Annotated in this window: 52 protein-coding genes and 11 pseudogenes (2 of these 63 running past the window's edge); 38 read left to right on the plus strand and 25 right to left on the minus strand. The window is 63.2% G+C overall.

Annotated features, from left to right (window positions below; translation table 11 throughout):
- The 6 genes in view from PIB19_RS22350 to PIB19_RS22375 are tightly spaced (at most 41 nt apart) and all read left to right on the plus strand, a layout consistent with a single transcriptional unit that may run on beyond the window.
- On the plus strand, positions 1 to 200 hold the 3' end of the coding sequence (locus PIB19_RS22350) for a hypothetical protein (RefSeq protein ID WP_271239101.1). 370 nt of this gene lie to the left of the window's left edge; only the last 200 of its 570 coding nucleotides appear in the window; its start codon lies beyond the left edge, outside the window; the stop codon is at positions 198 to 200.
- Complete coding sequence (locus PIB19_RS22355; protein WP_271239102.1) at positions 128 to 964, plus strand: nucleotide sugar dehydrogenase; 837 nt, start codon at positions 128 to 130, stop codon at positions 962 to 964. Before PIB19_RS22350 ends, PIB19_RS22355 begins: the two co-directional genes overlap by 73 nt.
- Positions 961 to 1938, plus strand: coding sequence for an NAD-dependent epimerase/dehydratase family protein (locus tag PIB19_RS22360; RefSeq protein ID WP_271239103.1), 978 nt, complete (start codon positions 961 to 963; stop codon positions 1936 to 1938). The genes PIB19_RS22355 and PIB19_RS22360 overlap by 4 nt, the downstream gene beginning before the upstream one ends.
- 36 nt (positions 1939 to 1974) lie before the next feature.
- The gene (fcl, locus tag PIB19_RS22365; RefSeq protein ID WP_271241061.1) at positions 1975 to 2916 is read left to right on the plus strand and encodes a GDP-L-fucose synthase; all 942 of its coding nucleotides are present in this window, start codon (positions 1975 to 1977) and stop codon (positions 2914 to 2916) included.
- A gap of 6 nt (positions 2917 to 2922) precedes the next feature.
- The gene (locus tag PIB19_RS22370) at positions 2923 to 4035 is read left to right on the plus strand and encodes a glycosyltransferase family 4 protein (protein WP_271239104.1); all 1113 of its coding nucleotides are present in this window, start codon (positions 2923 to 2925) and stop codon (positions 4033 to 4035) included.
- Between the two features lie 41 nt (positions 4036 to 4076).
- Positions 4077 to 5219, plus strand: coding sequence for an acyltransferase family protein (locus PIB19_RS22375; protein WP_271239105.1), 1143 nt, complete (start codon positions 4077 to 4079; stop codon positions 5217 to 5219).
- Here the strand turns inward: PIB19_RS22375 and PIB19_RS22380 are convergent.
- Positions 5206 to 6399: a hypothetical protein gene (locus PIB19_RS22380; RefSeq protein WP_271239106.1), complete on the minus strand. Its 1194-nt coding sequence runs from the start codon at positions 6397 to 6399 to the stop codon at positions 5206 to 5208. The two genes, PIB19_RS22375 and PIB19_RS22380, sit on opposite strands and share 14 nt — an antisense overlap.
- A 363-nt stretch (positions 6400 to 6762) precedes the next feature.
- Between PIB19_RS22380 and PIB19_RS22385 the strand changes: the two genes are divergently transcribed.
- The 17 genes and pseudogenes from PIB19_RS22385 (at position 6763) to PIB19_RS22465 (ending at position 21174) form a co-directional block, all read left to right on the plus strand.
- Positions 6763 to 7092, plus strand: a complete 330-nt coding sequence (locus PIB19_RS22385; protein WP_271239107.1) for a hypothetical protein — start codon at positions 6763 to 6765, stop codon at positions 7090 to 7092.
- Positions 7093 to 7458: 366 nt separating this feature from the next.
- Positions 7459 to 8106 carry a CDP-glucose 4,6-dehydratase gene (gene rfbG / locus PIB19_RS22390; RefSeq protein WP_271239108.1) on the plus strand — a complete coding sequence of 216 codons (648 nt, stop codon included), beginning with the start codon at positions 7459 to 7461 and terminating at the stop codon, positions 8104 to 8106.
- Complete coding sequence (locus tag PIB19_RS22395; RefSeq protein ID WP_271239109.1) at positions 8103 to 8522, plus strand: hypothetical protein; 420 nt, start codon at positions 8103 to 8105, stop codon at positions 8520 to 8522. The genes rfbG and PIB19_RS22395 overlap by 4 nt, the downstream gene beginning before the upstream one ends.
- 61 nt (positions 8523 to 8583) lie before the next feature.
- Positions 8584 to 9080 (plus strand): annotated as a pseudogene (locus PIB19_RS22400) (dTDP-4-dehydrorhamnose 3,5-epimerase family protein).
- Entirely contained in the window at positions 9077 to 9919 is an 843-nt protein-coding gene (locus tag PIB19_RS22405; protein ID WP_271239110.1) for a class I SAM-dependent methyltransferase, read from the plus strand. Before PIB19_RS22400 ends, PIB19_RS22405 begins: the two are co-directional and overlap by 4 nt.
- Positions 9916 to 10301, plus strand: a pseudogene (locus tag PIB19_RS22410) (methyltransferase C-terminal domain-containing protein). The gene PIB19_RS22405 and the pseudogene PIB19_RS22410 overlap by 4 nt, the downstream one beginning before the upstream one ends.
- Positions 10298 to 11047 (plus strand): NAD-dependent epimerase/dehydratase family protein, encoded by a 750-nt coding sequence (locus tag PIB19_RS22415; protein WP_271239111.1) that lies wholly within the window; start codon positions 10298 to 10300, stop codon positions 11045 to 11047. Before PIB19_RS22410 ends, PIB19_RS22415 begins: the two are co-directional and overlap by 4 nt.
- A 159-nt stretch (positions 11048 to 11206) precedes the next feature.
- The gene (locus PIB19_RS22420) at positions 11207 to 12727 is read left to right on the plus strand and encodes an oligosaccharide flippase family protein (RefSeq protein ID WP_271239112.1); all 1521 of its coding nucleotides are present in this window, start codon (positions 11207 to 11209) and stop codon (positions 12725 to 12727) included.
- Positions 12724 to 13398 carry a CatB-related O-acetyltransferase gene (locus PIB19_RS23910; protein WP_271239113.1) on the plus strand — a complete coding sequence of 225 codons (675 nt, stop codon included), beginning with the start codon at positions 12724 to 12726 and terminating at the stop codon, positions 13396 to 13398. The genes PIB19_RS22420 and PIB19_RS23910 overlap by 4 nt, the downstream gene beginning before the upstream one ends.
- Before the next feature lie 4 nt (positions 13399 to 13402).
- Positions 13403 to 14257, plus strand: a complete 855-nt coding sequence (locus PIB19_RS22430; protein ID WP_271239114.1) for a hypothetical protein — start codon at positions 13403 to 13405, stop codon at positions 14255 to 14257.
- 149 nt (positions 14258 to 14406) lie between these two features.
- Positions 14407 to 15495 carry a glycosyltransferase family 2 protein gene (locus PIB19_RS22435; RefSeq protein WP_271239115.1) on the plus strand — a complete coding sequence of 363 codons (1089 nt, stop codon included), beginning with the start codon at positions 14407 to 14409 and terminating at the stop codon, positions 15493 to 15495.
- 164 nt (positions 15496 to 15659) lie between these two features.
- Positions 15660 to 16670: an O-antigen ligase family protein gene (locus PIB19_RS22440; protein WP_271239116.1), complete on the plus strand. Its 1011-nt coding sequence runs from the start codon at positions 15660 to 15662 to the stop codon at positions 16668 to 16670.
- A 92-nt stretch (positions 16671 to 16762) separates the two neighbouring features.
- On the plus strand, positions 16763 to 16921 hold the full coding sequence (locus PIB19_RS22445) for a hypothetical protein (RefSeq protein ID WP_271239117.1): 159 nt from the start codon (positions 16763 to 16765) through the stop codon (positions 16919 to 16921).
- A gap of 167 nt (positions 16922 to 17088) precedes the next feature.
- Positions 17089 to 17538, plus strand: a complete 450-nt coding sequence (locus tag PIB19_RS22450) for a polysaccharide biosynthesis/export family protein (RefSeq protein WP_271239118.1) — start codon at positions 17089 to 17091, stop codon at positions 17536 to 17538.
- A gap of 290 nt (positions 17539 to 17828) precedes the next feature.
- Positions 17829 to 17984, plus strand: a pseudogene (locus tag PIB19_RS22455) (Wzz/FepE/Etk N-terminal domain-containing protein); the annotation flags it as partial.
- Between the two features lie 206 nt (positions 17985 to 18190).
- The gene (locus PIB19_RS22460; RefSeq protein WP_271239119.1) at positions 18191 to 19906 is read left to right on the plus strand and encodes a GumC family protein; all 1716 of its coding nucleotides are present in this window, start codon (positions 18191 to 18193) and stop codon (positions 19904 to 19906) included.
- Complete coding sequence (locus PIB19_RS22465; RefSeq protein ID WP_271239120.1) at positions 19903 to 21174, plus strand: hypothetical protein; 1272 nt, start codon at positions 19903 to 19905, stop codon at positions 21172 to 21174. Before PIB19_RS22460 ends, PIB19_RS22465 begins: the two co-directional genes overlap by 4 nt.
- 697 nt (positions 21175 to 21871) lie before the next feature.
- On the opposite strand, the gene PIB19_RS22470 is transcribed toward PIB19_RS22465, so the two are convergent.
- The 3 genes and pseudogenes from PIB19_RS22470 to PIB19_RS23915 form a co-directional block, all read right to left on the minus strand.
- Entirely contained in the window at positions 21872 to 22753 is an 882-nt protein-coding gene (locus PIB19_RS22470) for a dioxygenase family protein (protein WP_271239121.1), read from the minus strand.
- Positions 22754 to 22881: 128 nt separating this feature from the next.
- A complete protein-coding gene (locus tag PIB19_RS22475; RefSeq protein WP_271239122.1) occupies positions 22882 to 24147 on the minus strand; it encodes a sensor histidine kinase in 1266 nt (421 codons plus the stop codon).
- Positions 24144 to 24883, minus strand: a pseudogene (locus PIB19_RS23915) (response regulator). The gene PIB19_RS22475 and the pseudogene PIB19_RS23915 overlap by 4 nt, the downstream one beginning before the upstream one ends.
- A gap of 239 nt (positions 24884 to 25122) precedes the next feature.
- Here PIB19_RS23915 and rpsU point away from each other — a divergent pair.
- Both rpsU and PIB19_RS22490 read left to right on the plus strand, forming a co-directional pair.
- On the plus strand, positions 25123 to 25329 hold the full coding sequence (gene rpsU / locus PIB19_RS22485; protein ID WP_019368605.1) for a 30S ribosomal protein S21: 207 nt from the start codon (positions 25123 to 25125) through the stop codon (positions 25327 to 25329).
- An 88-nt stretch (positions 25330 to 25417) separates the two neighbouring features.
- Entirely contained in the window at positions 25418 to 26053 is a 636-nt protein-coding gene (locus tag PIB19_RS22490) for an FKBP-type peptidyl-prolyl cis-trans isomerase (protein WP_271239123.1), read from the plus strand.
- A gap of 56 nt (positions 26054 to 26109) precedes the next feature.
- Here PIB19_RS22490 and PIB19_RS22495 read toward each other — a convergent pair whose 3' ends face one another.
- On the minus strand, positions 26110 to 26784 hold the full coding sequence (locus PIB19_RS22495) for a metallophosphoesterase (RefSeq protein WP_271239124.1): 675 nt from the start codon (positions 26782 to 26784) through the stop codon (positions 26110 to 26112).
- 321 nt (positions 26785 to 27105) lie between these two features.
- The gene (locus PIB19_RS22500; protein ID WP_081855748.1) at positions 27106 to 27327 is read right to left on the minus strand and encodes a hypothetical protein; all 222 of its coding nucleotides are present in this window, start codon (positions 27325 to 27327) and stop codon (positions 27106 to 27108) included.
- Between the two features lie 462 nt (positions 27328 to 27789).
- Between PIB19_RS22500 and PIB19_RS22505 the strand changes: the two genes are divergently transcribed.
- A complete protein-coding gene (locus PIB19_RS22505; protein WP_271239125.1) occupies positions 27790 to 28746 on the plus strand; it encodes a M48 family metallopeptidase in 957 nt (318 codons plus the stop codon).
- A 5-nt stretch (positions 28747 to 28751) separates the two neighbouring features.
- Here PIB19_RS22505 and wecC read toward each other — a convergent pair whose 3' ends face one another.
- Complete coding sequence (wecC, locus tag PIB19_RS22510; protein ID WP_271239126.1) at positions 28752 to 30047, minus strand: UDP-N-acetyl-D-mannosamine dehydrogenase; 1296 nt, start codon at positions 30045 to 30047, stop codon at positions 28752 to 28754.
- Positions 30031 to 31160, minus strand: a pseudogene (gene wecB, locus PIB19_RS22515) (non-hydrolyzing UDP-N-acetylglucosamine 2-epimerase). Before wecB ends, wecC begins: the two are co-directional and overlap by 17 nt.
- Positions 31161 to 31262: 102 nt before the next feature.
- On the opposite strand from wecB, the pseudogene galU reads away from it, so the two are divergent.
- Positions 31263 to 32125, plus strand: a pseudogene (gene galU / locus PIB19_RS22520) (UTP--glucose-1-phosphate uridylyltransferase GalU).
- 15 nt (positions 32126 to 32140) lie between these two features.
- Here the strand turns inward: galU and msrB are convergent.
- Positions 32141 to 32591: pseudogene (gene msrB / locus PIB19_RS22525) on the minus strand (peptide-methionine (R)-S-oxide reductase MsrB).
- 82 nt (positions 32592 to 32673) lie between these two features.
- Between msrB and PIB19_RS22530 the strand changes: the two are divergent.
- The 3 genes and pseudogenes from PIB19_RS22530 (at position 32674) to PIB19_RS22540 (ending at position 35935) form a co-directional block, all read left to right on the plus strand.
- Positions 32674 to 32934 (plus strand): hypothetical protein, encoded by a 261-nt coding sequence (locus tag PIB19_RS22530; protein WP_271239127.1) that lies wholly within the window; start codon positions 32674 to 32676, stop codon positions 32932 to 32934.
- Positions 32935 to 33664: 730 nt separating this feature from the next.
- A complete protein-coding gene (locus PIB19_RS23920) occupies positions 33665 to 34390 on the plus strand; it encodes a gluconate 2-dehydrogenase subunit 3 family protein (RefSeq protein WP_271239128.1) in 726 nt (241 codons plus the stop codon).
- Positions 34287 to 35935: pseudogene (locus tag PIB19_RS22540) on the plus strand (GMC oxidoreductase). The gene PIB19_RS23920 and the pseudogene PIB19_RS22540 overlap by 104 nt, the downstream one beginning before the upstream one ends.
- A 275-nt stretch (positions 35936 to 36210) precedes the next feature.
- Here PIB19_RS22540 and PIB19_RS22550 read toward each other — a convergent pair.
- The 6 genes and pseudogenes from PIB19_RS22550 to dut form a co-directional block, all read right to left on the minus strand.
- The gene (locus tag PIB19_RS22550) at positions 36211 to 37557 is read right to left on the minus strand and encodes a nucleotide sugar dehydrogenase (protein ID WP_271239131.1); all 1347 of its coding nucleotides are present in this window, start codon (positions 37555 to 37557) and stop codon (positions 36211 to 36213) included.
- 56 nt (positions 37558 to 37613) lie between these two features.
- Complete coding sequence (locus PIB19_RS23380; protein WP_336297223.1) at positions 37614 to 37814, minus strand: hypothetical protein; 201 nt, start codon at positions 37812 to 37814, stop codon at positions 37614 to 37616.
- A 47-nt stretch (positions 37815 to 37861) separates the two neighbouring features.
- A complete protein-coding gene (locus tag PIB19_RS22555; protein WP_336297224.1) occupies positions 37862 to 38623 on the minus strand; it encodes an NAD-dependent epimerase/dehydratase family protein in 762 nt (253 codons plus the stop codon).
- A 256-nt stretch (positions 38624 to 38879) separates the two neighbouring features.
- A pseudogene (locus PIB19_RS22560) lies at positions 38880 to 39688 on the minus strand (HesA/MoeB/ThiF family protein).
- A complete protein-coding gene (locus PIB19_RS22565; RefSeq protein WP_271239132.1) occupies positions 39685 to 40050 on the minus strand; it encodes a hypothetical protein in 366 nt (121 codons plus the stop codon). Before PIB19_RS22565 ends, PIB19_RS22560 begins: the two are co-directional and overlap by 4 nt.
- A 161-nt stretch (positions 40051 to 40211) precedes the next feature.
- Entirely contained in the window at positions 40212 to 40769 is a 558-nt protein-coding gene (gene dut / locus PIB19_RS22570) for a dUTP diphosphatase (protein ID WP_271239133.1), read from the minus strand.
- A 279-nt stretch (positions 40770 to 41048) separates the two neighbouring features.
- On the opposite strand from dut, the gene PIB19_RS22575 reads away from it, so the two are divergent.
- From PIB19_RS22575 to PIB19_RS22585, 3 genes are all read left to right on the plus strand, one after another.
- Positions 41049 to 41225: a hypothetical protein gene (locus tag PIB19_RS22575; protein WP_271239134.1), complete on the plus strand. Its 177-nt coding sequence runs from the start codon at positions 41049 to 41051 to the stop codon at positions 41223 to 41225.
- Entirely contained in the window at positions 41159 to 41821 is a 663-nt protein-coding gene (locus PIB19_RS22580) for a 2OG-Fe(II) oxygenase (RefSeq protein WP_271239135.1), read from the plus strand. Before PIB19_RS22575 ends, PIB19_RS22580 begins: the two co-directional genes overlap by 67 nt.
- Positions 41822 to 41904: 83 nt before the next feature.
- Positions 41905 to 43299, plus strand: a complete 1395-nt coding sequence (locus PIB19_RS22585) for a lipopolysaccharide biosynthesis protein (RefSeq protein WP_271241062.1) — start codon at positions 41905 to 41907, stop codon at positions 43297 to 43299.
- On the opposite strand, the gene PIB19_RS22590 is transcribed toward PIB19_RS22585, so the two are convergent.
- From PIB19_RS22590 to PIB19_RS22615, 5 genes and pseudogenes are all read right to left on the minus strand, one after another.
- Positions 43237 to 44139, minus strand: coding sequence for a polysaccharide pyruvyl transferase family protein (locus tag PIB19_RS22590; protein ID WP_271239136.1), 903 nt, complete (start codon positions 44137 to 44139; stop codon positions 43237 to 43239). The genes PIB19_RS22585 and PIB19_RS22590 overlap by 63 nt on opposite strands.
- Before the next feature lie 154 nt (positions 44140 to 44293).
- On the minus strand, positions 44294 to 45148 hold the full coding sequence (locus PIB19_RS22595; protein WP_271239137.1) for a glycosyltransferase family 2 protein: 855 nt from the start codon (positions 45146 to 45148) through the stop codon (positions 44294 to 44296).
- A gap of 22 nt (positions 45149 to 45170) precedes the next feature.
- A pseudogene (locus PIB19_RS22600) lies at positions 45171 to 45314 on the minus strand (dUTP diphosphatase); the annotation flags it as partial.
- A gap of 1 nt (position 45315) precedes the next feature.
- The gene (locus PIB19_RS23925) at positions 45316 to 47340 is read right to left on the minus strand and encodes a phosphopantothenoylcysteine decarboxylase domain-containing protein (protein WP_443018665.1); all 2025 of its coding nucleotides are present in this window, start codon (positions 47338 to 47340) and stop codon (positions 45316 to 45318) included.
- A complete protein-coding gene (locus PIB19_RS22615) occupies positions 47337 to 48452 on the minus strand; it encodes a hypothetical protein (protein WP_271239139.1) in 1116 nt (371 codons plus the stop codon). The genes PIB19_RS23925 and PIB19_RS22615 overlap by 4 nt, the downstream gene beginning before the upstream one ends.
- A gap of 427 nt (positions 48453 to 48879) precedes the next feature.
- Between PIB19_RS22615 and PIB19_RS22620 the strand changes: the two genes are divergently transcribed.
- The 3 genes from PIB19_RS22620 (at position 48880) to PIB19_RS22630 (ending at position 51053) form a co-directional block, all read left to right on the plus strand.
- Positions 48880 to 49302 carry a hypothetical protein gene (locus tag PIB19_RS22620; protein ID WP_271239140.1) on the plus strand — a complete coding sequence of 141 codons (423 nt, stop codon included), beginning with the start codon at positions 48880 to 48882 and terminating at the stop codon, positions 49300 to 49302.
- A gap of 107 nt (positions 49303 to 49409) precedes the next feature.
- Positions 49410 to 49994 carry a right-handed parallel beta-helix repeat-containing protein gene (locus PIB19_RS22625; protein WP_336297351.1) on the plus strand — a complete coding sequence of 195 codons (585 nt, stop codon included), beginning with the start codon at positions 49410 to 49412 and terminating at the stop codon, positions 49992 to 49994.
- A 78-nt stretch (positions 49995 to 50072) separates the two neighbouring features.
- Positions 50073 to 51053 (plus strand): hypothetical protein, encoded by a 981-nt coding sequence (locus tag PIB19_RS22630; RefSeq protein ID WP_271239142.1) that lies wholly within the window; start codon positions 50073 to 50075, stop codon positions 51051 to 51053.
- Positions 51054 to 51214: 161 nt separating this feature from the next.
- Here the strand turns inward: PIB19_RS22630 and PIB19_RS22635 are convergent, their stop codons facing one another.
- The 3 genes from PIB19_RS22635 to PIB19_RS22645 all read right to left on the minus strand — a co-directional run bounded on the left by PIB19_RS22635 (position 51215) and on the right by PIB19_RS22645 (position 53429).
- The gene (locus tag PIB19_RS22635; RefSeq protein WP_271239143.1) at positions 51215 to 51358 is read right to left on the minus strand and encodes a hypothetical protein; all 144 of its coding nucleotides are present in this window, start codon (positions 51356 to 51358) and stop codon (positions 51215 to 51217) included.
- 132 nt (positions 51359 to 51490) lie between these two features.
- Positions 51491 to 53257: an asparagine synthetase B family protein gene (locus PIB19_RS22640; RefSeq protein WP_271239144.1), complete on the minus strand. Its 1767-nt coding sequence runs from the start codon at positions 53255 to 53257 to the stop codon at positions 51491 to 51493.
- A complete protein-coding gene (locus tag PIB19_RS22645) occupies positions 53193 to 53429 on the minus strand; it encodes a hypothetical protein (protein ID WP_271239145.1) in 237 nt (78 codons plus the stop codon). Before PIB19_RS22645 ends, PIB19_RS22640 begins: the two co-directional genes overlap by 65 nt.
- Positions 53430 to 53563: 134 nt before the next feature.
- Between PIB19_RS22645 and PIB19_RS22650 the strand changes: the two genes are divergently transcribed.
- Positions 53564 to 54499 carry a hypothetical protein gene (locus PIB19_RS22650; protein ID WP_271239146.1) on the plus strand — a complete coding sequence of 312 codons (936 nt, stop codon included), beginning with the start codon at positions 53564 to 53566 and terminating at the stop codon, positions 54497 to 54499.
- Here PIB19_RS22650 and PIB19_RS22655 read toward each other — a convergent pair.
- Positions 54496 to 54783, minus strand: coding sequence for a PqqD family protein (locus tag PIB19_RS22655; protein WP_271239147.1), 288 nt, complete (start codon positions 54781 to 54783; stop codon positions 54496 to 54498). The genes PIB19_RS22650 and PIB19_RS22655 overlap by 4 nt on opposite strands.
- Before the next feature lie 249 nt (positions 54784 to 55032).
- Here PIB19_RS22655 and PIB19_RS23930 point away from each other — a divergent pair, with 249 nt between their 5' ends.
- Positions 55033 to 55497 (plus strand): lasso peptide biosynthesis B2 protein, encoded by a 465-nt coding sequence (locus PIB19_RS23930; protein ID WP_443018762.1) that lies wholly within the window; start codon positions 55033 to 55035, stop codon positions 55495 to 55497.
- A gap of 88 nt (positions 55498 to 55585) precedes the next feature.
- Here the strand turns inward: PIB19_RS23930 and PIB19_RS22660 are convergent.
- Positions 55586 to 56519, minus strand: a pseudogene (locus tag PIB19_RS22660) (ATP-binding cassette domain-containing protein) (its annotated part continues 581 nt past the right edge of the window); the annotation flags it as partial.

Here is a 56519-nt window from a genome sequence, read left to right on the forward strand (position 1 = left end):
GTTCGACGGTGCAGATCGGCACGACGCGCAATATCGTTCGCCGCGTACTCGACGAGAGCGGCAAGGTCTATAATCTCGCCATGTGCCCCGAGCGGACGCTGGAGGGGACGCGCTTCGCGAACTGGCGGTGCTGCCCCAAATCATCGGCGGCCTTACAGACCGCGCCGCCGATCGCGCCGCTTCGTTGTTCAGCCGGCTGACTCACACCATCGTCCGCGTCAGCGATCCTGAGACGGCGGAGATGATCAAGCTGATAGACAATACGTCGCGCGACGTGCGCTTCGCCTTCGCGAACGAGGTTGCGCGTGCCTGCGATGCGATGGGCATCAACGCGCAGGACGTGATCCGCTACGGCAAGCTCGGCTACCCACGCACCGATGTGGCCCTGCCTGGACCCGTGGGCGGCCCCTGTCTGAGTAAGGATCCGCACATCCTGCTGGCCTCAGTTGCAGGCAGCGGCATCGATCTGGAAATCTCGAGATCCGCACGTCTCGTGAACGAGCGCCAACCGGGAGAGACCGTGACTGCGGTGCTCGAAAAGCTGTCGGCGCAACGTCAGGACCCCTTCACCGTGGTGGTGGCGGGACTCGCATTTAAGGGCCGCCCCGAAACTGACGATCTGCGCGGCTCGATGACGCTCGACATTCTCGACCAGCTGGTCGCAAGCGGCAAATGCGGTGAACTAAGAGCATTCGACAGGGTGGTCAGTCGCCAGCAAGTAGAGGTGCTTCCTCACAGCATTACCTATTACGAGGATATTTATGCGGCTTGTGAGGGCGCTGACCTCCTGCTCATCGCGAATAATCATCCTTATTTCGCCGACCTTGACATAAGCGCGATCTACGAGCGCATGCATACCGGGGGTATTGTGTACGACTATTGGAATAGCCTCGGCCAGCAGCCGCCGGAAGTCCTCAGCGATCGATATTTTGCAATCGGCAATCTCGTCGGAAAGTTTCAATGACAAAAGTAGCGGTTACGGGTGCGGGTGGATTCATCGGCGCATATCTCACGCGGAAACTCGCCGCCCAAGGACATGAAGTCCTGGCGATCGACAATTTTGTGCGTGGTCGTCCGGCAAGACTGGAAGGTTTGTCCGACCTGGTGACCGTGCTGGATCTCGATGTACGCGATCAAGAGGCGCTGACGGTAGCGCTGCCCGGGGTCGAAGCGCTCTTCCATCTCGCCGCGGTCAATGGCACCGAGAATTTTTACAAGCGACCCCGGCTCGTCCTCGACGTCGGTGTGCGCGGCATCCTCGCGGTGGCGGAAGCCTGTATCGACGCAGGTGTTCCCGATCTCGTCGTTGCCTCGTCGGCGGAAGTCTATCAGACGCCGGCGATAGTGCCGACGCCGGAGACCATCGATATGGTGATCCCGGATTCGCTCAATCCGCGCTATTCCTATGGCGGGTCCAAACTGATTTCCGAACTCATCGCATTCAACTATTGCGGCAGCACGCTGCGCAAGGTGCAGGTGTTCCGGCCGCACAACATATATGGCCCTGACATGGGCTGGAAACATGTTATTCCGCAATTGATCGCCAAGGTGGAAGCGGCGCGCGCCAGCGGCACGAACAGCATCGAGCTGCAGGGCGACGGCAGCGAAACCCGGGCATTCTGCTTCGTTGAGGACGTCGTCAACGGTATTCTCAACATGTGGCACGCCGGCGACACAATGAATATCTATCACATCGGCTCGATGGAAGAAGTCACCATCCGCGATCTGGCGAGCCGTATCGCCGAAGCCATGGGGGCAGATATCACGCTGGTGCCGGGACCGGCAGCGGCGGGCGGAACACCGCGGCGCTGTCCGGACATCGCCAAGCTGAGCGCGCTTGGCTACGCGCCGGCGGTTTCCCTCTCGGAAGGGGTACGACGGACAGTGGAATGGTATCTCGCCAATCCTCAACCCGCCGACTCCAATTTACTTCTGTAGGGGCAGAATCCCGGTGTATCAGCTTCAGGGCAAAAGATCTTCGTTGCCGGCCACCGCGGGCTCGTCGGTAGCGCGGTCGTCCGCCGGCTTGCGCGTGAAGGTTGCGAAGTCATAACGGCGACGCGGGCAGAGGCGGATTTGCGCGACCAGCGCGCGACGCGCCTCTGGATGGAGGCACATCGGCCGGACGCGATCGTTCTCGCCGCGGCCAAGGTGGGAGGCATTCTGGCCAACGACACCTATCCCGCTGATTTTCTTTATGATAACTTGATGATCGAGGCGAACGTAATCGAGGCGGCGCATCGATGCGACGTCGAGAAGCTGCTGTTTCTGGGATCGAGCTGCATCTACCCCAAACACGCGGACCAGCCGATCATGGAGAGTGCCTTGCTGACCGGGCCGCTCGAGCCGACGAACGAGTGGTATGCAGTCGCGAAGATCGCCGGCATCAAACTGTGTCAGGCCTATCGCCGCCAGCATGGCCGCGACTTCATTTCGGCAATGCCGACGAACCTGTTCGGTCCCGGAGATAATTTCGACCTTCAGAGCAGCCATGTGCTGCCCGCGCTGATCCGCAAGGCACATGAGGCGAAGCTGACCGAGGCGAACAAAATTACCGTGTGGGGCACGGGCAGCCCCCGCCGCGAATTCCTGTTTGTGGATGACTGCGCCGACGCTTGCGTCCATCTTCTGCAGCATTATTCGGACGCCGAGCATGTCAATGTCGGTTCGGGTGAGGACATTTCGATCCTTCATCTCACCCAGCTCGTGTGCGAAGTGGTGGGTTTCAAAGGAGAGATCGTGAAGGACATCAGCAAGCCCGACGGCACGCCGCGCAAGCTGATGTCCGCCGAAAAGCTTCGTGCGACAGGCTGGGCTCCGTCCATGCCGCTGCGCAAGGGCGTTGAAGAGACATATCGTTGGTATCTCGAGCATGGCGCTGCCGCTCAGGCACCATCGGCGGCCGCCAGCGTCTGAAATCTTGTGAAGGTGGAGCCCCATCCTTCGCTGGTGGCGTTTTCGCACGACATCTTTACCGCGCAGATCGCAGGCGGCGTGACGCGCTGCATGATCGAGCTGATGCGGGCGCTGACGGAATGCGGTGAGGGCTGGTCCGCCTGGGCCGGGCGGAACGGCAACGCGATGTTGCGCGAGACTCTGGCTGAACCCTGGGCTGCGACGCGTATAAGCTCGACGGACTCGCACCCACGCGGCCGAGTCCTTGCCAGCATCATGGAAGAGCCGGGATTCGCGCGCTGGATGCGGCAGCAGCAGCCAGCCGTGCTTCATCGAACCTATTACCCGGTCAGGGATATGCTGGGGCGCAGCTTCCGTCGCGTGGAGACCTTGCACGATCTGTGGGATGAGCGGTCCGACCTGCGGCACGACAGAGGCGCTCCACTCCGAAGCTTTTTGAAGAAAAGGGCATGTCATCGTGCCGATGCCGTTGTCTGCGTGTCCGAACACACGCGCGACGAGGCGATCGCGCGCTGGCCTGAGCTTGCCGGCCGGATCAGCGTAATCCCCCATGGCGTGCGACCGCTTTCTCACGCGCCTGAGCCTGCGGGGGTAGACCGGCCCTATTTTCTATTCGTCGGCCGACGCGGATTGTACAAGAATTTCGCCGTTGCCGCCGCCGCGCTGGCGCACTCCGGGCTGCACGATCATCAGCTTTTGTGCTTCGGTGGCGACGCATTCTCAGTCGAAGAACGGTCCAGTCTGGCGCAACTCGGCCTGGCGGATCGGGTGGTGCAGGTCAGCGGGACTGACGATCGATTGGCGGGCCTGTATGCGGGCGCCTCTGCTCTGCTCTATCCATCCGCCTTCGAAGGTTTCGGACTGCCGCTTCTCGAAGCGATGGTGCACGATTGTCCGGTCATTGCCGCGCCGCTCACTTCATTGCCGGAGGTAGGCGGCGATGCCGTCGTTTACGCCGATCCAGCCCGTCCGGACGCGTGGAGCGAAGCGATGCGCGCAATCGTCGAAAACGATGATTATGCAGCGACACTGCGTGATCGGGGACGTCGGCGCGCTGCGGCCTTCAGTTGGGCCCGCTCTGCGAAGCGCCACGCCGAGCTATACCGGCAGCTCCAATAACGTATACCGCCGACGCACGGGAAAGATCAGGATTGCCGGCAATGCACAGTTCGCTCGAATCGGAAACGCTCTACCGACGGTTCGACACGCTACGATTTCCGCTTATCATACTAGTGATCTATATCCACAACGCCTCGATACAGGCGACCGCCAATGGGCAGGCGCTTTCGGTGTCTTCCTCGCCTTTCAACGAAAGCGTGATATATTTTTTCTCGCAGGGGATCGCGCGATGCGCAGTTCCGCTATTTTATCTAATGGCGGGATATCTGTTCTTCTACCGCGGTACGCAACCGAGCAGAGGGCGATGGGACAAGCTCCGATCGCGTATATATTCACTGCTGATACCTTATCTAATCTGGAACACACTCGTTCTGTTGCTGTTCTTGGCGGGGCAGTCATTACCGGCAACGGCTTCGTGGTTCAGCGGAAGCCATGCCGGCCTTTTGTCGATGAATCCGGCGGAGCTCGGATGTGAAATCATTGGCTGCAGACAATATCCGATTGCATACCAATTCTGGTTCATCCGGGATCTTATGATCCTTATCGTTTTTTCGGTGCTGATCGGCGAATGGCTTCGTCCCGCGCTTTGGGTCCTTGTGCCACTTTCCTTCCTGGCGTGGCTATTCCAATATTGGCCCGTATTAATGCCGTCGTGCGAGGCTACTTTATTTTTCCTCATAGGCGCGGGCATGGCGCGATATCGCATTTCGCCGTTCGCACTCGATCCTTGGCGCTGGCCAGCCGTGGTCCTGGCGGTGGTGGCGTTCGCACTTTCAACGGGGTTGCGTGACGCCCCGGTTTCGTGGCTGCTCCATGTGGTGGCGACGCTCGCGGGACTAGTGGCGGCACTCTCGCTCAGTGCACGAACCGGGCCGATAGGAACCGCGATGCTGAGCCTCGCCCCGACCAGCTTCTTTCTGTTCGCAGTGCATGAGCCGACGCTGCAAGTCCTGCGCAAGATTGGCCTACGCTTGTTCGCCGCAACTCCGGCAGGCGCGCTGGCCGTCTATATATTGGCACCGGTCGCTGTCGCGGCTCTTGGGTTGGCCCTATTCGCGCTACTGCAAAGAACGCTCCCGCGCATGCTCGCGATACTCGTCGGGAAAGCGGCCCGGCGCCCTGTGGTGCCCGGGTTTGCGTGCGGCTCCGAGGCGGCTGACAGCAGCGGCACTACTCAGTCGTGACCATCGCCTCCCTCTTGCGTGACCGGTCCATGTAAAGCAGCATCACGGCTGCTGCGGCAATAAACAACGAACCCGAGAAATAGCCCTGGCCGCGCACCATTAACTCGATGGATACGCCGACAATCGCGGCGCGGCCGACGACCTGGGCCGGCGCAAGGTGAAGCCTGCCAAGAGCGTACCGACGTAATGCAAGGGCGCTGAAGCCTGCGGCGAAAACATACAGCAGCATAATCAGGATTCCGATCACGCCAAGTTCGGAGACCAGCTTCGCCGCGGTGAACCCGCCGTCGCGCAGATTGGAGTCGTTCCGAAGGATGCGGTAGATCAGATCGGCCGTCGGGCTGGAAAATGGGGCGGAGCCAAGCTGGTTGAACCCGATACCCCATCCCGAAGAGCGCTGGAATGCGTCGCTCGCCAGTTCCAAGCCTTGCCGATAAACCAGCCGCGAAAGGCTTTCGACGCCATTGATGCCCTGAGCGCCGAAATCCAATCGATCCAGGTAATATTGCAGGTCCACGAAGGTCAGCATGGCGCCGCCAACGGCGGCAAATACCGCAAGTCGAAAGATCGGCAGGGTGATGAGCGCCGCCAATGTGACCGCGACCATCACGGAGAGGCTTTGCAGCATCAGCGCGAGACCACCGGCGAAGCCGAGCCAGGCGAGGGTTCGCCATCCCCGGCTCGTCACGCAGGCGTGCAGAAGGAAGGTAGAAAAGGCGATCGCGAACTGCGAGGGCTCGGTGAAAGGGAAGACGCTCTTCTCGAAACTCAGCGCGATGCTCGCACCCGGGGGCTGCAAGCGGAGAGCGCCCAGGATACCGGAAACGGCGAAGGCCAGCGTCACCCAGCCCATTGCCTGAGGCAATGCGTTTGCCGCTTCCTGCATGATGGATGCGAGCAGGTAGATGGCGATCAGCATCACTGCCAGGAATACCAGCGACTGCATCAACTGGGTAATCGGCGAAGGCACCAGGGCATGGGCAATAACACCGTGTGCGAGCAGCCCCGCGGCGGCCACGCCGATCATCGTGAGCCAGTTGATCGTCAGCGAAGGCGAAAGCACGCGAATGCCGCCAATCGCGGCTAGGCCCATCAAGATCAGGCAAACGAGCAACAACCCGACGGCATGCGACGAAACCGGGAATAAATAGAACACGGTGGCAGGTAGGAACGCTGCCATGCCGAGCGCGACAACAAGCTTGTGGAGCGCTACCGAAGAGCTCAACGAGAGCGATTCAGCGGTGGACGAATTTGTGATTGGCATAATGATTCTTGAGCTTAGCTAGCAACGCTCTAGAGGTTTGGCCGTAGATCGCAAGGAGGGATGGGCGGCCACCTCGCCCGTTCGACAAACGGCGCGATTTGCCCGACCATGCGGCCCTTTTCGCGTTGCATATGCGAGCGCCCTGAGGCACAGGGCGGCTCTCGTAGGGCGTCAGGCCTTGGCGTTGTTCGATGTAGCGGGAGGAAAAGTGAAAGCAGTTATTCTCGCGGGGGGCTAGGCACGCGCATCAGCGAAGAGACTAGCGTCCGTCCGAAGCCAATGGTTGAGATCGGCGGGAAACCTATCCTTTGGCACATCATGAAGATTTATTCCTCGCACGGCATTCGCGACTTCGTGATTTGCTGCGGCTACAAGGGATATGTCATTAAAGAGTATTTCGCGAATTACTTTTTGCACATGTCGGACGTAACGTTCGACATGGAGCATAACGAGATGCACGTGCATCATCGCAAGGCTGAGCCGTGGCGGGTGACGCTGGTTGATACTGGCGAGGAAACCATGACGGGGGGCGCCTGCGTTATGTTGCCGATTATGTTCGCGATGATCCAGCCTTCTGCCTCACCTATGGTGATGGCGTGGCAGATGTGAATATCGGCGCCTTGGTGGCGTTTCACCGGGCGCATGGGCGCGACGCCACCGTGACCGCCGTACAGCCGCCGGGTCGCTATGGCTCACTCAAAATGGACGGCGATACGGTCGAGGGGTTTTAGAGAAGCCGCGCGGAGACGGCGGTTGGATTAATGGCGGATTCTTCGTGCTCGCGCCTTCGTGTATTGATCGGGTCGCCGGCGACAGCACCGTGTGGGAGGCCGAGCCGCTTATGTCGCTCGCTTCGGATGATCAACTCAGGGCTTACAAGCACGACGGTTTCTGGCAGCCGATGGACACCCTACGCGATAAGAATCAGCTTGAGGATCTCTGGAAGTCCGGACAGGCTCCCTGGAAAAACTGGTAATGAATCGCAAATTCTGGGCTGGCAGGCGGGTGTTCCTGACTGGGCACACCGGCTTCAAAGGTAGTTGGTTGGCGCTGTGGCTGGCCGATGCCGGTGCGCAGGTTCACGGTTTCGCGCTCACCCCGCCAACTAGCCCTGCGTTATTTGACGAGGCCCGTGTCGTTGATCGGCTGGCATCTCACGCTATTGGCGATGTGCGCGATTTCGAACTGGTGCGTGCTGCAATGGCGGCAGCGCGCCCAGAGGTCGTGCTGCACATGGCCGCGCAGCCTTTGGTGCGCTATTCCTACGACGCGCCCGTCGAGACCTATGCGGTCAATGTGATGGGCACGGTGCATGTGCTCGAGGCTGCGCGGCAGAACGGGGGCGTTGCGGCGCTGGTCAACGTCACCACGGACAAATGCTACGAAAACCGCGAATGGCCTTGGGGCTATCGCGAGAACGAGCCGATGGGCGGCCACGACCCATATTCGAATAGCAAGGGCTGTTCGGAGTTAGTGACGGCGGCCTATCGAGCGTCCTACCACGGCGCAGGGAATCCCTGGATCGGCAGCGCTCGCGCTGGAAACGTCATCGGCGGCGGCGATTGGGCGCTCGACCGATTGGTGCCAGATGCCCTGCGGGCGATTGACAAGGGGAAACGATGACGGTTCGTTCTCCCGGCGCTACGCGGCCGTGGCAGCATGTGCTCGAGCCGCTTTCCGGCTATCTCCGGCTCGCCGAAGCGCTTGCGGAAGACGGCGCGCGTTTCGCGCAAGGCTGGAACTTCGGCCCCGACGATACCGATGCCCGGTCCGTGGGTTGGATCCTCGAGCGGATACAGGGGCTCTGCCCCGAGCTTGATTGGCACGTGACCGGTGCACCGGGCGTGCACGAGGCCAATTACCTGAAGCTTGACAGTTCGTTGGCGCGCACCCAGCTCGGTTGGCAGCCGCGCTGGCCGCTCGAGCGTGCGCTCGAGAAATCGGTCGAATGGCATCGTGCCTGGCGCGCGGGCGAGAATGTGCAGACTGTCTGCATAGCGCAGATCGCGGAATATGAGGCGGCCTTGTCGCATGGCTGACGGGCGCTTCTCGATCACTGACACGCCGATAGCGGGCCTCAAGCGCATCGCGCGGCGGCGCATGGAGGACGAGCGCGGTTTCCTGAGTAGGCTCTATTGTGGCGCCGAACTCGCGGACGCGGGTTTCGATCGCCCGATCGTCCAGATCAACCAGACGCTTACCCGCGCCCAAGGAGCCATTCGTGGCATGCATTTTCAATATCCGCCACACGCGGAGGACAAGTTCGTCAGTTGCCTTGGCGGCGAAGTCTGGGACGTGGCGGTCGATCTACGCAGAGGGTCGCCAACCTTCTTGCATTGGTATGGCGAACGGCTGTCGCGAGAAAACGGCGTCAGTCTGTTTATCCCCGTGGCCTCGCGCACGGATTCCAGACACTAACCGAAAATTGCGAATTGCTCTATCTGCATACCGCTGCCTATGCAGGTGAGGCAGAAGGCGCGCTTAACGCGCTCGATCCGAGACTTGCCATCCAATGGCCTTTGCCCGTCGGCGATATGTCGGAACGCGATCGCCACCACCCTTTTGTCGATGATGTTTTCGCCGGGATTCAACTATGAAATGCCGCCATTGTGCTTCGGAATTGTCCCTTTCCTTCGCTGATCTGGGGGCTTCTCCACCGTCCAATTCCTATCTGACCGTCGCGGGGCTTTCGGCGCCGGAGACCTGGTATCCCCTGCGCGTGCTCGCCTGCACGAACTGCTGGCTGGTGCAGACGGAAGACTTCGCCAAGCGTGATGAATTCTTCTCGGAAGACTACGCATACTTCAGTTCGTTCTCGCCGTCTTGGCTGCGGCATGCCGAGACCTATGTGGCCCAGATGGTGGCGCGGTTCGGTCTCGCCGAGGACAGCCTTGTCGTCGAGGTTGCCTCGAATGATGGCTATCTCCTGCAATATGTTCAGGAGCGCGGTATCCCAGCGCTGGGGATCGAACCGACCGCCAGCACCGCCGAAGCCGCGCGCGAGCGCGGCATCGATGTTCTTCAGGAATTCTTTGGGGTCGAGCTTGCGACGCGCCTGGTCGGCGAGGGCAAGGCGGCCAGCCTCACCGCTGCGAACAACGTGCTCGCCCACGTGCCCGATATCAACGATTTCGTCCGCGGCTTCTCTATCCTGCTGAAACCCGCCGGCGTTGCTACATTCGAGTTTCCGCATCTGATGCGTCTGGTCGCCGACAGCCAGTTCGACACGATCTACCACGAGCATTATTCCTATCTTTCGCTCACGGCGGTCGAGCGGATCTTCACCGCGAACGGCTTGACCGTCTTCGACGTCGAGGAACTGCCGACCCATGGTGGGAGCTTGCGCGTTTTCGCAAAGCGCAGCGACAGCGCTGAGCATCCGGTGCAGGAACGGGTCGGCGCGATGCTTGAGCGGAGCGCGCGGCGGGTGTCATGACTGAAGAATATTACACGGCGTTGCAGGGGCAGGCTGAAACCATCGCCGACGACCTGCTCGCCTTCCTGGTTGCGGCTATGAAGGAAGGCAAGAAGGTCGCCGCCTATGGCGCGGCCGCCAAGGGGAATACGCTTCTCAACTTCGCGGGGTCCGGCACCGCTTGCTTCCCTGGGTGGTCGACCGCAACCCCGCCAAGCAGAACAAATTCCTTCCCGGCAGCCGCGTTCCGGTCGTCGGCGAGGAGCGGATCCGGGAGGAACAGCCCGACTACGTGCTGATCCTGCCCTGGAACCTGCGCGACGAAGTGATGGAGCAACTCGACTATATCCGCGGCTGGGGCGGGCAGTTCGTCACGGCCATTCCGGGTTTGCGCATTCAATGAAGGTCGCCGTCACCGGGGCCGGCGGCTTCGTTGGCGGCCATGTCTTGCGAGCTCTGGAGCAAGTCGACGGTTGCGAGGTCGTAGCGGTGGTACGGCCCGCGACCAAAGACATCAGGTTGACTCCCAACGCCCGTGAAATGCGGTTCGACTTGGGGGATACGACAGACGACGTCTTCGATCGGCTCGGCCGACCCGACGTGCTGATCCATCTCGCCTGGGGCGGCCTGCCGAATTACATGTCGCTACATCATTTCGAAGACGAGTTGCCGGCACAGTATCGCTTCCTTAGCACGATGGTAGCCGGGGGTCTCGGTGCGGCTCTGGTGACGGGCACTTGTTTTGAATATGGAATGGCCAACGGGGCATTGACCGAAGACATGACGCCCGCGCCGGCCAATCCCTACTCCTTCGCCAAGGTGGCGCTGCTTCGCCAGCTTGAGTTCCTGCAGGCGAAGATTCCGTTCGCGCTGACGTGGGCGCGGCTCTTCTACATGTGGGGTCCAGGGCAGGCGCCGACGTCGATCTATCCGCTGCTCGCCGCAGCGGCTGCGCGCAACGATGCCGTATTCCCGATGTCGGGGGCGAGCAGTTGCGCGACTATCTCCCGGTCGAGGAAGTGGCGCGCCTGCTTGTCGCGCTGGCGCTTCGGCGCGCGAATGCAGGGGTGGTCAACGTCTGTTCGGGTCGGCCGATCTCGATGCGAACGTTGGTCGAGCGGTGGATCAAGGAGCAAGGCTGGTCGATAGAACCCGAACTGGGGCGCTATCCGTACCCGAGCTACGAGCCGCTGGCGTTCTGGGGAAGCGACGAAAAGCTGCAATCTTGTTTGGTATGATGCCAGTGGTGGGCACGGAAGCGCGAGACGGCGGAGCGTCAAGTGGCCACGTTATGCCTGCGGTGCGGCGATGAACGCCACCAAGAACATTGTCGCCAATCTCAGCGGCCGCATCTGGTCTGCGGTAATGAACTTCGCCTTCGTCCCGATTTATATTCATGTCCTCGGAATCGAAGCCTACGGCCTGATCGGCTTCTTCGTGTCGCTGCTGGCGATCTTCCTTTTTCTCGACATGGGACTGAGCACCGCCATCAATCGCGAGATGGCGCGATCCGGTGCCGGACCGGATACGGTAGGACAGGCGCGCACCCTGATGCGCACGCTGGAAACCGTATACTGGGGCGTTGGCTTGGCGATGGGACTCGCCATAATCCTTCTTGCGCCGACGATCGGACGCGAGTGGCTTCATCCACATGGCATTTCGACCGAGGCAACGATCACGGCGGTTCGGCTGATGGGCGTGGTAGCGATACTCCGCTGGCCAGTGGCGCTCTATACCGGCGCGCTGATGGGCCTCAATCGCCAGGTCAACTTGAACATCGTCACCTCGATCTACGCGACGGTTCAGGCGGGTGGTGCGGCCCTGATCATCTACGGCGTTTCGCCGACCGTTAACGCATTTTTCCTCTGGCAAGTTTTCGCCGCGGCGCTCCAGATATTCTTCCTGATCCGCCTGACATGGCGCAGCTTGGCGGCGGACGAACCTGGAGCGGTCTTCTCTGTTCGCATGTTGCGCGGAGTGCTCGCGTTTTCGGCGGGCGTGACCGGCATCACCATATTGTCGATCGTCCTGACGCAGCTTGATAAATTCCTTCTGAGTTCGCTGCTGCCGCTCACCCAGTTCGGCTATTACGCCTTGGCCGGCGCGATCGCGGGGACGCTGAATATCGCCGCCATCTCTATAAACGGCGCCATGTTTCCGATCTTTTCCCGCCTGGTTGAAGCACGCCAGCTTGACGAACTGCGAGCGCTCTATCACCGGAGCGCCCAGCTTCTTTCGCTCATTGTCATGCCCGCAGGGTTGACGCTGGCGTTTTTTTCGCCGGAACTGCTCGCCGCATATGTAGGTGACCCCGTGATCGTCGAGAAGACTCATCTGCTTCTCAGTTATCTCGTGATCGGCAACGTCCTGCTTTCAGTCATGGTCCTGCCACTGGCGCTGCAGCTCGCATACGGTTGGACGAGCCTGTCGCTGGTCAAGAACATCGTAGCGGTGGTCATATTCGCGCCGATGCTTTTGATCTTCGTGCAGTATTATGGAGCGGTCGGGGCTGGCATGGCATGGATTGTGCTCACTATTGGTTATGTCCTTTTCGAGATCCCGATAATGCACCGGCGCCTGTTGAAACACGAGATGTGGCACTGGTATCTGATCGATGTCGGCATCCCCGCCATAATATCTGTCGTGGTCCTGGGATTGGCTTGGGCGATCATTCCGCGTGATATGTCCCTGCTCATCACCCTGGCCGCGATAGCCTTGGCCGGAGCGTTTGCGGCTGCGCTCTCTGCGGCGCTACTTCCCGAGAGCCGCCGCTGGATTCTGGCGCTGGCGGGACTGACCCATCGCGCAGACCGGGGAGTGGCGCAGTGAAGCAATTCCTCAAGCGGGCGCTGTTGACCCGGAAATATCCGGGACTTCGCCTCGGACGACGCACGCAGATTTCCCGATCGCGCTTCGGCAGCAACGTAAGCGTTGGTGACGGGACGCAGGTCATCCGATCTTCGATCGGCGATTTTTCATATGTCGGGCCGTCCGGGTCCCTCATCGACGCGGAAATCGGCCGCTTCTGTTCGCTCGCATCCGAGATTCATGTCGGTACGGGAAGTCATCCAGCACGCATTTCCGTGTCGACGCACCCGGTCTTTTACCTGTCGCGACCAGTGGCCGGCTGGGACTTCGTCGATAAGGACGGCCTGAAAGAATTTGCGCCGACTCGCATCGGAAACGACGTCTGGATCGGCCTGGGGGCTATTGTACGCGACGGCGTTACGATCGGCGACGGCGCCATCGTCGCCGCCGGCGCAGTCGTGGTGCGCGATGTCGAGCCGTACGCAATTTACGGAGGGGTGCCAGCCCGGCTGATCCGATACCGTTTCTCCGAGGAGGAGATCGAGTGGCTCATGGCTCTCCGATGGTGGGACCGCGGCCTGCCCTGGATACGAGCCCACGCCCACGCCTTCGAGAATATTCAGGCGCTTCGGAAGCTCGTGGAGGGTGAGCAACCTGAACTGTTGGGAGTGCCCAAAGATGCAACACGGTAGCGGCGTGGATCGCGCGCCGGCTTCCGGCAGAGTCGGCGTCGTGCAGATTGCCTTTCGCCCCTATGGCGTTGAAGCATTCGAGGCATTCTTCGCTTCTTATCGTCGTCATTCGGCGGGACTCGACCACGATCTGATCATTGCTCTCAAGGGCTTCGAGACTCCGGCCCAGGCGGAGCCTTTCCTTGATCTGCTCAGTGGCGTGGATTTCACGCCTATATGGGTCCCCGATAGAGGCTATGACATCGGGACCTATTTTCACGTCGCGCGCGCACACTCGCGTCCCGTTTATTGTTTCCTCAATTCGAAGAGCGTGATCGTCGCCGATGGCTGGCTTGCCGCGCTGCATGCCCATGCCATTCGCGACGAGATCGGTCTTGCAGGCGCGACTGCTTCGCTCGAAAGTCTGTACAGCGATCATCTCACTGCCTTGCAAGGCGAGATGGCTGGTCCCCGGTGGCGCGTGGCGATCCGGCGCTCCTGGCTCAATAGCCTTCGCCATCGCCTGCGTTACCCGCCCTTTCCGAACCCGCACCTGCGGACGAATGCATTCATGGTCCGCGAGGACGTCTGGCGGCGTGTGCGACGGGGAAGGATGATTTCCCGGCGTGACGCCTCTCAATTTGAGAACGGATGGCGCAGCATTACCCGCCAGGTGACAGCAATGGGTCTGGACGTCGTGGTTGTCGGACGCGACGGCCGGGCTTACAAGCAACCCGAGTGGCCGATGAGCAACACCTTCTGGCAAGGTGAGCAGGAGAACTTGCTAGTTGCGGACAATCAGACAGAAAAATATGCCGTAGCGGATTTTCCCGGGCGGGCGGCGCTCAACGCATTGGCGTGGAACCATCCTCCCAACTGAGGGGGCGCTCAGCCGCTCCGAAGTCGCGGCACTTCTCGCAATTTGCCGGCCACGGGATTTCTTGCCCTTCTCACCGACCAACATCCATTCGGAAGCGTCTTTTGATACATCCTGTCCTCAGCCTCATAGTCCCGACGCGCGAGCGCGCAATGACGCTTCGTTACGCACTTGCGACCGCGCTCGACCAGCACAGCCGCGACTATGAAATTGTCGTGAGCGACAACGCCAGTGAGGACGGCACCCGAGCGGTGGTGGAAGGGTTTGCCGACGATCGGATCGTCTACGTCCATACGGGCCGTCGCCTTTCGATGTGCGATAATTACGAGTTCGCGCTGAACCATGCGCGGGGCGAATATGTGATCATCATCGGGGACGACGACGCCGTGATGCCGGGCGGACTGGATTTCCTGCTCTCGCGCCTTCGTCAGACGCGAGAGCCCATGATCTATATGTGGCCCCTCCATACCTATGACTGGCCGGGCGAGGGGCAGGCCGCGCGGATCGCGCATCTTGCCCCGCAGGGCGAAGAAACGACCCTGGACCTCAAGGCCATGGCGCGAAACGTGATGCAGCTTGGCGGATGGCGGTATTATCGTCTTCCCTCGCCTTATCATTGCGCGGTGCCGCGCAGCATCCTGACTGCCATCGCCGCGCGAACGGGGCGGGTGTTCCATTCCACCCAGCCCGATGTGTTCACGGCGATGGCGCTTCCGGTCTATGCTGATCGGGCAGTGAAACTGGAGCGCACAGTGACGCTCCATGGGCGCTCGCCCGCATCCAACGGTCGCGATTTCACGAAGCGCAAGGCGCGCGCGAACATCGACAAGTTCATCCGCGAATATGGCGACTACAAGTTCCACTCCAGCTTGTTCCCCGGAGTGGCGGCATCGGCCAACATGATCCCGGATGCGATCCTACGAGCCAAGGATATGTTCCCCGAGCTCTATGGTGACATTCCATTCGATTACAGCGCCATGTGGGCCTATGTGTGCCGGCACCGGTTCGCTTCGGCGACACAGGTGCTGCTCAATGCCAAGGCGATCAAACAGGCGCATCCAATGACGGTTACTCGCTTCCTGCGCTATGCGGCGGTGCATCAGATTGCCGGGATCCGGCGCCATGTGCTGGACGCCCTGGCGGCACTGCGCACGCCAGGACCGGCGCCCGAGACAATTGGCGATTTCGTGCGCTTGCTCGACCGCGAAGCCGGCCGCTCCATAGGGAACAAGACGCAATGATGGCTCTATTCCACGCGCGAATCACATAGGCTCAATCACCATGCCCGACCGCCGCGATGCGCGCCGCTTTTCGCCGCCAAGCGCCACCTTCATACTATTGCTTGCCCTGCTCGTGATCCTGCTGATCGCGGGGGGCCTCACGCGCGGATGAGATCGGCCAGGCAGTGGTGCGCGGCGCGGCGACGAGCCTGGCGGCGCTGGCCCTCCTTCTGACGAGTCGGTTCAGGATCCGATCAGCTGAACCGGTTTTATACCTGATGGTTGCCACGGTAATAGTGGTCGCAATCCAGCTGATCCCGGTACCGCCTGGCCTGTGGCAGGCGCTGCCTGGCCGTGATGCCTTCGCGCAGGCTACCGGTGGCACGGCTGTGTGGCGTCCCGTGACTCTGGTGCCCTCGGCGACGATGAACGCGGCTGCTTCATTGCTGGTGCCGATGGCGGTGCTGCTGCTGGCGCTGGGCTTGAGCCCGGAAGAGCGGAACCGGCTGCCCGCGGTCATGCTCGCTCTTGTAGCGGCGTCGATGCTCATCGGACTGCTGCAAGTCTCGGGAACGGCTATCGATAATCCGTTCATCAACGATATCGCAGGTCAAGTCGCGGGAAGCTTCGCTAACCGGAACCACTTCGCGCTGTTTCTTGCGCTGGGATGCGCCGTCGCGCCGGTCTGGGCTTTTTCGGACACGCACCGTGCAAAGTGGCGCGGTCCGCTCGCGCTGGCCCTGGCGATGCTCTTCCTGCTGATGATCCTGGCAAGTGGGTCGCGTACCGGCCTGTTGCTCGGTCCGCTCGGGCTCGGATTGGGGCTGGCGGTTTCCAATCATGCGATTCGCCGGGCCTTGATCCGCTTTCCGCGCTGGGTGCTCCCCGCAGTGGTTGTCGCGGTTCTGGCCGTGGGCCTGACGGCAGGGGTGCTGAGTGTGACGCTGGGCCGCGCCGTCGCAATCGATCGTGTGTTCACGAAAGCCATCGACAGCGACATGCGCACGCTGGGGCAGCCCGTGATCGTGGAGATGATCGAACATTACTTCCCCGTCGGTACGGGCTTCGGCAGCTTCGATTCATCGTTTCGGATGCACGAGCCGTACGCGCTGTTGAAGCCCACCTATTTCAACCACGCGCATAATGATTTCCTCGAAATCCCCTCGACGGCGGCCTGGCGGCCTCGCTACTTTTGATTGCCGCCGTCGGATGGTGGGTGCTGGCAAGCGTGCGCGTGTGGCGTCGCCAGAGGAGCCCTGAGGTGCTACTCGGCAGGCTCGGCTCGGCGATGCTGCTGTTGATCCTCCTGGCCAGCGCGGTGGATTACCCCGCCCGCACGCCGATGATCATGGCAACGATCGTGCTGTCGGCACTCTGGCTAAGCTGGGCGGCTTTCTCCGGGCGCGCACGCTTTACCGACATAGATGCAGCACCTATAGCTGCCTAAAATTCCGCTCAGGTTGGGACTTAAGGATCGCATGCGCAAAATTTGTGCCACTGTTTGTTTGGCAATAGCCCTAGCCGGCTGCGCTGAGACCCCCGATTCAATCAAGCGCCAATCTGAAGGTCGTCAGGGACGCGGCGACGCTCCCCGCTCCCGACCGTACCGATCTGGTGGCAGCGGACAGGCCCGCGCTGATCGGTCCTCTCGACACGATTCAGGTCGATGTGTTCAACGTCCCCGAACTCAGCAGGGAGATGCAGGTTGATGCCAGTGGCCGTATTTCAATGCCCCTGGCAGGAACGATCGATGCGAGAGGCAAGACCTCGGCCGAACTGGCGAGCTCGATAGAGGACGCGTTGCGCGCGCACTATGTTCGTAATCCGGACGTCATCGTCAACATCAAGAGTTCGGTGAGCCAGGTGGTCACGGTCGATGGACAGGTCGTGGAGCCGGGGCTCTATCCGGTGACCAATCAGATGACGCTGATGCGTGTGGTCGCCTCCGCAAAGGGATTGTCGGAGTTCGCGCGAGAAGACAACATCATAATCCTTCGGACGGTCGGCGGCAGGAAAATGGCGGGCGTGTACAATATGACCGCGATCTCGTCGCGGTACGTATGATGATCCTCCCGTCTACGCTAACGACGTGATCATAGTTGGCGATTCGCCGCGACGTAGAATGTTCCGCGATCTCGTCGCGCTTTCGCCGCTATTGGCGGCGCCACTTATCGCGATCCTACAGTAAGGCACGCATCTTCATGAATCTCGTTACATCGAACTTGCGAAACGGCGGCGTTTTGAGCGGTGGGTCGTTGCCTCCGGAAACCCGTATGCCTGATGAGGACCGCATTCCGGTCGTCACTCAGTACCTGCGCATCGCGATGCGCTGGCGCTATGTGATATTGGGTGCGATGGTCGCCTGCTTCTTGCTTGGGCTGGTCGTCACCTTCCTTATGACGCCCAAATATACCGCGGAAACGACGGTCGAAATTTCGCGAGAATCCGACAAGGTCACTGACTTTCAGGGCGTTCAGCGCGAAGCTAGCATCGCCGACCAGGAATTCTATCAGACGCAATACGGACTTCTGACGTCGCGATCTCTTTCCGAGCGGGTCGCGTCACAGTTGCGACTGGTCGACGATCCGAAATTCTTCGAGATGTTCGGAGTTTCCGAAAAGGCTCCGGCGTTCCAGCAGACCAATGGCCGGTATTCCGCGGCGGGCCGGGCGGAGCGTCAGCGCGTCGCAGGGGAAAGCTGCGCCTGCAGCTTCAGGTGGAGCCTACACGGCTGTCGCGCCTTGTCGATATCCGCTTCACCAGCCCCGATCCGAGCTTTTCCGCAAAGGTCGCGAACGCCTGGGCAGAGAACTTCATTCAGACCAATCTCGAGAGAAAGGTGCAGGCGACCTCCTATGGCCGCAACTTGCTGCAGCAGCAGCTTGGACAGTTGAAGGAGCGCCTGGATGCGTCGCAGCGTCAGCTCGTCGCCTATGCTTCGGCCCAACGCATCATCAACCTGCCAGCCCAGTCCGGCGACGGTAAGACGACGTCCGAGCGTTCGATCGTTGCCGACGATCTCTCCGCTCTCAATACAGCGCTAAGCCAGGCGACGACGGATCGAATCCAGGCCGAGGCGCGCTATCAGCAGACGGGGCGCGCGGGCGCTTCGACCGAGGCGCTGCGCAATCAGGCTATCAACAGCCTGCGCCAGAAGCGTGCCGATTTGGCTGCTGAATATCAGCGGCTAATGACCCAGTTCGAGCCTGGCTATCCGGCGGCAAGGGCCATCCAGTCCCAGATCGACCAGATCGACCGCTCTATCGGGCGCGAAGAAGCGCGCGTTTCTGGTTCGCTTCAGGGAGACTATCGCGAAGCGCTGGAGCGCGAGCGCTCGCTGAAGACCAAGGTCGATCAGCTCAAGGAAAGTTACCTCGATCTCCGCCGCCGCAGCATCCAGTATAATATCTATCAGCAGGAGGTCGATACCAATCGAGCGCTGTATGATGGCGTGCTCCAGCGCTTCAAGGAAATCGGCGTCGCAGGCGGGGTCGGCATTAACAACATCTCGATCGTCGATCCGGCAGTCGCCCCCGGCCGCCCGTCCAGCCCGCGCCTGCTTATCAATCTCGCGGTCGCACTGTTGGCTGGGCTTGCACTCGGTGCTGGACTCGCTTTCGCGCTTGAGCAGATCGACGAGGCGATCGCGGACCCGGGCGAAGTGGAGCGCCGGCTTGGCCTGTCGCTTCTGGGCACGGTTCCGAAACTTGCCAGCGGCACGCCCAAGGAAGCGCTGCTCGATCGGAAGTCCGACATGGTCGATGCCTATTTGGCGATACAGACCAATCTCGCCTTCACGACCGAACATGGCGTTCCCCGGTCAATCGCGGTTACGTCGACGCGACCTGCAGAAGGCAAGTCGACCACCGCGCTTGCTCTGGCAACAACACTCGCCAGGGCGCATCGCAAGGTGATCCTGGTCGATGGCGACATGCGTTCTCCGTCGGTCCACCACCTTGGCGGGGTCGGGCATGAGCGCGGTCTCAGCAATTTCCTGTCGGGGCAGGAGACTATCGACGCGCTCACCTTCCAGATGAGCGACCTCGGCTTTACCGCGATGTCGGCGGGTCCCATTCCCCCTAACGCGGCCGAATTGTTGACCGGCAACCGCCTCTCGATATTGATCGAGCTTCTGCTGCAAACCTATGACCATGTGGTAATCGACTCCCCGCCGGTGATGGGTTTGGCCGATGCGCCGCTAATTGCCAGCCGGGTGGAAGGCGTGATCTACGCCGTAGAGTCGCACGGCATTCGTTCCAGCATGGTGAAGACCGCGCTGAGAAGACTTGCCAGCGCCAATGTTCGGGTTTTCGGTGGCGTGCTAACCAAGTTTGAGGCCCGAAAGGCCCATTATGGCTACGGCTATGAGTACGGCTACGGCTATGGTCGCGACGATCTCGCCGAGTCCAAACGAAATCGGCATCAGGGATGAGGGCGCTTCTCGACGATCTTCGTTTACGAGCGAAGATCGAATGGGGTGGGCGTATCTTACTGGCGGCAGCGGTTGTCGCGATCGGCTATGGCGCCGTTACGCACTCCCGCGCCACGAGTCTGCCCGTTGGCCAAATCGAACGGGCACACGGGCTCGCCCCCAATGATGCTCGAATCACTGCCGAGCTCGCGCTGAAGCAGGTGCTGGCGGAGGCAGGATCTGCGGTCGGGGGCGTACCCGATCGCGAAGCGCGTGCTCGCATCGCCGCGGCCGAAACACTCGCGCGTGGCGCTCTCGATAGCGACCCAATGGCGGTAGCCGCGGTGGACGCGCTCGGTATGAGCTCGGACCTTCTTGGGAACACCGCTGCGGCACGCCGATGGTTCACCTATTCGGACCGCTTGTCGCGGCGAGACCTGACGGCGAGGCTGTGGCTAATCGAAGATGCTGTCGCGCGCGAGGACATCGTCGGCGCGTTGCACCATTATGATATCGCATTGCGGACAAAGGCCGGAGCACGCGACCTGCTGTATCCGGTGTTGACCCAGGCGAGCGTCGACCCCGCGATTACGCCGGAACTCGTCAAGGTTTTGAGCAAGAAGCCGCTCTGGAAAGACAGCTTTCTCGTAGTCGCCGCGGGAGGTACGCCGGATCCCGAAGCGACTTCCCGAATGTTTGTCAGCTTGCGTCGCTCGGGCGTCGATATTTCCTATTATGCATCGGCGATATTGGTCGACAGTCTCCTTGCCGCAAAGAAGTTCGATTCTGCGTGGCGTTATTTTGTGACGCTTCAGCCCAAAGCCGACCGAAGGCGATCGCGCGATCCCGATTTCGCGACAATACGCGACCGGCCATCGCAGCTCGACTGGGTTCCGACGAGCGGCAGCACGGGTCTCAGTGCATCACTGGCGAGCGGCGGCAAAAGCGGGCTGTTGGACTTCTCCGCCCCTCCCGGCGTTGCCGGCGAATTGATCCGGCAGCTGCAGCTATTGCCGCCCGGCCGCTATGTGCTCGAAGGCCGGAGCACGGGCGTCGATCAGCCTGAGCGCTCGCAGCCCTATTGGCTTCTTCGCTGCGGCACCGACGGGCGTGAGCTCGGTCGCGTTGTGATACCAAACTCCGCCAATAACGATGGTCGATTTTCTGGGAGCCTGGATGTTCCCCAGGATTGTCCCGCACAGCTGCTGGCGCTTATCGCGCGCGAATCGAGCGAAATCGCGGGCCTGTCCGGACAAATCGAGCGGATGGAGCTCCGACCGGCGGGATGACATTATTTTAGTGGTCGAAGCGGCGGGGGACAGCCTCATCGAGCGCGTCCAGGGTGGTTATGACAAAGCGGCCGCGGCGCATAAGCAAGCCTCAATCAATTGGTCCAAACGCTCGCCAATGCTATAGCCGCATACTCGGTGGCACCCCTTTCGCTTGGACTGGGCGCTTTGGGAACGCTACAAGGCAATCAGCGAGCCAGCAAAGGCTCGCGCTCTGGATTAAGTGGAAGCCTCGTTGCGCAATCTGTTAGGCACTGCACTCACGGCGGCCATGCTAGCGGCGCCCGCTTCTGCTCAGACGGCGAGCTCGACGAGCAGCACGCAAACTGCCTATGGCGCTCGCATGACTCAACCCGAGGGGGTTGAGGTGAATAGCCGTCGCGTCAACAATCGAGATCAGAAACAGGATAAGCAGCCGCCTATCCACGCGGATCGAGCGGTATACCCCGGTGAAGGACCCCACTGCTTCGCTCCGTGCCCCCCAGGCCGCCGAACAAGCGCGCAGGGCCGTCGAGCAGCCCGTGGCGCAGGATAGCCCGGAATAAGCGTACGTCCGAGGCTACCTAACGATTTACCACTTAATCCTGCCGGCTCCTCCCGTGGAGTTCGATCGAATGGCTGCTGCGAAAGCGGGAGTCCGGAACCGCGAGCGCTGTCCCTTGGCTCGGTCTCCGCTTTCGCAGAGGAGCCCGCGCCCCTAGCGCGCAAGCCCGATCACTGCGGTCGCGGCATAGCCGGCTGCGGCGCTGCCGCTGGTCGCCGGTGTCTGCTGGGCGATCTGCGCGTTCGAATTGTCGCCGAACACATTGTCACCGTTCAGCGATACCCCCGCGAGGTTGCGCAAGCTCGTGCTGTAGCCGGTGCCATTGTTATAGACGTCGCTGCACGCCGCCGCCGGCATCGCGAGCTGCGAAACCAGCGCCGCATAACGCCCGCTCGTCGCATTGCTCAGGCTCGAGAATATTTCGAAATGGATATGCGGCCAGCGCCCGGCATAGCAGCCGGGGAAGATCGTGGTGAAGGTTACCTGTCCGTTGGCATCGGTCACGCCGACGCCGCGAAGATAGCTCTCGTTCGGCAGGTCGTAGAGCGAGTATTTCCCGTCGCGGTCGCAGTGCCAGAGATACACGGCATAGCCCGCCAGCGGCGCGCAACTCGCATTGACGTTTACCACCGTCAGCGTGAGCGTCAGCTGTACCCCGGCGGCGACCGTGGTCGAGGTGCCGATGAAGCTCGAGCGCAGGTCGCTGCGCACCACATTCGCGGCGGTGAGCGCGTTGGAGGTTAGCCCGGCGGATGTGTTGGTGCCGTCGGCGGGGTAGGGGCCGTTGGTCTCGCTCGGATCGGCGACGCAGCCCGCGGTGGCGGTCGCGCTCGGGGTCGGAGTCGTACTCGGTGACGGGGAGGGCGTCGGCGCGACGATCGTGCCTGTAGCCGAACCGCCGTCGCAGCCGGTCAGCAGAGCGCCCGCGCCCGCCCCGGCAAACCAGCGTAGTGCCCGGCGGCGGCTGGCGAGTGCGTTGATGGCCTCCAGGTCGTGAGTGAGGCCGAGATCGTGTTCGTGATGGTCGTGATGCAATGCGATACTCCCGCTGGTTGATCACAGGAGTGGCGGAGAAATCGCGTCGCTCAATTTCGCGGCATCGCGTGAATGTTTCAGCAGGTTGCAGCCCGCAATTCCTCCCCGCTTCGCGAGGGAGGACTGGTTTACTCCGCCGGCAGCCGTACCCGCACGCGTCCGCCGCCTGCCTCCCGGTTCTCCAGCCGGACTTCGCCGCCATGCGCCTCGGCGATCGAGCGGACGATCGCGAGGCCGAGGCCGGTGCCGCCGGTCGCGCGGTTGCGTGAAGCCTCGCCGCGTACGAACGGGCCGAACAGTGCGTCGGCGCGGTCGCCGGGGAAGCCGGGGCCCTCGTCCTCGACCAGCACTTCGACCCAGCCCGGCGTACAGGACCAGCCCAGCCGCGCCCGATCGCCATAGCGCACTGCGTTCTCGACCAGGTTGGTGAACAGCCGACGCAGCGCCGCCGGGTCGCCCTCCACGATCACGCGCGGGCCGAGATCGACTTCCACCGGCACGCCCGCCACTGCGAGGTCCTCACCCAGGCTCTCGATCAGGCTGCCGAGGTCGAGCCGCGCATGCGGCGCCTGGTTGCGATCGTCGCGGGTGAAGCGCAGCACTGCGCCCAGCATCGCGCGCATTTCGTCGATGTCCGCCGCGGCACGATCGCGTGCCGCCTCGGGAAGCTGCTCGACCCAGAAGGCGATCCGCGACAGCGGCGTGCCGAGATCGTGCGCGATCGCCGCCAGCATCGTCGTGCGCCCTTCGGCCTGCTGGAGGATGCGATCCTGCATCGCCTCCACTGCCTCGGCGAGCTCGCGCACTTCGCGGGGGCCGCCGCGCGGGATCGCCGGGCGCGCGCCGAGCCGCGCCCGCGTCGCCGCCTCGGCGAGCTTGCGGATCGGCCGCGAGATCCGTGCCGCGACGTACCAGGCGAGCACCGACAGAATCGCCAGCGTCAGCAGCATCCCCGCCAGCCGCCGCACGTGCCAGCTGGTGAAAGTGGGCGGCGGCGCGGTCGAGACGAGGATCCAGCCGTCGCCGTTCTGCAGCCCCACGGTAAAGCTGCCGCGGATGTCGCCGTCGGGATCGCGCGGCGGGAATTCGTAGAGTCCCTGCACCCGAGCGGCCGGGACGGGGATCAGCTTGGCGATCGCGGCGTCGCGGGCGGGCGAGGACTGCTCCTCGCTACGGCCGAACCGGTCCTCGCTGGTCCGCGTGACTTCGATGCCGCGGCTGTTGTCCGGCACCCGGCCCGTGCGCAGCGCTTCCGCCACGCGTGCGATCGGCGTCGGCCGGAACCAGGGCGGCGGACCGCTGAACATCGACGTGAACTGCACCGTCGTCGCGATTAGCGCCGCGGCGATCACCAGCAATACGATCGGGAAGACGATCGAGTGCTTGCGCCTCACTTCGCCGTCACTTCGGCGACGAACATATAGCCTTCGTTGCGGATCGTGCGGATCAGCTCCTCGCGGCCGGGGCGGGCGAGCTTTTTCCGCAATCGGCTCATCTGCACGTCGATCGCGCGGTCGAAATGCTCGGACATCGTCCCGCGCGAGAGATCGAGCAACATGTCGCGGGTGAGGACGCGCCGCGGCCGCTCGACCAGTGCCAGCAGCAGCCGGAACTCGCCGTCGGACAGATTGATGATGACGTTCTCGGGATCGTACAGCTGGCGCGCCACCGGATCGAGGCGCCAGCCGGCGAAGCGCAGGAAGCCGCGCTCGGGCATTTTCGCGGGGGCTTGTCGCCGCTGCTGCCGCTGCGGCGGAGCACCGAGCGGATCCGCGCCAGCAATTCGCGCGGATTGGCCGGCTTGGCGACATAATCGTCGGCGCCCATTTCCAGCCCGACGATTCGGTCGACATCCTCGCCGATCACCGAATGGAGGATCACCGCCGGCCCGGTCTCGCGGTCCATCGAGCGCAGGATCGTCAGCCCGTCCTCGCCGGGCATCATCAGATCGAGCACGACGAGCGCATAGTCATGGGCGGCCATCGCTTCGCGCATCGCGGTGCCGCCCGCCGCCGTATCGACCACATAACCGTGCTGCGACAGGAAATCCGCGGTCAGTTCGCGGATACCGGGATCGTCGTCGACGATGAGGAGGCGGGTCTCGAGGTCCAGGGCGTAGGCTAACTGCATGTGTGTCGAATGGCAGGTGAACCTATCGGCTGCGTTGCAGGGCTGCAACGCAGTGTAATGCGACGCGTTGTTGCCTCGGAGCCACACTCTGAGGGTGGTATCGGGCCCGGATTCGCGCCGGGGTGCCGCTTCGGACCTTGAAAAATAGGATTTGCGCTGTTAGGTGGCCCCGATAACGCCGCAGCCTGCGCTCCGGCGAACCCTATTCTATTGTATCGAGATCGGAGCTGTACGGCCTTATGCAAATCATCGTTCGCGACAATAATGTCGACCAGGCGCTGCGGGCGCTCAAGAAGAAGCTGCAGCGTGAGGGCGTCTATCGCGAGATGAAGCTCCGCCGTCACTACGAGAAGCCCAGCGAGAAGCGCGCCCGTGAGCGTGCTGCCGCCGTTCGCCGCGCGCGCAAGCTCGAGCGGAAGCGCGTGGAGCGCGACAGCGCACGGTAAGAATGCTGCGCTTCGGCGCAGTTTTCTTTCACAAAGTGCGTGCAAAGTGCGAAGTTAAGCGGCGGAACGCCGATTTGGGGATGACTCGATGTCCGTGACCGCCGTTCCGCTCCAGCCCGTCAAGCGGGCCTATAAGGTCTGGTTGTGGATCGGCGTGCTGCTGGCGATAGCGCTGGCCTTCGGCCTCGCATGGCTGGGCACGCGCGAGCAGGTCGCCGCCAAGCTGCCCAACGATCAGTTCCTGGCGTGGCACAAGGGGCAGACGGGCATTCAGACCACGTCGTCGGGGCTGCAATACCAGGTGCTCAAGGCGGGCACGGGCCCGACCGCGAATGACCAGGATGGTGTCTCGCTGCAGATCCACGGCACGCTGCGCGACGGCAGCGAGTTCCAGCCCGTCGCGCCGATGCGCTTCCAGGTCGGCCAGCCGATGATCCCGGGCTTCACCGAGGGCGTGAAGCTGATGAACAAGGGCTCGAAGTTCCGCTTCTGGCTGCCGCCGAAGCTTGGTTACGGTGCCGAGCCCGGTGCGCAGGGCCCCGGGGCCGAGCTGGCGGACAAGGTGCTGATCTTCGACGTCGAGATGAGCGAAGTCGTTCCCGCCGCCGTGATCCAGCAGATGATGATGCAGCAGATGATGCAGCAACAGCAGCGGGGCGGGGCTCCCGGTGGTCCTCCGCAGGGCGCTGACGGTCCGCCGCCGCAGGTCGCTCCCGGCCAGTAAGTTCTTCCGCCCCGGCTTCGGCCGGGGTTTCTTTGTCTAGTCCTGAGGGCGGCGCTTCAGCTGGCGGTGTCCAGCACCCAGCGCTCTCCATCTTCGAATCCCATCGCAGTCAACTTTCCACTCGAATAAGCGCCGGTGTCGAGGCCGATTCGATGTGATCGCACTTCGACTTCCTCGGTGATCGTGTGGCCGTGGACGATGATCTTCTCGAACCCGTCATTATGGTCGAGGAACTCGCGGCGGATCCAGCGCAGGTCGCTCGTGCGCTGATCCGTCAGCGCCTGTCCCGGCTTCACGCCGGCGTGAACGAACGCATAGTCGCCGACGACGATCAGGTCCTCGAAACCCTTCAGGAATGCGATGTGCGATTCAGGCACGCGCTCGGCTAGCAGTGCATGGAGTGCGGGATAGTCGGAGTCGCGATACTCCGTCTCCGAGATGCCGTAGCTCAGGATGGTCTCGCGTCCGCCGATGCGGACGAAGAAAGCGAGGGCCTTCAGATCGCCGGCCATCGCCTGCAGGAAGACTTCCTCATGATTCCCGAGCAGGAACTGGCAGTTTCCTGGTCCGGCTGCGATTTCCATCGCGCGGTCGACGACCTGTGCCGAACGCGGGCCACGATCGATCAGGTCGCCCAGAAAGATGATGTGCGATTGGGCGGGGCCGCGCCTAGCGTCGTCGGCCTCGATGGCGCCCAGTAGCGCGTTTAGAAGGTCGAGGCGACCGTGCACGTCACCGATGGCATAGATGCGTTGCCCGGCGGGTACGCTCCCTCGATCCTTGGGGGAGCGGAGCGACGGCGGAAGAGCTGTCCAATCATGATATCGCGTTTGTAAAAGCCACTCGCGGCGTCTCTTATTGCACTGCGCGAATGTATCCAAGCTTTATGGCCGTACGGGGACTGCCGCATGATGGAATGCCGGCGTGTCCCGCAAGCGGTAGAGCTGCTCCGGCCCCGGGGGAGGCCAGAGGCATCCCTTTGGCGCAGCGCGCACAAACAAAAGTGGCGGCCTTTTGGGCCGCCACTCGTAATTCCGGAAGATCCGAACGGCTTAGTTGCTGTCGGGATCGTCGTCGTTGTTGGCGAGCGCAATCGCGCCACCGATGATCGCGGCAGTGGCAAGCACGCCGATGATCACGGCAGGAGCCAACTCGCTATCCTTCTCGCTCGCCGTCGAGGCGCGCGAAAGCGACAGCTTGGAGGCCGGAGCCGCCACAACTGGGGTGGCAGCCATGGTAACGACCGCAGCCGCCGTAAGAAGCTTTGACAACATCATTCTACTCCTCTTCGAGCTCCGGTGCTCTCGTCGGGCAGTCCTATGACATAGGAGCACACCGACGGCAACACCTCAAAAACAAGCCCACGACAAACTAGCTCTGCCGTTGCCTGAACGCAACACTGGTCCGGTTGACCCGAACTCTTTGCTCACAACGTAGACCCGTGCTGCGAGCGCGCGCATTTCTATAACGCGATGCAGCATTAGTGCCAAGGGGGTTAACGGAAAGTGATTCAATCGCACCGCCGATTTCGAGGCGAATACTGCAGGTTACCACGGGTTTCTGGGGAATCGCGCCGCCGTGACGCAGGCGTAACGCATTGTGATTGCAGCCTGGACATGGCTAAAGGAGCCATGTTTCACTTGCTTGACCGCATGTTCGGCCGCCTCGCCCGGAATCTTTTTTCGACGGCCTGCTACCTCTTTCTAGTTCTCGGATCCGTTCCCGCGGAGGCGGACGTGGGGCAGAATCGGGAAACCTTCGAGGCGGTCAGGGAGGCGGACCTCACGCTGGCGACAATCGGCTGGCGGCTGGCGGTATCCAATGCCCCGCTGTGCGATCGCCTCGAGCCCGGCATTGGGCTGCAGCTGCACACGCCCGACCAATTCGATTCGGCCTCCCGCACTGCGGCGCAGGCGCATTTTGGATTCGCCACGCCGGTCGCGGTCGAAGGGGTCATCGCCGGCAGCCCGGCGGAACGTGCCGGTCTCCGCCGGGATGATTCGCTCGTGCGTGTGGGTTCGGTTGACATCGCCGCACTGCCGGGGAAGCCCGCAACGACTCAACGGCTCGTCGCCACGCAGCTGGCAATAGCTGCCTTGGCGCCCGATGCGCCCGTCGAAGTGGAGGCGATTCGGGCAGGCGTGCCGGTCAAGGTCACGATCCAGCCGGTGCCGGCATGCCGAACCCGTTTCGAGCTGCTCCTTGGCAGCAGCTACAACGCCTCGGCCGACGGGACGATGGTGCAGATCAGCTCGCAATTCCTCGAAGAATATACGCCGGACCAGGTGGCCGCCGCGGTCGCTCACGAATTCTCGCATAACATATTGCACCACCGCGACCGGCTGGAGGCGCGGGGCGTCGATTTCGGGATGCTCTCCGGGTTCGGCGCCAATGTGAAGTATTTCCGCCAGACCGAGCTCCAGGCCGATCTGCTGTCGGTCTATCTGCTCGCCAATGCCGGCTATTCGCCGCATGCGTCGATCGACTTCTGGAAGCGCTTCGGGCCGAGCAAGGCAGGCGGGATCTTCCGCAGCCGTTCGCATCCGCATTGGCGCGATCGCGTCGCGACGCTCGAGGCGGAGATCGCGAAGCTCGAGACTATTTCGGCCCGGCCGATGATCCCGAGCCTGATCGCGGAGCGTAGCCAGCCGCTAAGCGGCGACTGGCAGTCGCTGTTGATCCGCAAGAAATAACGGCATCAGCTGACCAGTCGGAGCGGCTCGTTCCACGTCGCATGCGGTTGGTCCGGCCAGATGCCGCGGGTGTCGTAGACCTGCTTGTCGACGCGCTCGTCGAGCGGGATCGAGCGGAACACGTCGTGATCGACCAGCACGATGAACGCGCCGCAGGTCTCGATCGCGGCGTCGATGTCGGTCAAAACCGCCCCGGTGCCGTCGAAGGCGGCCGGGAGGGCGGCGGCATAAGGCTCGACGATCGCGACGCGCTCGCCGAAGCGGCGGGCGATCTCGACTGCCACCTTGAGCGCCGGGCTCTCGCGGAAGTCGTCGATATTGGCCTTGAAGGCGAGGCCGAGGCAGGCGACGCGCATCGCCGGGTTGGCCTCGATCATCGCAGTTGCCTGGGCGATGACGTGTTCGATCTTGCCGTCATTCACTTCCCGGGCAGTGCGGATCAGCGGGGTGCGCTCGGGCGCGGCGCTCACCAGGAACCAGGGATCCACTGCGATGCAGTGCCCGCCGACGCCCGGGCCCGGCGACAGGATGTTCACGCGGGGATGCCGGTTGGCGAGGCGAATGACTTCCCACACGTCGACGCCCATCTGATCGGCGACGAGCGACAATTCGTTGGCGAAGGCGATGTTGACGTCGCGGAACGCATTCTCGGCGAGCTTGGTCATCTCCGCTGCCTTGGCAGTGGTGGTGACGCAGGCACCGCGGACGAAGCGGCGATAGAATTGCAGCGCCTTGCGGGCGCAGCGCGGCGTGACGCCGCCGATGACGCGATCATTGTCGATCAGTTCGACGAGGATACGGCCGGGCAGCACGCGCTCGGGGCAATAAGCGATCGCTACGTCGGCGCTGCCAACACAATGGCTGGGGATCTTGAGATCGGGCCGCAGCTGCGCGAGCAGCTCGGTGACCTTTTCGGTGGTGCCGACCGGCGAGGTCGATTCGAGGATGACGACGTCGCCGGCCTTGAGCACGATCGCGATCGTGGTCGCGGCCTTGAGAACATAGCCGATATCGGGCGCATGGTTCTCGCCGAACGGCGTGGGCACGGCGATGACGAAGACGTCGGAAGGCTCGATCTGGAGCGAGGCGCGCAAATTGCCGCGCGCCACCACGCCGGAGACGAGGCCGTCGAGATCGATCTCCTCGATATGGACCTTGCCCGAATTGACGGTGTCGACCACCGACTCGTGAACATCGACGCCGAGCACTTTCGCGCCGGTGCGCGCGATCACTGCGGCAGTGGGGAGGCCGATATAGCCCAGGCCGAGGACGGCGACCTTGAGCTCAGAATCCGAAACCATGTGCGACGATCCCCGCAATCCGCTCTGCAGCATGGCCGTCGCCGAACGGATTGTGGGCGCGTGCCATGGCAGAATAGGCATGGGGTACGTCGAGGAGGGTTGAGATTTCGGAAACGATCCGGTCGGGATCGGTGCCGACCAGCTTCGCGGTGCCGGCGGCGATGCCTTCGGGCCGCTCGGTGGTCTCGCGCATCACCAGCACCGGCTTGCCGAGCGCGGGCGCCTCTTCCTGCACCCCGCCCGAATCGCTGAGCACGATCTCGGCCATCCCCAAGGCGCGGATGAAGTGCGGGTAATCCAGTGGATCGATGCGGCAGATATTGGGCCGATCCCCCAGCACCCGGTCCATCACCGAGACGACGTTGGGATTGGGATGCATCGGAAAGAGCACGGCAGTGTCGGGCCGCGCGGCGATGCGGGAAATCGCATCGGCGATCCCCGCCATGCCGTCACCGAAATTCTCGCGGCGATGCGTGGTGACGAGGACGAGGCGCTTGCCGGCGAAGCGTTCGGCGATTTCGTCGAGCCCGGCGGCGAGCGACGGATCGGCGGCGATCCGGGCGCGAGTGGTGTGGAGCGCGTCGATCACCGTGTTGCCGGTGACATGGATCGTCGACGGATCCACATTCTCGCGGCGCAGTGCCTCGGCGGCGGTTTCGGTGGGGGCGAAATGCTGGTCGGCGATCGGGGCGACGATGCGGCGGTTCACTTCTTCGGGCCAGGGCTGGTAGATGTCGCCCGAGCGTAGCCCGGCCTCGACATGGCCGACCGGGATCTTGCGATAATATGCGGCGAGCGCACCGACCATCGCCGTGGCGGTATCCCCTGGACGAGCACGCGATCGGGCTTTTCGGCATCGAATACCCTGCCCAGGCCGGTGAGCAGGCGTGCAGTGAGTTCGTCGAGCGACTGGCCCGGCGTCATCACGTCGAGATCCACATCGGGCACGATTCCGGCGATCGTGAGCACCTGATCGAGCAGGCCGCGATGCTGCGCGGTGACGCAGGTGCGGACGGTGAGCCCGCCCTGTGCCTGAAGCGCCTGGACGACGGGGAAGAGCTTAATCGCTTCGGGGCGCGTGCCGAACACGACGAGGACCTTGGGTGCAGACATGGCGCCTGCTTAGCGCGCGAGGCTTAAGACCGATATAAGCCCGGCGGCATCCGCTTGATCGGCGCTTTGGGAACGGGCAAGGCGCCGCCAAGGAGAGCCCGAATGATCAAGCCCCTGCGCAAGGCCGTATTTCCCGTGGGGGCCTTGGCACCCGCTTCCTGCCCGCTACCAAGGCGATGCCCAAGGAGATGCTCCCGGTCGTCGATCGGCCGCTGATCCAGTACGCGGTCGACGAAGCGCTGGAGGCCGGGATCGAGCAGATGATCTTCGTCACCGGGCGCGGCAAGAGCGCGATCGAGGACCATTTCGACATCGCCTACGAGCTCGAGACGACGATGTCGTCGCGCGGCAAGTCGCTCGATGTTCTCGACGCGACGCGGCTGCGGCCCGGCGCGGTCGCCTATGTCCGCCAGCAGGAGCCGATGGGGCTGGGCCACGCAGTGTGGTGCGCGCGCGACATCGTCGGCGACGAGCCCTTCGCGGTGCTGCTCGCTGACGACTTCATGGTCGGCAAGCCGGGCTGCCTCAGGCAGATGGTCGAGGCGTACAACAAGGTCGGCGGCAATCTGATCTGCGCCGAGGAGGTCCCCGACGACCAGACCCATCGTTATGGTATCATCACTCCGGGCAGCCGCGACGGATCGCTCACTGAGGTCAAGGGGCTGGTCGAGAAGCCGGCCCCGGGCACCGCGCCGTCCAACCTCTCGGTGATCGGCCGCTACATCCTCCAGCCCGAGGTGATGCGCGTGCTCGAAGGGCAGGAGGCCGGCGCCGGCGGCGAGATCCAGCTGACCGACGCAATGGCCCGGATGATCGGCGGCCAGCCTTTCCACGGCCTGACCTTCGCCGGCACGCGTTATGACTGCGGCGACAAGGCCGGCTTCATCCAGGCCAATATCGCCGTCGCGCTGGAGCGGGACGATCTCGCCCCGGCGATTCGGGCGTTCATCGCCAGCCGGACCTGAACGCCCCGGCCCGGATCAGGCCGGCTGCTCGACCTGATCGAGATATGCGCCATAGCCTTCCGCTTCCATCCGATCGCGCGGCACGAAGCGCAGCGAGGCCGAATTGATGCAATAGCGCAGGCCGCCGCGATCGGGCGGGCCATCGTCGAACACATGGCCGAGATGGCTGTCGCCGTTCGCCGAGCGGACTTCGGTGCGGACCATGCCATGCGTGGCGTCGCGCAGCTCGGCGACGTTGGCGGGCTCGATCGGCTTGGTGAAGCTCGGCCAGCCGCAGCCTGATCTCGTATTTGTCGGAGGAAGCGAACAGCGGCTCGCCGGAGACTATGTCGACATAGATGCCCGGCTCCTTGTTGTTCAGATATTTGCCGGTGCCGGGACGTTCGGTGCCGCTTTTCTGCGTCACGAAGAATTCTTCGGGAGAGAGGGCGGCGAGGGCCTCGTCGGTCTTGCGATACTGGGTCATGCGGATCTCCGTTTCGTCGCCCATATGGGAACAGGCAGGCGCGGCTTCCACAGGTGCGGCGCGATCGGCTATCGGCGCAGGCATGGCGAAGAAGAAGCGCTATCTCACGGCCACGCTGCCGGACGGCTATGTCAAGACGATCGGCCCGACATCGGTGCCGTTCACGCATTACTGGCGGATCGTCGCGCATCTGGGCGGCGGCAAGACGGAAGTATTCTGGGGCCACGCCAAGTCGCTGCGCGAAGCGACCGGCAAGAAGGCCGCGACTGCCGACGCCGCGAAGCAGCGCGGCTGGCAGGATTATGATTTCGAGATCGTGGAACTGATCGAGACACCGGGCTGATTCCGGAGCGCGGGCCAGCTTGACTCGCTGGCGGGTTTTCCGGGAGCGGGTAAACTTGATAACATGTTGATTTAACAAGAATGTCTGTCGGACGCGCTTGACTCGGCGCGCCACCTTCGCGCCACCTGCGCTACAGCTAGGCGCCTGTCACGCGTCGCTCAGGCTACAGCTACGCGCCACGCGCGTTGGCGACGGGGTTAGCCGCGAAAGGTCACACTAGGGTCACACTGCCTGCATCGTTCTGGCCTGTTCCTGCGCAGGCAATCAGGAGGGTGTGGAGCAGGCAGCGCTATACTCCTGCTTTCGCACGAGCACGATGAGAGGGGGCATTACGATGTCAAAGAGCCAGATGAGGCTGTCAGGCGAAATCCTACATTGCAAGCATGTCTGCAAATGGGTGGTTTGCGGACGTTGCCTGGATCAAGCGGTCAGGTCAGCTTTGCGTCCAGAGTCAGTCGTACGAGAGCCCATGACAATGCCCGAAAGCCGCTGTTCGGTCAGTTGACCACGATCCTCCCCGGGACCGGCTGGCGAGGCGGCGCGTATCGAAGCCTGGTCGCAAGATCGACCGGTCCGTTCGCAAAATCGACCGGCTCGTAACTTTTGTCGGACAATAAGCTTGCTCCGGCGTCATGATCCGCGCCAATTTGCAGGAGATACAGTCACATCGTCACAAGTGATTGAAGGATGGCGGCGCGGGAGATTCATGCGCGCTCGCCGGGGAGGGAAATTGATCGACCGCAGAACCACGCTTGCGTCGCTTGGCGCGATGTTCGGAACAGCCCTGTTCGCGCCGATCGTCCGTGCCGCGACGGCAACCCAGCCGCTTCAGGGAGCGGTCGGCGCACCGGTGTTCACATCCGCCCAAAAAGCGATCGTATCCGCGCTTGGCGAGCGGGTCGTTCCGACCACGGATACGCCTGGCGCAATCGCTGCCGGGGTGCCCGCATTTATTGAACAATTGCTTGGTGAATGGGGGCTTCCGGGCGACGTCGCTCCGATCGCCGCCGGGCTTGCAGCGATCGATGCGCGCAGCCGGCTCGATTACGGTGTTGGCGCCGCCCACGCTTCAGCCGTTCAACAAGATGCCCTGCTTACCCTCGCAATGAACCGGGCGCTGCCGGGCGTCGAGGGTTTTTCGACGCGTTCCGGCAACTCGTCGTCACCGGATATTACACGTCGGAGGTCGGGATCACGGCGGAGCGAGAATTTCTCCCGGTCCCGGGATCCTATGACGGCGCCTATCCGGTCGCGAAAGTCGACAAGATCTGGGCTGCCTGACTGCGCGCGCAACGCCAAAATCTCAGAACGAAAGACCTGCCATGACGGCCACCAACAAGTTCGACGCGATCGTGATCGGCTCCGGCGTCAGCGGCGGCTGGGCCGCCAAGGAACTCACGGAGAAAGGGCTGCGCGTCCTGATGCTCGATCGCGGCATCATGGTCGAGCACGGTGAATATGATTTCGAAAGTTTGCCGCCGTACGAAATTCCGTCGCGCAACATCATGCCCAAGCCCATTCTGGAAAGCGATTATTTCATCAGCAAGTACGGCTGGGTCTCGCCGAGCCAGCAGAAATATTACAACAACGACCGCCTCAACCCCTATGCCCTCGAGGACGGGGACAAATTCCACTGGATCCGGCCTGCCGCGGTCGGTGGAAAATCACTGATCTGGGGCCGCTGGTCGTTCCGTTGGAGCCCCGACGATTTCGCTGCCAACAAACGCGAAGGCGTGGATGGTGTCTGGCCCATCGGGTATGAGGACCTCGCCCCCTGGTACGATTATGTCGAGGACTATATCGGCGTCTCGGGCTCGAAGGAGAATCTGCCTTACCTGCCGGACAGCAAATTCCAGCCCGCGATGCCGATGAATATCGCCGAGAAATGGGTGAAGCAGCGGCTTGAAACGGAATTTCCGGGCCGCAAGCTCATCAATGCGCGCCTGTCGAACATGACCGAAGACAAGCCGGAGCAGGGACGGACAAAGTGCCAGTTCCGTGCGCAGTGCGACCGCGGCTGTTCATTCGGCGCGTATTTCTCAACGCAGGCCGTGACCCTTCCCGCCGCCCGCAAGACGGGCCGTCTGACGTTGCGTCCCAATGCTGTCGTCAGCAATCTCGAATATGACCCCAGGACCAAGCGCGTCACCGGCGTCCGGGTTATCGACACGGAGACCAAACAGGCGGAAATCATCCCGGCGCGCATCGTCTTTCTGTGCGCCTCCGCGATGGCATCCAATCAGATCCTGCTCAATTCCCGTCCCGAGGGGTCGGCCAGGAGCCATTTCGACACGAGCGGAACGCTTGGTCGCTACGTGATGGACCATATCGTCCGCGTGCACATCGGGGGCGAGATTCCAGGTCTGACCGAATTCACGGAATATGGCCGCAGGCCGGGCGGGGTCTACATCCCGCGCTTCCGCAACAACGACCCCAACGAGGATGTCGGCTTCCGCCGCGGCTACGGCTATCAGGGCAGCGCCAGCCGCAGCCCGCGCAGTCCGGTAGGGTTCGGCGCGGCGATGAAGCACAGCATGCGCGAATATGGTCCGTGGCGTTTCGGAATGACGACGTTCGGGGAATGCCTGCCCTATGCCGACAACCACGTCGCGTTGCACGCATCCAAGGTCGACCGTTTCGGCACTCCGCAGATGCAGTTCAACGTCACGTTCCGCGACAACGAACTTAAGATGATGGCCGATGCCCGGACCCAGGGCGAAGCGATGCTGACCAAGGCGGGCCTGCTTAACGTCGGGAGCCACGCCGAGGAGCATATTCCCGGCCAGGCGATCCACGAAATGGGGGTGCACGCATGGGCGACGACCCGCGCAGATCCGTGCTCAACAAATGGAGTCAGGCGCACGACGCTCCCAACCTGTTCGTGACCGATGGCGCGCAGATGGCTTCGGTCTCGTGCGTCAATCCCTCGTTGACCTTCATGGCGCTGACCGCGCGAGCAGCTAACAGGGCCGTCGAGGAGATGAAGGCCGGACGCATCTAGGTCCGTCTCGCACAGGTCGGGATGACGCGGGAGTTGGGCGACGACCCATGCATCACCCAGGTCGTTAAGGGCGTCGCTTGGGAGTGTTTAAGCAGGCGCGGTGCAATGTCCGCCTTCGCTGTCGACTGTCTTGAAAGCCGCCATTCCGCTTGCGGTCCAGATTCAGCCTTTCGTGTGCGCCGATCCTTGATGTCTGCAATGGGGCGCCTGCCGCCATTCTCGGCGGCGGAGAGAATGTCTGTTGTGAGGTGACAGGCGATCCCAAGCCGCCACGCCTAGGCGCGCACCACCTTGTCGCTGACGATACCCGCTTTCCCGCATGCGTTGCGCGTATCGATCACCAGCGGAGCGGCTTCGACCAAAGCGGCATAGTCCACTGCGTCGTGATCGGTGGCGATCAGGACGGCGTCATACTTCGCGATCTCGGCAATATCCCATGCCACGCCGTGGCGATAGTTGAGCGTCGGGTGCTCGCGGGTGCCGTTGATCTGGGCGACATGGGGATCGTGGAAGTCGGCGTTGGCGCCACGTGCCTCGATCATCTCCATCAGGCGGAGCGACGGGCTCTCGCGGATGTCGTCGACATTCTTCTTGTAGGCGACGCCCATCATGAGGATGCGCGCACCGCGCAGGCCGCGGCCGAAGCGCGCGTCGAGCGTGTCGGCCATCACGCGCACGACATGCTGCGGCATGTCGGCATTGATCTGGCCGGCGAGCTCGATGAACTTGGTGTGCTGGTTGAACTCGCGCGCTTTCCACGTGAGGTAGAAGGGGTCGATCGGGATACAGTGTCCGCCGAGCCCCGGGCCCGGATAGAAGGGCATGAAGCCGAACGGCTTGGTCTTGGCGGCGTCGATCACTTCCCAGACGTCGATGTCCATCGCGGTGAAGATCAGCTTGAGCTCGTTGACCAAAGCGATGTTGACGGCGCGGAACACGTTCTCGGTGATCTTTACGGCTTCCGCGGTCGCGGCTGACGAGACGGCGATCGTCTTCGGGACGACGTGCTTGTAGAGCGCGAGCGCGAGATCGGCCGAGACCTGATCGTCGGCGCCGACCACCTTGGGAATCTGCGTGGTCGAATAGGTCGGGTTGCCGGGGTCCTCGCGTTCGGGCGAGTAAGCGAGGAAGAAGTCCTTGCCGGCGATCAGCCCGCCGGCCTCGAGGATCGGCTGCATCACTTCGCGCGTGGTGCCGGGATAAGTGGTCGATTCGAGGATGACGAGCTGGCCCTTGCGCAGCGTCTTCGCGATCGCCGCGGTGGTCGCCTCGACATATTTGAGGTCGGGCTCGAGATGGCGCGACAGCGGGGTGGGGACGCAGATCAACAGGACGTCGGCCTCACCGAGCCGGTCGAGATCGGCAGTGGCGTCGAGCCGGCCCGCTTCGACCTGAGGCGCGATACGGGCGCCTTCGATATGCTTGATATAGCTCTGGCCGGCCTTGAGCGCTTCGATCTTCGCATCGTCGAGGTCGAAGGCGAGCACCGGGCAATTCGCCTCGCAGAATGCAACCGCGAGCGGCAGGCCGACATAGCCCATGCCGATCACGCCGATCTTCGCCGTGCCGCCTTCGATACGCGCCTGAAGCTTAAGCCCGTGCGCCGGCCATTCGATACTCATGTGATCCCCGTCAATGAAGTGGAGCCTTCAAGGCTCGCTATCGCCCGGCAGGGGTTTCAAGATCGATAATGTTCCAGATACCAATCGACGAAGCGCGCCACGCCGGTTGCGGGCGGAGTCGACGGCGCATAGCCGGTCAGGCGCTTGAGCAGTGCCGAAGAGGCTTCGGTGGCGGGAACGTCGCCTTGCTGCATCGGCAGGAAGTTCTTGATCGCCTCGCGGCCCAACGCCGCCTCGAGCGCGCCGATATAGTCCATCAGCGGGGTCGGCTGGCCGTTGCCGATATTGACCGTGCGGAACGGCGCTACGGGGAGAGGCTGTCGCCCTCGACCGGCTCGCGGCCAGGCACCGCGTCGGTGAGCTTGACGATCGATTCGGCGAGATCGTCGATGTACGTGAAGTCACGCACCATGTTGCCGTTGTTGTACACGTCGATCGGCTCGCCCGCGAGGATCGCCCTGGTGAACTTGAACAGCGCCATGTCGGGCCGGCCCCACGGGCCATAGACCGTGAAGAAGCGGAAAAAGGTCATCGGGGTGCCGAAGAGGTGACTGTAGCTGTGGCCCATCAGCTCGGTCGCGCCTTTGGTGGCTGCATAGAGGCTGAGCGGCGTCTGGGTGCGCTGGGTCTCCTCGAACGGCATCTGGGTATTGGCACCATAGACCGAGCTGGTCGAGGCGGCGAGCAGGTGCTTGACCGGATGGTGTCGCGCGAACTCGAGCACATTGTGCGTGCCGATGATGTTGGCGCCGATATAGCTGCGCGGCTCGTCGATCGAATAGCGGACGCCCGCCTGCGCGGCGAGGTGGATCACCGTGTCCGGCTTGAACGCGGTCCAGGCCGCGCCGAACGCGTCATTGTCCTCGATCGAGACGCGGGCGATGGAGAATGCCGAGTGATTGCCGAGGATGTCGGTGCGGGCTTCCTTGAGCGCTACGTCGTAATAAGCCGAGAAATTGTCGACGCCGAGCACCGTGGCGCCCTGCTGGAGCAACTTGCTGCAGGTGTGGAAGCCGATGAATCCCGCCGAGCCTGTGACCAGAACCCGTTTGCCGTTGCCCGTCATATGTTCCTGCCTGCTGAGTCGAACCGTTTCGGCCCCGGCTAACGTTCAAAGGTTACCAGCGGCTCAGCAAGGACGTGTCAAGCATGGTGCGGCGGCCCGGACTCCCAACATGGTGAAGCCTGGAGTAAGATAGCCCTGCGACTCAGGGAGTTAAGGTCGTGAAAGAACCGAAAAGGGAAGAGGATGCCGACGCTGACCAGCGCACGGCAGAGCAGGAAGTCGGTCCGTCGCGGGAAGCGGCGACCGACCCGAAGGCCTATGCGTTCGACGGATGGGCGATGGTGCCGCTGGAGTTCGATCCGGTCTGAGTGCCGGCGCAGGCCGGGCAGCCCGGATCCTTGGGAAGCGCCAGGCTGCGGAAGCGCAGCGACAGCGCGTCGATCAGCAATAGCTTGCCGGCGCTGTCCTCGCCGAAGGGCACGCAGGCGCGGATCGCTTCCAGTGCGGCGAGGCTACCCATCACGCCGGTGAGCGCGCCGAGCACGCCCTGTTCGGCGCAGGTCGCCTCGGGCCGCTCGGGATCGCCGCCGACGAAGCAGCGGTAGCACGGCTTGCCGGGCTCCCAGCCGCGGAAGGTGCCCAACTGGCCTTCGAATTCGGCCACCGCCGCCGAGACCAGCGGGATGCGCGCGGCGAGCGCGGCGTCGGCGACCGCGAGCCGAGTGGCGAAATTGTCCGAGCCGTCGAGGATCGCGTCGGGTGCATGTTCGCGGAGCAACGCCGCGGCGTTGGCGGCGGTGATCCGGGTCTCGATGGCGTCGAAGCGGACATCCGGGTTCAGCCGGGCGACGGCCTCCTCGCGGCAACGACCTTGCGCGTGCCGACCTGGTCGGTGCCGTAGAGCGTCTGGCGCTGGAGGTTGGAAAGCGCGACCGTGTCGTCGTCGATCACGCTGATCCGGCCGACCCCCGCCGCCGCGAGATACTGGATCGCCGGCGAGCCGATACCCCCGGCGCCGATCAGCAGGACATGGCTGGCGAGCAGCCGCATCTGCCCCGCGCCGCCCACTTCGCGCAGCACGATATGGCGGGCATAACGATCGAGCTGGGCGTCGCTGAGGCTCATGGCTTCCATGTAAAGGTCAGGCTGGCGCGATACCATTGCTCGGCGGCGGCACCGGTGCGTGGCAGCAGATTGCCGCGTGCGAAGCCGGCGACCAATGCCGCGGCATATTGCTCGACCGTGGGGCAGCGGATGGCGCGCGGCACGGCGGTGCGGATGCCGCTGGAATCGTCGACCAGCACCGCGACCTCGACCGTGATCGTGCCCGGCCCGGGCAACGGGCAATTGCGCGAAACGGCCTCACGCCGGACGAAGGCCTGCATCTCGGCGGTGAGGACCGGCGGCGTCCGCCAGGGCAGCGGAGCGAGCCCCTTCCAGTCGATCGCGGTCGTCTGCAGCGCCGCCGCGAGGGCGAGCGCGATCACCGCCCGGTAGAGCCGAAGCCGCCGGCTCCTCGCAGCGTCTCGTCGAGGATTACTTTCACTCGACAGAAAATGCCTGTCGTCATGCGGGTTTCGACAGTGTGAATCAGAGATTCTCCTCGTTGGACAGCGTTGGGCGTTTCCTCTCCCGCACCCGCTCTTTGCTACACCCATTTCGGGCGGGCGAGGAGTCCAAGGTCGTCTTCAAACTCTCGATCGCAACCGCCGGAGAGGGCGGCGGGAAGCCGTCTGCGACAAAAGGATTCAGAGGCCGGTCGACCCAGATCCCCCAGGCCACGACCGGTGACCGAGGAAAACTCGGATACGATCTCGAAGGTCGGACGAAGAATCGGCACGAAGACGAGCTGGGCGATGCGATCTCCGGGATTGATGACCAGAGGATCGCTGCCCGGAGGATTCCTCAACCAGGCGCTGATGAAAATCTCATTGGTATAATCGGCATCGATCGTGCCGACCGACTGCCCGAGAATCAGACCTTTCTTGTGCCCCAGGCCCGAGCGCGCCAGAAGAAACCCTACCATGTGCGGGTCGTTCATCAGCAGGGCGATGCCGGATGGAATGAGGACGGCTGGCGCCTGCGGTTCGATCTGCATCGGTTCGCTGATACAGGCATACAGATCGATGCCGGCCGACATTTCCGTATGGTAGCGCGGCAGGCCCCAATCGTGGATCCGCTCATCGAGTACCCGCAATTCGATCATTGGTTGGCTCACATCGGCTCCTCATAGGTGCATCGTCGCTCGCGCTATCGTGTGACGAGGAACCTCGCAACCTGCCACCCCTACTGACTGGCTGATCACCCCGGTCGCGTTGGTCATGCGCCGCGATGAAGACAATAAGCGGCGGCAATGGCGCAAACCATTCCGGCGAAGACGCCGAAGCTGCGATTGTCGGGGAGTTCGATTTTTTCGAGAACGCGGCTACAGAGGCACAATCGCTCGCACGCTGTGCAGCGTCTGGATGCGAGGCCAGGAGTCGCCGTGAGCACGATCGAAACCTATGCAGTGGCGGACGATCCCTTCCCGCACATACTCGTCGACGATTATCTCGACTCGGAGCTCTATGGGGCGCTGACCGATTCCTTCCCCCAGTGCGGACCCAATACCGGGCCGACCGGCTATACGATGTTCTGGGGGACGCGGACTATGACGCGCTGATCGCCTCGAATACCGCTTGGCGTGCGCTGTTCGACCGGTTTCACGACCAAGCCTTTATCGCCTCCGCAATCGCCCAGTTCCCGGAAACGTTCGCACAGGAAAGCACGGTCGATCTTTCGAACGCGCGCTATGTACCTTATTTGGAAAGTCGCGCGGAGAAAGAGCGCGACACGCTTGGCGACAATGAGCTCGCGGCCGACGCGCTGTGGGTCCGAGTGGACATCATGCAGGGGCGGCTCGGCTATCGCCGAGCGCCGCACCTCGACCACCGGCGCCGTGCAATATCGATGCTGATCTACATGTGCGACGCCGAAGAATCCGGCCTGGAGGGCGGCGAGCTGGTGCTCCACGAAGCGGACGGCACCGCCGTGACGACGATCGTCCCGCGGCACAATCGCATGGTGATGTTCCCCTGCACTCCCACGTCCTTTCATTCGGTGCCGATGATTGTCGCGCAGAAAGCGCCCCGCAATTTCGTCCAGGTGACCGTGTCCAGTTCCATGGACCTGTGGAAGCGTGCGCCCCGGTCCACGTCTGCGGCCTTGTTGTCGCGGCTCCGAAGCGCGGTACACGGCTTGCGTGGAGCAACGCCCTGACGCGGTGGAGACTGCTTCCACACCGTGAGCGCGCCTATCTGGCGAAGGTCGCGCCGTTCGCAGCGTCCAGCCTGGTGTCCGCGGTGGTCGGACTGGCGTCGCTTGCCGCGTTCACGCGCCTCCTCGCACCCGCGCAATTCGGGAATTACGTCGCGTTGCTCGCACTTGTCGGGCTGTTGCAGAGCGCGGGATTCCTGTGGCTGCAAAACGGCGTGCTGCGTTCCTACTCCAAATGTCGGGACGATCACGCCAGGGCGGACCTCGCCTCCGCCGCCAAGGTCGGGTTTGTGCTTGCGGGGATCGGAATATCGGCAGCCTGGCTGACCCTCGCGTTGCTCGACAACCAGTTCCTGCCGCGAGCTTTGTGGGTCGTCGGCCTTCCGGCACTGTTGATAAGCGGCTGGATCGCCATCGCGAGATCGTGGCTCAGGGTCCATAATCAAACGTGGCGCTTCGTCGCGGTCGACATAGTGCAGAGTCTCGGCGGCTTCGGCTTGTCGATCCTGGCATTGTTGACGCTGGGAGCGGAACCCGCCCTGGTCGTCACCGCGGGTGCCATCGGCGGACTGATCGCCATTTCATTGTCGTCCGATCTGGTGCGACGGCCGTTCACATCGGTCTTCGGGGCCGGATCTCTGCTGGGCGCGCTGTGGCGCTACGGCGCACCTCTGACGATGGTCGGGTTCCTGACCAGCGTCATGGCAGTATCGGACCGTTTGCTGGTTGCCGCGCTCGTAGGGGCGCCCTCTGCGGGCGCCTATGGTGTCGGCTATGCGATCGCTGATCGCGCGATCATGCTCGCCCTGGTGCCGGTGACTTTCGCGATGAAACCCACGATCTTCGCAGCCTTTGAAAGCGGCACGCCTCTTCAGATTCAGGGGCTTCTAAACCAGTCCGCCCGATGGCTGATGTCGATCGGCCTGCCGATCACCACGCTGCTTGTCTGTTCGCCCGCGCCTCTGGTCGCGCTTTTCGCCGGCGGCGGACTTGCCGCCGAGGCGGAGGCCGTGGTGCCGTGGGTGGCGATCGGATCGCTGCTCGGCGCGCTTCTTAGCCTGCATTTCGGGCTCGCCTTTCAGCTGGCCAGCCGAACCGGCGGCATGATTGCCGTGCTGGCACCCGCGGCCATCCTCAACGTCGTCGCCAACCTGTTGCTGTTGCCGGTCTTCGGTATGATTGCAGCCGCATGGACGACGGTCGCGGCCTATGCCTTCGCGTTGTGCCTGTCAGCATATTTCGGCCGGCGGCATCATCGGATTCCGTTTCCGGTGAAGGACGCCATGATCAGCGCAGCGGCATGTATCCCGCTTGCCGCCCTACTGCGCTTCGCAGCGGAAACGAGCCTGTTCGGGTATCTGCTGGCGGCCGGTGCCGGCGCAATTGCGTATCTGATCGCGTTGACCTTGCTCTACCGGCTACTGGGCTCTGCCTGCGAGCAGGACGAAGTCGCGGACCCGCCGCCGCAGCGCCTCCGCTAGCGACGCGAAATCGTCGGGATTTGGGGGCGGCATTTCCGGATCGAAACCTCCACCCTTCAGGAACGCGCGCTGGCTGGTCGACGCCGCCAGTTCCAGAGCAGGTTGCAGGCGATAGCGATCCCGATGCGCCGGCACGAACAATACCGGCGTGCCCAGAGCCAGGCAGGGTAGCGCGCAGTGGAGCCGGCTCGTCACGACAGCCCGCGCACCCGCATATAGGTCGAGCAACGCGTCCGCCCGATCCAGGCGCGCGGCAAAGCCCGAGGTCGTCGTATCGGTATGGCTGACGACCAGCGGCGGACGATTTGTCCTGCGAGCGAGTTCGCCGACCAGTGCGGGTGGAAGATCGCATGCCACGACCCGGCCGTGCATCTGCACATCAAGACGCGCCGGCAAAGTCAGGGTCAGGCAGCCGGAATAATGGCTTTCGATCCCGTGCGATTCGAGCAAGCGCCGGGTCGCGTGATCGCGCGCGCCGACGGGGCCATGCGCCTTGAGCCATTCCACCCCCGCTGTCGTCAACATCCGCCTCGACGCAGGGGCGATCCAGAACCGCTTCCGCGATGCACGGTGCTGTGTGAGGTGGACGGAAACGAGCAGGGGAAGGATCTTCGGATGCGGGGGCCATGCTTTCGGATTGGCCATGTACCATCCGTTCATGATCGTCATGACCGGCGAAGTGTCGCCGGGCTCCCGATCTAGCGCTTCGCGCGGCAGACGCCGGTCGACGCGCGGCAAAAATTGACGCGCCGCGATCGCCTGGATCTCGTCGCCGAGGTTCGTCGATTCGGCGTCGATCAGTCCGAACTGCATCACTCCGGCCGCGGCATCGGGCGCCATTCGATCGGCTGGTTTGAAGGTACGGCGACGTGACTTTCGCGGTAACGGGCAATCCACTTCGCTATTGTCCGCAGCGAGCCCGGCGAAACAAGTGCCCATATGGCCCAGGCCATTGCGCTGATCGTCTCCCGATTGAACCGCAGCTTTCCACGCATCACCAGCCTGGAAATGATCTGCGGCCGCGCGCCCGACCAAAGCTCCAATTGCCCGATCGCGCGGAACGCGCTCGGACTGAGCTGCCTTTTTCCGGAAGCGCCTCGGCCAGCAACGGCTCATAATCCTCACCGTTGCGTCTTGCGGCGGAGCACCGCAGTGCCAGGTCGATGGCGACTTCCACCCTTCGCCTCTGCGCGGTCAGCCGCGAATGGCCAGAATTGAAGCGATAGGAATAATGGACTTCGGGCAAAACCAGCAAGCGTCCGCGCTCGGCCATGCGCCAGTAGAGCTCCATATCTTCCCAGAAATCGCAACCCGCGCGATATCCACCGGCTGCCTCGAACGCCTCACGGCGATACATCACCGAACCGTGGGGAAATGGGTGCCTGGCGGAGTAGGGATCGTGCAGGCAATGGCGCACCACCGGTCGAACAACGTTTCCCGCGAGGTCGATGCACTCATACACGCTCCCCACCAAAACCGCGTCGGCGTGGGCATCCAGCGCTGCCACCTCGGCTTCGAGCCGATAGCGCCCGGACAGATCGTCGGCGTCCATGCGCGCGACAAGCGGGGATGTTGCGAGGGCCGCGACCCAGTTCGAACTCCCGGCGGGCCCCAGCCCGCTTCCCTCACCCAGAAAGAGCCGGATCCTCTCGTCCCTTTTCGACCAGTCGATCAACCGCTCGCGCGATCCGTCGCTCGAACCGTCATCGCCTATGACGAACTCGAAATCGGCAAAGGATTGTTCGAGGATGCTGGTGATACTCGCATCGAGATAGGGAAGGGCATTTCGCACCGGCATGACAACGCTCAGGCGCCGGGCTGGCTTAGCCTCTGTTTTCGTATTCCGCACCCCTTCGTCCCTACTGTGTCGGAGAGTGGCGGGCACCCGGCGCGAGGATGAGATCCTCCGCCGCGACCACGTCCATCCCCGTGGCGCCATGCGTTGCATAGGCCGGAAGGGGCAGGTCTTCGCCATGCGGCAGGCGCTGGATGGCGATGCGGATCGGGAGGGGCATGTCAGCCTTTCCTGGGGAGCGCGGCGGCGATGCGCTCGGCCGCGCTCAGGACTTCGGGATCATCGAGGATCTCGTGGCCCTTGCCGGGCAACACGCGATAATCGGTGGCGATCCCGCGCAGCGCCAGCGCCTCGGCATAGGCACGCGAGAATTTGGGCGGCGTGATCGGATCGTCCGCACCGACGACCAGGGCGGCACGCAGATCGAGCTGGGCGCCGCCGACGGTCTGGAGCGGATCGAGGCTCTGCACCGGCTGGTCGAACGGCGCGGCAGGCAGGCGCGCCTTCATGTACCGGCGCCATTCGGGCAGGCTGCACGGACAGGCGGCGAGCAGCAGCCCGTCGACGAGCTCGGGGCGCGTGCCGGCAAGGTCGGCCGCCATCGCCGCGCCGCCCGAATGACCGATCAGGACCAGGCGGGCATCGGGATAGCGCGCGCGGAGTTTCCGGAGCGAGGCGCTCACTGCGTCGAGCCGGTCGGGCGTATAATTGTCGCCGGTGGTCAGGCCGCGCTCGCCCGGCGAGCGATTGCCTTGCGGGTCTTCGTAGCCGGGGCGCAGCAGCGCGACGACGCGGGAGTTCGGGATGTGCGCGGCGAGGGTTTCGGAGAACGCATATTGGTAGCCCGGCTTCGCGGTAGGGGCGTCGCCGTGCAGGACGACGAGCAAAGTGGCCGGGCGCGCCGCGCCGAAGCTGCGCGCATAGAGCGCATCGTCTGCCGTGGCGGTCTGCGGGGCAGTCGAGGTCGCGGTGCAGGCGGCGAGCAGCAGGGGCAGGAGCGCGAGGCTAGAGCGCATCGGCGATTCGCTCCGCGAGCCGGCGCGCGACTTCGGCCTTGGGCAGGCGATCCCAATGTTCGACGCCGGCGGCGGTGACGAGATGGATGGTGTTGGCTTCACCTCCCATGACGTCGCCCGAAACGTCGTTGGCGACAATCCAGTCGGCGCCCTTGCGGGTTCTTTTGCGGTGGCGTGTTCGATCACCCGCTCGGTTTCGGCGGCGAAGCCCACCACCAGCTTCGGGCGATGCGGATTTTGCGCGAGCGACGCGAGGATGTCTGGGTTCTCGGAGAGCGCGAGCGACGGGGGTGCTGCGCCTTTCTTGAGCTTTTGCGTGGCGGCTTCGGCGCGCCAGTCGCCGACCGCGGCGACCATCACCGCGGCGTCGGCGGGGAGGGCGGTAGCGACTGCGTCGGCCATTTCCCGTGCGGTCTCGACATCGATGCGCGTAACGCCCGCCGGGGTGGCGAGGGTGACCGGGCCGGACACCAGCGTCACCCGGGCGCCGAGGCGGATCAGGGCTTCGGCGATCGCGAAGCCCTGGCGGCCCGACGAGCGGTTGGCGATGTAGCGGACCGGATCGATCGGTTCGTGGGTGGGGCCGGCGGTGACGAGGATGTGCTTGCCGGTCAGTCTTGGGGCTTCCACCCCTCCGTTCGTGTCGAGCGAAGTCGAGACACGTTGGCTTGGGACAGGCTTCTCGACTTCGCTCGAAGCGAACGGGAAGGTGAGGATGGCGTTCAGGATCGCCTCGGGCTCGGGAAGGCGGCCGGGGCCGTATTCGCCGCAGGCCATCGGGCCCTCGTCGGGCTCGAGGATCGTCACGCCGTCGGCACGAAGCCGGGCGACGTTGCGGATCGTCGCGGCGTGCTGCCACATGCGGACGTTCATTGCCGGGGCGGTGAGGACGGGCTTGTCCGTGGCAAGGAGCAAGGTCGTGGCGAGATCGTCGGCGAGGCCGGCGGCCATCTTGGCGAGCAGATCGGCGGTGGCGGGGGCGACGACCACCAGATCGGCCTCGCGGCTCAGCTGGATGTGCCCCATCTCGGTCTCGTCCTTGAGATCCCAGAGAGTGGTATAAACCTGGTTTTCGGAGAGCGCCGCGAGCGTCATCGGCGTGACGAAATGGCTGCCCCCGTCGGTCAGCACGACCTTCACGCCGATCCCGGCCTTGCGGCACAGCCGGACCAACTCGCAAGCCTTGTAGGCGGCGATGCCGCCTCCGACGATCAGCAAGATGCGCTTCATCGCGTCACCCTTGTCACCGTTATGCGCCGCTTGTCGAGGCTCGGGCGAAACAGATCGCGCAAGCCGTCTGGCACGAAGACGAGGCCGACGAGGAAAGCGGGGGCGATCATCAGCCCCCAGTAAAAGGTATCGGGGCGCGCGAAGACGCTGAGAACGAGCGCATAGGCCGCGAAGGTGACGCCTGCACGCAGCCCGGTGGGATCGCGCCAGGCGGCCCAGCCGAACAGCGAAAGCGCGACCAGCGGCACCGCGGCGAGAAGCGGCAGAATCGCCAGCGCAGTCGAGGCCTTGATCGCATTGACGAAAAAGCCCGGGCCGAGCAGCCCGGTCCAGCCGGGCGAGGCGGGATCGAGCGAGCGGACGACTTGCAACACGCCGAAAGCATGCGCCGCGAGCGCGATCCCGAGCGCGGCGCAGGCGGCCAGCCAGCCCAAGGCTTCGCGGCGATAGCCTTCGCGCCAGGCAAGCAATGCCATCAGCAGGAGATAGAGCCCGGCGGTTTCGCGAATCAGCGCGGCAACGAGCCCGAGCGCGGCGGCCTCCATCCACCGGCCAGGGCGACGGAGCGCGAGCGAGAGCGCAACGAAGAGCCCGGCCCAGATCTCGTGGAAAGGCCAGAGTTCGGCCTGAACGAATGCCATCAGCCCGCCGGCGAGGAGCGCAAGCGCGATTACCGTCGGCGGCCAGCCGGTGAGCGCGGTGCGCAGCCGCATGCCCCAGGCGAGCATCGTCGCGGCCACGAGCACGAAGAGCAGGCCCACGATCATCGGCTCGGGCAAATGGCCCTGGACCATCGCCAGCGTCGGCAGGCGGAACGTGAAGAAGGGACGTAGCGGATAATCACCCTCGCGCAGCGCCTCCGCCGCCGCGGCATAATAGCCTTCGCCGTGCCGGATCGCCGCGACGATATTGGTGTAGAGCGTCACGTCGCGCTGGTCATCGGCATGCGCGGCGGGCTCGCTGCTGTTCGCGGGCGGCGAGGCGCTCCACAGGCTGGTCAGGCAGGCGAGGAACAGCAGCGCGAGCAGCCCGACCGCGATCCGCGCGCGGGATTTGCGCACGCCGGCGAAACGACTGGGGGCGGCGAGCCAGAGAGTGGCGGAACGGGCCATGCTGGCGCGGGACTACACGGACGGTGGAGCCGGTGTCGAGGGGGAGGGCGGGCGAAACCGCCGGCCCCTCGCCCGGAAGTGCAGGTCGGCGTTCGAAGGCAGGCAGAATCAATGATATGTCGGATGGAGTTAAGAAGAGCGAGTGCTGAATATCGTTATTTAGAGATGGGATGAGGAATAGATACTGATCAGTACTGATATCAGGATGCGCAGGACAGGGTTGCCAAGACAGGAATAGGAGCGCAGAATCTATAAAGGGATGTTGGATCGAGTCGTGGGTCGTCGCCGACTTTCTCCAGACGGCCATCACGAGCCGATCTTTCTTGCTCGATAGTAACGCGTATTGTTGGCTCTTCATGAGCCTGTCTGCTTTGGATGCGTGTCGTTCGACATGCAGGCAAGCGCTTGATCTACCGGGGAAATCACTATGAGTTCATCCTTTAAACGACCTCTTGTCGCTGCATGCCTCATCGCCGCAGGTACGCTGGCCTATGCCGCTCCTGCTGCGGCGCAGGCGACAAGGACTTGGGTTTCGGGTGTCGGCGACGACGCCAATCCGTGCAGCCGCACCGCACCGTGCAAAACGTTTGCTGGCGCGATTTCCAAGACCGCGGCCGGCGGGGAAATCAACTGCATCGACCAGGGCGCCTATGGCGCAGTGACGATCACCAAGTCGATCGCGCTGCAATGCGTCGGCGTGACCGCCGGTGTGCTCCATTCGTCCACCAACGGAATCGTCATCAACGCGGCGGCGACCGACAATATCTTCATCCGGGGACTCGATATCAACGGAGCTCCGCCAACTTCGCCAGGGCTGAACGGCATTCGCTTTCTCGCCGGGGCCTCCTGACGGTCGAGAACACGGTTATCCGCGGGGCAACGGGCGCAGCGCCCAATGGCTTCGGGATCCTGTTCGCTCCGAGTGGGGCTGCAAAGCTGGTCGTCAAGAACACATCGATCAGCAATAGCGGCACGGCCAGCAGCGGCGGCGCCATCCTGATCCAGCCGACCGGCGCAGGCGGCAGCGCGATGGTGACGCTCGATGGCGTTTCCCTCAACAACAATCTCGCCGGCGGCTTCAAAATCGATACCACCGGCAATACGAGCGCCGCGGGCGTCAAAGCCACCATCAACAACAGCGACATTTCGGCCAATGGCGGCGGCGTCGCGGTGGTCGTTCCGGCGGGCACCAGCAACGCATCGCTGATGATCGCGAATTCGAACATATCCAACAATGGCGCCGGGATTATTGGCAACGGCGCGGCCGTGACCGTTCGCGTGAGCGACACCATCATCACCAACAACGGCAACGGTGTGGTCGCGGCGGCAGGTGCGTCGGTCCTTACCTTCGGTAACAATTTGCTTCAGGGGAATACCACCAATGGCGCCTTCACCGGCGCGGTCCCCCAAGCTGATCCGCAAGGCGGAGGATTTTCTCGACGGTTGCGGCGTATCGTAAACCCGCCGAGACTATTGCATGCATGGCGGTCGCAAGCGACCGCCATGCATGACGCCATAGTATCACGTAAACAGCATGCCTAAAGCGTGCATGCTTCATCTTTGTCTCAACGCGCTAAGGCGCCTGGATTGGAGAGGCAATTAGCCATGCCTTCATCATCAATGCGGAATATTGCAGTCGGCATCGTCGTTGCTGCTTCGTTTTATGCCGCACCCGCCATGGCGCAAGCGACTCGCACCTGGGTGTCCGGTGTCGGCGACGACGTCAATCCATGCAGCCGCACCGCGCCGTGCAAGACCTTTGCGGGCGCAATTTCGAAAACCGCCACCGGCGGCGAGATCGATTGCCTCGATCCAGCTGGCTTCGGCACGCTCACGATCACCAAATCGATCACCATCGATTGCACAGGCACGTTCGGCAGCACGCTCAATTCGGGCGGTATCAACGGCTTCGTCATCAACGATAGCGCCACGGTAACGCCGGGGACGGCCAGAGTCGTGCTGCGAGGAATCTCGATCAATGGCGCCGGCACGACTCCGGGGCTCAACGGGATCCGCTTCATTTCGGGTGCTTCGCTCGTCGTAGAGCACGTCATCATCCAGAATAACCTGTCGACCAACGGGCAAGGTATCTCGTTTCAACCCGTCGCCGCCGCGCGACTGGCCTTGCGGGATGTTTTGCTCGTGAACAATGGCACCAGCTCTACGGGAGGCGGTATCCTAGTCCAGCCGACCGGTGCCAGTGGCAGCGCTATCGTGACCCTCGAAAATGTCTCGCTGAAGAACAACCTCAACGGCGGCTTCAAAATCGATACCACCGGCAATACGAGCGCCGCAGGTGTCAAAGCCACCATCGGCAACAGCGACATTTCGGCCAATGGCGGCGGCGTTGCGGTGGCCGTTCCGGCGGGCACCAGCACCGTGTCGCTGATGATCATGGATTCGAACGTATCCAACAACGGCGCTGGAATTATTGCCAACGGCGGGGCTGCGACCATTCGTGTGAGCAGGACTACCATCACGAACAATGGGTCGGCACTTGTCCAGGCGGCAGGCGGAACGATCGCCAGCTTCGGTAACAATTTACTCCAGGGCAATACTGTCAATGGAGCCTTCACCGGGGCGGTTCTTCCAACGAACTGACAAACTGGCCAAGAATGAAAAATGGCCCGGAGCGATGCTCCGGGCCATTTTGTTTCGGCAATAAATCGATCAAATACATCTGCCGACATTTAGGCGATCAATGCCCGATATTCACGGGCCCCTGTTCTGCGTCGAGCCTCTCCGCCGCGGTGCAGGTTGAATCAGGACAAGTTGGCGAAATCAGTGGCGGGAGCCGCGTTGAGTTCGGCCGCACCGGCATTGATCTTGCTCACTTCCGGACGGACCCATTCGCTTCGCTCTTCCTGCTTGGGCGAGTTCGTCTGATTCTGAAGTTCACTATCCATCCCTGGTCTCCCCTATGACGCGCGTGCAACGTTGGAAAGCCTATCTTCGATTTGCTCTCGTCGCAAGTCGGCATCGGCGAATTTATTTATACCTTTATTGAAGATACCAAGGAGCCGAAGAGATCGGCACACTCAGGCGTTGCTGCGGGAAGCCTTCCGCAAGAAATGACCGATAGCGCCGCCGCGCAAAAGGGATAAGCGATATTTATTCGTCACTTGCGGCACGTTCCACTCACAACTGGGCCAGTTCTCCAGCGTTGCTCGCATCTCGGCGAGATCGAGGATTTGCGAGGCCGCAGGAACATGCTCTAGCCGACTGATTTCGGTCCGCAGCGCTTCGCGACCGGCATCGAGGCCCTCGTGCCAATCGACCGCTTGATAGCCTTTGCGCCGTTCTTCGAGAACTTCCGGCGGCAATCGGTCGGCAAGCGCATGGCGCCCCAGGACGCGAGCCTGCCCGCCGCGCAGGAACAGGCTGGTCGGCAGTGAGATGCAGAATTCGATCAGCCTTCGATCCGCGGTTGGGTCGCGCAGGTCGATCCCGTAACCCGCCAGAGCGGCCTTGGCCGCGTTCGCCTGATCTATACGATTGAGCATCCACAAGCGGGCAGCCCTGGCACTTTTGCGGGGGCGATAGCTGAAGTCGAGTTCGCGTGCCTCGGCCAATTGGGATAGTTGGGCCTCGCGCACGTACTCGGGCCGAACCGCGCTGTACGCGTGCAAATCGAGGCTGGCGCCCCGATAGTGGCGGTTCAGGGCCCTCCACAATGGCCGTGGTATCCACGGACCGAATGCGAGCGCGAGGCCGCCCCGCCACCGCATCGATCCACTGGCGGCCAGCGCGGCGATTTCACGAGAAAGCGCAATCCAGCGAAACCTGGCTGCCAGCTCGGGCAGGAGCTCGGTTCCGGCATAGCTCAGCGTGGCGTTACCCATCGCCCCCGTCAGCATCACCTTGAGACCGCGGCGCTGCGCCTCGGCATTGATCGCGTTAATCCAGCGTTGATTGCACGGATTCACCAACGGACGATCATGCAGAAGGAAGTCGCGATCCCAATTGTCGAACGTCGATCCTCCGTCCGGGCGGATCAGCAGGTGCTGGATATTGGAATAGAGGGCAGCGGTCTTCGCAGCCAGCGGCCCTTCGTCGCCAATCCGCGCATCTGGCGCCTCGCCGGCATAGCCTTCGCGGGGAACCGATGTGAAGGCGACGACTTGGCCGTTGGTCGGGGCGAGGAGACGCGCCGCGGTGGCGGCGACTGCAGAACTGTCGAGCCCGGCGCTCAGATGCGCGCCGATGCGGCCATCGCCACCACGTAGCCTGGCTGCGACCGCTCGGTCGAGTTCGGCGCGCATCGCTTCCGCAGCGTCGCCGAGTTGCCATCGGTCGTTGCCGGTGGTTGGAGGATGCCAGTGACGATGAGCCCGCTGCTCCTTTGCGTCCACGATGACGATCTGACCGGGCTCGACACGGCTCACTCCCTCGAAGAAGGATCGCGGACCCCATTCGGGCATAAGGACCAGCAATTCGGCCGTGCGGATCGCGTCGGGGGCGAGCGGCACTTCGGGAAGCGCGTGCAAGCCCTTGGGCATGGTGGCGAAGGCGAAAAATCCATCGCCGCGGTGATAATGCAGCGGTCGCCCACCCACCGCGTCGCGCGCGAGGAACAGCTTGCGTTCGGCCGTATCCCATAACGCGATCGCATAATCGCCGTAGAGATGCGCGAAGCAGGCCTCCCTCCAGCGTTCCCAGGCGCGCATGACGAAACCCGCGTCGGGGAGCGTCCGTGCTTCGGCGTCGTTGATGCCGAGCGTTTCGGCAAGGTCGCCGCGATTATCTAATCGAACATCGGCGACTAAGTGGTATCGGCCCCCCGCCTTCGACCGGCCCCCGGTCATAGATATCCTCGGGCAGCGTCTGGAAGATCGATCGTCCGATCGCGACATCGCCGCCGTCCCAGCGGGCATCACCGTGCGGCCCGTAGATGCGCTGCGCCGCGAGCATTCGCTGGAGCGACGCTTCCGCATCGGTACGGCCGGTGAAATTCCAGATGCCCGCCAGCGCGGTCATGCATTCAGCTCCCAGACCGGTCGCGGTGGAGGACAGTGGCGAGCATCGCATCGCGCCATGCACCATGCAACCCATGAAGGCCCATTTGGCTAGGCACTTTCGCGGCCGAGCTTTCCTGCATAGACTTTGAACATATGGAAGCAGACAGCGAAGCCCCGCACGACTATCGGCTCTTCGGCCTCGCACTGCGATCGACGGTTGCGCTGCCCGAACTCGAATCCTGCGCCCGGGATGACACGCCGGCGGTCGAGATCGCGCTCGGAGCCGTGGATTACCCCGGGGACGATCGCGGCGATCCGGAGCCGCTGGTGGCGACGGGTTTCGGCGTCGTCCTCACCGTCACCGACGTGGCGCGCTTTTGCATCAGCGAGGGGCGGAGAATCATCGTCCAGCCCGACCCCGCCGCATCGGGCCGCAATGTGCGCCTCTTCTTGCTGGGATCGGCCATGGGTGTCCTGCTGCACCAGCGCGGGATCCTGCCGCTGCATGCCAATGCGATCGATATCGATGGCGGCGCGATCGCTTTCATGGGCAAGTCGGGTGCGGGCAAATCAACGCTGGCGGCTGCGTTTCACGATTCGGGGCGCGGCATCCTGTCCGACGATGTGTGTGCGGTGACCCACGACGGCGCCACATTCGTGGCGCAGGCGGGAATCCCGCGCTTGCGGCTGTGGCGGGACGCAGTGGAGCGTTCCGGCCGTGCGGTCGATGCTTATGAGCCCGCGTTCGACGCGCTCGACAAATATACCGTAAGCACTGATCTCGACGCGCGTCCGACCGCATCGCCGCTCAAAGCGATCTATCTGCTCGAGCGCGATGATAGCGGCGCGAGCCCGGAGATTCGGAGGCTTTCCGGTATCGCCGCGGTGCAGGCGCTGATCGAGAACACCTATCGCGGGAGCTTCATCCCCCTGTTCGGAGATTCGCGCGTCCATTTCGAGACCTGCTTCGCGTTGAGTCGCGCGGTTCCGCTCTTCACGCTTTCGCGCCCCTGGGATGCGGATTCGATCGGCGAAACTACGGCGCGCATCGAGGAGCATGTCCGTTCGCTCGCCGCCGCCGCGGGCTAGGCCTGGGACAGGGTCACCAGCCCATCATCGCCCAGATCCTTGAGGATTGCGCGGAGATCTCGTTCGCAGGTCGCGGGATCGACATCATATTCCTCCGACAGCGCAGTACAGAGCTGCGATAGCCGGACCGGCCGCTCGGCCAGCTGCCAGATGCGATACGCCGTGTTGTTGAAACCGTAGCAAGTGCCGCTCTCGACATGGAGGCCCACCATTTCGCCATCCACTTCCGCTTCCATCAAACCGCCGTTGCGGCTGACCAACAGATCCTGCTCGTGTCGCTCCATTGCTCTGCTCCTGTCGCGCTTCAGTCGCGAAATGGATTCGGGATCGTCGCCGATACGACAAGGTCATTATACTTTTTCTCGGGCGGCCCCAAGACAAAGCAGGTATTCGCGCGCTAGTCACTGGCAGGCGACAGAAGGAGCCGAGGGTTGAACCGGAAGCGCAGGACCCTGCGCGGGCTATCGGGCCGCGAGTGGTCGCTATTGATCGAGGCCGGGCTTTTGCTCGCGGGCGCGTCGGCGGCGATTGCCTTGCTTCCCTTTGCGCGTGTGGGTCGGCTGGCGAGCGGGAAGGGTGCAGCGCTGGCGCCGCCGGACGAGGCCTCGATGATCGCCGAATTCCGCTGGGCGATCACAGCGGTGGCGCGCCGCGTTCCTTTTCGCGCGAAATGCTTCGAGCAGGGCCTGACCGCGCAATGGATGTTGCGGCGGCGTGGGATCGCCTCGACGTTGTTTTACGGAATCGCCAGGGATCGGGATCGCGCGCTGTCAGCTCATGTGTGGGTGCGCTCGGGTGCATTCGACGTCGTCGGCTGCGACAATATCGCTGACTTTGCGACAGTCGCGCAGTTTCCAGCGGCCCGGTCGGACACGCCACCTCAGACGAGCCGCCCCCTTCCATCCGATAGACCCGGTGGAACAGGTCAAGCGTTGCGGCACGGTGCGAGATGGCCACGATCGCGGGTCGGTCCGGAAGCGCCAGAAGATTGCCGATGACCTGCCGTTCGATCTCCGTATCCAGCGCGTTGGTCGCCTCGTCCAGGATCATCAGTCGCGGACGGCGTAGCAGCGCTCTCGCCAGCGCTATCCGCTGACGTTCGCCACCCGAGAGCAAAATGCCCCGTTCGCCCACGATCGTCTCCAGCGCCGCCGGGCGCCGGCCGACCACCCCGTCGGCAGCGGCGACACGCAGTGCCGCGTGCATTTCGGCTTCTTCCGCCCCCATGATTCCCCAGAGCAGGTTGTGGCGGATCGTGTCGTTGATCAGAAACGAGTCCTGCGGAACATAGGCGATGGCGCGCTGCCAGCGTGCAACATTCAGGTTGGCAAGTGAGACGCCGCCGATCTCGATCGAACCGGATTGCGGAGGTACCAAGCCCGCGAGGAGATCGGCGAGGGTGGTCTTGCCGGCGCCCGAATCGCCGACGATCGCCACCATATTGCCTGGTTCGATGGTCAGATCGACGTCGCGCACTCCGCTGCCGGTCTCGCTCCCGCCTGGATGCCGATAGCTGACCTTGCGGAGGACGATGGGCCCCGGCGGCGGTAGCATGCCGTCGCTCGATGCTTTTTGCCGGCCGGCACGCAACTCGCTTTCCAGCGCCTTTATCCGCTCATAGGTGGGCAGCGCGTGGAGCAGCAATTGCAAGCTCTGCTGGAACTGCAGTGCGGGTCCTGCCACGCGCGTGAGAATCACCAGCATCGCCAGAAGCTGCGGGCCCGCGACCCCGAACACCAGTCCGCCTGCGAACAGGGCAAGCGCCCCGATTGTGCCGGCGGCCAGGGCGATCGTCGCGCGGGCCTGACTCTGCTGACGGGCGAACGATATCATTCGCTGCGTTTGATCGTTTTGCAGCCGCATGACCTGAGCGAGAAATTCGGATCCCATGTCGTTTCCGAGCGCGGATTTCAGCCCGGCGAGGAATTGCCCCATCTCGCTCGTCAGCCTCACGCCGAGCGCACCGAGTTCCGAGCCACTGTGCCGCGCTGCGGCCAGACCCGGATACAGGATCATCCCC

The organism is Sphingomonas sp. 7/4-4 (genome assembly GCF_027941955.1).
In the GTDB taxonomy this organism is placed as follows: Bacteria; Pseudomonadota; Alphaproteobacteria; order Sphingomonadales; family Sphingomonadaceae; genus Sphingomonas.

Excerpts from the sequence above, each read along its gene's own strand:
- PIB19_RS22360 (WP_271239103.1), top strand. The coding sequence starts at position 961 with ATGACAAAAGTAGCGGTTACGGGTGCGGGTGGATTCATCGGCGCATAT.
- PIB19_RS22375 (WP_271239105.1), top strand. The coding sequence starts at position 4,077 with ATGCACAGTTCGCTCGAATCGGAAACGCTCTACCGACGGTTCGACACG.
- PIB19_RS22380 (WP_271239106.1), bottom strand. The coding sequence starts at position 6,399 with ATGGCAGCGTTCCTACCTGCCACCGTGTTCTATTTATTCCCGGTTTCG.
- PIB19_RS22385 (WP_271239107.1), top strand. The coding sequence starts at position 6,763 with ATGGTTGAGATCGGCGGGAAACCTATCCTTTGGCACATCATGAAGATT.
- rfbG (WP_271239108.1), top strand. The coding sequence starts at position 7,459 with ATGAATCGCAAATTCTGGGCTGGCAGGCGGGTGTTCCTGACTGGGCAC.
- PIB19_RS22395 (WP_271239109.1), top strand. The coding sequence starts at position 8,103 with ATGACGGTTCGTTCTCCCGGCGCTACGCGGCCGTGGCAGCATGTGCTC.
- PIB19_RS22405 (WP_271239110.1), top strand. The coding sequence starts at position 9,077 with ATGAAATGCCGCCATTGTGCTTCGGAATTGTCCCTTTCCTTCGCTGAT.
- PIB19_RS22415 (WP_271239111.1), top strand. The coding sequence starts at position 10,298 with ATGAAGGTCGCCGTCACCGGGGCCGGCGGCTTCGTTGGCGGCCATGTC.
- PIB19_RS22420 (WP_271239112.1), top strand. The coding sequence starts at position 11,207 with ATGAACGCCACCAAGAACATTGTCGCCAATCTCAGCGGCCGCATCTGG.
- PIB19_RS22435 (WP_271239115.1), top strand. The coding sequence starts at position 14,407 with ATGACGCTTCGTTACGCACTTGCGACCGCGCTCGACCAGCACAGCCGC.
- PIB19_RS22445 (WP_271239117.1), top strand. The coding sequence starts at position 16,763 with ATGCTGCTGTTGATCCTCCTGGCCAGCGCGGTGGATTACCCCGCCCGC.
- PIB19_RS22465 (WP_271239120.1), top strand. The coding sequence starts at position 19,903 with ATGAGGGCGCTTCTCGACGATCTTCGTTTACGAGCGAAGATCGAATGG.
- rpsU (WP_019368605.1), top strand. The coding sequence starts at position 25,123 with ATGCAAATCATCGTTCGCGACAATAATGTCGACCAGGCGCTGCGGGCG.
- PIB19_RS22490 (WP_271239123.1), top strand. The coding sequence starts at position 25,418 with ATGTCCGTGACCGCCGTTCCGCTCCAGCCCGTCAAGCGGGCCTATAAG.
- PIB19_RS22500 (WP_081855748.1), bottom strand. The coding sequence starts at position 27,327 with ATGTTGTCAAAGCTTCTTACGGCGGCTGCGGTCGTTACCATGGCTGCC.
- wecC (WP_271239126.1), bottom strand. The coding sequence starts at position 30,047 with ATGGTTTCGGATTCTGAGCTCAAGGTCGCCGTCCTCGGCCTGGGCTAT.
- PIB19_RS22530 (WP_271239127.1), top strand. The coding sequence starts at position 32,674 with ATGGCGAAGAAGAAGCGCTATCTCACGGCCACGCTGCCGGACGGCTAT.
- PIB19_RS22550 (WP_271239131.1), bottom strand. The coding sequence starts at position 37,557 with ATGAGTATCGAATGGCCGGCGCACGGGCTTAAGCTTCAGGCGCGTATC.
- PIB19_RS23380 (WP_336297223.1), bottom strand. The coding sequence starts at position 37,814 with ATGGACTATATCGGCGCGCTCGAGGCGGCGTTGGGCCGCGAGGCGATC.
- PIB19_RS22555 (WP_336297224.1), bottom strand. The coding sequence starts at position 38,623 with ATGACGGGCAACGGCAAACGGGTTCTGGTCACAGGCTCGGCGGGATTC.
- dut (WP_271239133.1), bottom strand. The coding sequence starts at position 40,769 with ATGATCGAATTGCGGGTACTCGATGAGCGGATCCACGATTGGGGCCTG.
- PIB19_RS22590 (WP_271239136.1), bottom strand. The coding sequence starts at position 44,139 with ATGGCGCCCGATGCCGCGGCCGGAGTGATGCAGTTCGGACTGATCGAC.
- PIB19_RS23925 (WP_443018665.1), bottom strand. The coding sequence starts at position 47,340 with ATGAAGCGCATCTTGCTGATCGTCGGAGGCGGCATCGCCGCCTACAAG.
- PIB19_RS22615 (WP_271239139.1), bottom strand. The coding sequence starts at position 48,452 with ATGGCCCGTTCCGCCACTCTCTGGCTCGCCGCCCCCAGTCGTTTCGCC.
- PIB19_RS22620 (WP_271239140.1), top strand. The coding sequence starts at position 48,880 with ATGAGTTCATCCTTTAAACGACCTCTTGTCGCTGCATGCCTCATCGCC.
- PIB19_RS22630 (WP_271239142.1), top strand. The coding sequence starts at position 50,073 with ATGCGGAATATTGCAGTCGGCATCGTCGTTGCTGCTTCGTTTTATGCC.
- PIB19_RS22635 (WP_271239143.1), bottom strand. The coding sequence starts at position 51,358 with ATGGATAGTGAACTTCAGAATCAGACGAACTCGCCCAAGCAGGAAGAG.
- PIB19_RS22640 (WP_271239144.1), bottom strand. The coding sequence starts at position 53,257 with ATGACCGGGGGCCGGTCGAAGGCGGGGGGCCGATACCACTTAGTCGCC.
- PIB19_RS22645 (WP_271239145.1), bottom strand. The coding sequence starts at position 53,429 with ATGACCGCGCTGGCGGGCATCTGGAATTTCACCGGCCGTACCGATGCG.
- PIB19_RS22650 (WP_271239146.1), top strand. The coding sequence starts at position 53,564 with ATGGAAGCAGACAGCGAAGCCCCGCACGACTATCGGCTCTTCGGCCTC.
- PIB19_RS22655 (WP_271239147.1), bottom strand. The coding sequence starts at position 54,783 with ATGGAGCGACACGAGCAGGATCTGTTGGTCAGCCGCAACGGCGGTTTG.